Source organism: Nocardioides sp. CCNWLW216, from assembly GCF_037120545.1.
Lineage (GTDB): Bacteria > Actinomycetota > Actinomycetes > Propionibacteriales > Nocardioidaceae > Nocardioides > Nocardioides lianchengensis.
Window position 1 is genome coordinate 1 of sequence record NZ_JBBBBJ010000005.1, and the last position, 56,001, is coordinate 56,001.

The following is a 56,001-nucleotide window of genomic DNA, read 5'->3' on the forward strand; positions in this document are numbered from 1 at the left end:
CGTGCTCGCCGAGGCGGCCGCCGCGGCCGCCGTCGAGGCCCGCACCCGGGCCGAGGCCGACGCCCAGGCGCACGCCGAGCTGGCCGCCCAGGCCCGGGCCGCGCTCGCCGAGGCCGAGCAGCGGCTGGCCGAGCAGGCCGACGCCCTCACCGCGGCCCTCGCGGCCCGCGAGGCCGCCGAGGCCGATGCCGCCGAGCACGCCCGGCTCCGTGCCGAGGTCGAGGACGCCGCCGAGCAGCGGGCCGTCGAACGCCAGGCCGTCGAGTCGTCGGTGCGCTACCAGGCCGAGCTGGCCCAGGGCGCGCTCGAGGAGCGGCTGGTCGCCGAGCAGCGGGCGGCCGACCTGGCCCACCAGCTCGCCGAGACCCGGGCCCACCAGCTCGGGGTCGAGCCCGGCACCAAGCGCGGCAAGCGGCCGGCCCCGTCCGCCGGCGACCCGGCCGCGGAGCCCGCCGTACCCGCGGAGCCGACGGGTCCGGTGACCTTCAAACGCGGGCGTGGCCGCCGGGTCCTCTCGGCGCTGCTGCTCCTGGCCGCCCTCGCGGGCGCCGCCGGTACGGCGTACGTCGCCGCCGAGGGCGACCTGGCGAAGCCGCTCGGCATCGGGCTGTCGGCGGCCACCGTCGTCCTGGTGCTGCTGGGCCTGCTGGTCCGGCCGCGCGGCCGGACGGTCACCGTCGACGCCGGCGTCGTGGTCATCGCCGACGGCGACAACCAGCACCGCTTCGACCTGACCAGCGACCGCACGGTCGTCGAGGTCCAGGGTTGGCCGGGCGACCGCGACTGGCGTCTCGACTTCGTACGACGGAGCCTGCCACCGGTCAGCGTCGACCGGCGCTCGGTCGACCCCGAGGAGTTCCTCCGGGTGCTGCGCAGGTGGCGCCCCGACCTGTGAGCAGCGTCCTGTGACCGGGCAGGAGCAGGCGGACCTCGACCGCGTCGGTCGCTACCTCGCCCGACGCGACCCCGGCGCCGACACCGAGCCGGCCGACGTGCTGGTCCTCTGCGGCAGCGCGGTGCTCGCGTCCGTCGAGGTCGCTGCCGACCTGTGGCGCCGCGGCGTGGTCCCCACGATCGTGATCACCGGCGGGGTCGGCCACTCGACGTCGTACCTCCGCGCCGCCGTCGCGCACACGGTCGACGACGTCCCCACCGCCGGGCGGAGCGAGGCGGCGGTCCTGGGCGATCTGCTCGCCCGCGCGGGGGTCCCCTCAGACGCGGTGCGACTCGAGGAGGAGGCGACCAACTGCGGCGAGAACGCCCGGTTCACCCTCGACCTGCTCGGTCCGGGTCCGGGCACGCTCCTCGTGCTGCAGGACCCGACGATGCAGCGCCGTACCCATGCGTCGTTCGAGCACCTCGGTGCGCGGGTCCGCAGCTGGGCGCCCCTGGTCCCGATCGCTGCCGCCCGCGCCGGGGTCTGGAGCGAGGAGCGGTTCCGGTCCCTCGTCCTCGGAGAGGTACGACGGCTGCGCGACGACGAGCACGGCTACGGCCCGCGCGGCGCCGGGTTCATCGGCCACGTGGACGTCCCGGGGGACGTGCTCGCGGCCGCCGACCGGCTGGCCGCGGCCCACCCCGGGTCGGTCAGGGCCGCGGTCACGGATTCAGGGCAGCCCTGAGCCGGTCCGCGACCCAGTGGTTCGCCGCGAGCGCGCTCCGGCCGACGCCGACGATGTTGAAGAAGCCGTGGATCTGGTCCTCGAACCGGCGCAGCTCGACGGTCGCGCCGGCCTCCTCGAGGAGCCGCGCGTAGGCCTCGCCCTCGTCGCGCAGCGGGTCGAAGCCTGCCGTGACGACCAGGGCCGGCGCGAGGCCGGCGGGCAGCTCGGCGTACGCCGGCGACGCCCGGGGGTCGTGCACCTCGCCGCCCGGCAGGTAGCTGCGCGAGGCGAGCTCGCGGAACGGCGTCGAGAGGTAGAACCCGTCCGCGAACAGCCGCGAGCTGAGCGTCGCGCGGTCGTTGTCGGTCACCGGGTAGACCAGCAGCTGGAAGGCGACCGGCAGACCGTCGCGGGCCGCCTCGATCGCGACCCCGGCCGCGAGGTTGCCGCCGGCCGAGTCGCCCCCGACCGCCACCCGGTCGGGCGTCGTTCCCAGGTCCGCGACGTGCTCCAGCACCCAGCGGTACGCCGCCTGCGCGTCGTCGTACGCCGCCGGGAAGGGGTGCTCCGGCGCCAGCCGGTAGTCGACCGCCAGCACCCGCACCCCGGACCGCTCGGCCAGCAGCCGACAGGGGGCGTCGTGGGTGTCGAGGTCGCCGAAGAAGAAGCCGCCGCCGTGCAGGAACACCAGCAGCGGACCGGTCGGCGCGGCGCCGCTCGGGACGTAGAGGCGCGCCCCGAGACCGGCGACCCGCAGGTCGCGGACCGACCCGACCGGCTGCTCGCCGCCCGCGAGCCGGGTCTGGCGGACCGCCAGCGCCCGGCCCTGGGGGATCGGCAGCCGCCCGACGTCGGGCTGCCGGCTGACCCGCTGCAGGCGCAGCATCAGCTGGGTGTCGGCCGCCAGGGTCTGGCCGTCGAGGCGGACCGGTCGACCTCCCAGCCGCCGCTGGGCGGCCTCCGGGAGGGCCATCGCCGCCGCCAGGACCCGCTTCTCGACCTCGAACCTGATGTCCACGGCAGTGACCCTAGCGAGCCGGGCGGCGAGGACACCTCCCGTTCACCCTCCGGTGCCACACTGGCGGCATGTCAGCCGAGATCGTCCCGGCCCCGTCGAGCGAGGCCCCTCCCGAGGAGCCGTTCGACGTGGAGCCGCCGTACGTCCCCGACCACGAGGCCCTCGCCGCGGTCGAGAAGTACGACGACCGCTTCCTCGACCGGGAGCTCTCCTGGCTGCACTTCAACCAGCGGGTGCTGGAGCTCGCCGAGGACCCCGCGCTGCCGCTGCTGGAGCGGGCCCGGTTCCTGGCCATCTTCACCAGCAACCTCGACGAGTTCTTCATGGTCCGGGTGGCCGGCCTCAAGCGCCGGATCGCCGCGGGCCTCGCCGTACGCGCCGCCTCCGGGCTGATGCCGCGCGAGGTGCTGGAGAGCATCTGGTCGACGACCCGTGGGCTCAGCGAGCGGCACGCCCGGGTCTTCCGCGACGACATCGTGCCGTCCCTCTCGGAGGCCGGCATCGAGCTGGTCCGCTGGGACGACCTCGACCGCGAGGAGCAGAAGGCCTGCAAGCGGCTGTTCAAGGACCGGGTCTTCCCGGTCCTCACCCCGCTCGCCGTCGACCCGGCCCACCCGTTCCCCTACATCTCGGGGCTCTCGCTCAACCTGGCCGTGCTGATCCGCAACCCGAAGACCGGCAAGGAGCACTTCGCCCGGGTCAAGGTGCCGCCGATCTTCGCGCGCTTCGTGCCGCTCGGGAACCAGCGCTTCGTGCCGCTCGAGGACGTCATCCGCGAGCACCTCAAGCGGCTCTTCCCGGGCATGGAGGTCCTGGAGGTGCACACCTTCCGGGTCACCCGCAACGAGGACCTGGAGGTCGAGGAGGACGACGCCGAGAACCTCCTCGCCGCGCTCGAGAAGGAGCTGCTGCGCCGCCGCTTCGGCCCGCCGGTGCGCCTCGAGGTCGAGGAGTCGATCTCCGACTCGGTGCTGGAGCTGCTGAAGGAGGAGCTCGGCGTCCGCGAGGAGGAGGTCTTCCGCCTCCCCGGCCCGCTCGACCTGCGCGGCCTGCACGGCATCGCCGACCTGGGTCGCGAGGAGCTGAAGTACCCCGCCTTCGTGCCCACGACCCACTACCGGCTGGCCGAGGTCGAGTCGGCCGCGCCCGTCGACGTCTTCAAGGCCACCCGCCGCAACGACGTGCTGCTGCACCACCCCTACGACTCGTTCGCGACCTCGGTGCAGCGCTTCATCGAGCAGGCCGCCGCCGACCCGCACGTGCTCGCGATCAAGCAGACCCTCTACCGCACCTCCGGCGACAGCCCGATCATCGACGCCCTCATCGACGCCGCCGAGGCCGGCAAGCAGGTGCTGGTGATCGTCGAGATCAAGGCCCGCTTCGACGAGCAGGCCAACATCCGCTGGGCCCGCAAGCTGGAGCAGGCCGGCTGCCACGTCGTCTACGGCCTGGTCGGGCTGAAGACCCACTGCAAGCTGGCGATGGTGGTGCGCGACGAGGGCCACCGCGGTGGCGGCATCCGGCGCTACACCCATATCGGCACCGGCAACTACAACCCCAAGACCTCGCGGATGTACGAGGACCTCGGGCTGCTCACCACCAACGAGGCCATCGGCGAGGACGTCGCCCACCTGTTCAACAACCTGTCGGGCTGGTCGCGCAACGCGTCGTACGACGAGCTGCTGGTCGCGCCCGACTCGGTGCGGACCGGGCTGGTCGACCAGATCCACCGCGAGATCGCCCACCACGCCGCCGGCCGGCCCGCCCGGATCCGGATCAAGGCCAACTCGGTCGTCGACGAGGCGGTCATCGACGCGCTCTACCTCGCCTCGCAGGCCGGCGTACCGGTGCAGCTCCTGGTGCGCGGTATCTGCGCGCTGCGGCCCGGCGTACCGGGGCTGTCGGAGACGATCGAGGTGCGCTCGGTGCTCGGCCGGTTCCTGGAGCACAGCCGGGTGTCGTGGTTCGAGAACGGCGGCGAGCCGGTCGCTTGGATCGGCTCGGCCGACATGATGCACCGCAACCTGGACCGGCGCGTCGAGGTGCTGGTGCGGCTGCCCGGCGAGGACAGCATCGGCGCGATCGGCGAGCTGCTCGACGTCGCCTTCGACGCCGACACCTCCGCCTGGCTGCTCGACAGCGACGGGGAGTGGACCCGCAACGACGGCTCGGTGCACCTCCAGGAGACGCTCATCGAGCAGCAGCGACGCCGCCGGCCGAGTGCGTGAGGGGCGCCTGAGGGCCGCCTGACTTGCGTCGTTCGGGACGCCACCCCCTAGCATGATGGCGTTCTGCACCTCCTCACCAGGAGTTCTCCGTGGGTTTGCGTTTCCGACCGGTCGACACTGCGTTCTACGACCTCTTCACCGAGTCGGCGAATCACCTCGTCACCGGCGCCGCTCTGCTGTCCGAGATGCTCGCCGAGGGCGCTGACCACGCCGACGTCGCACGCCGCATGCGCGAGGCCGAGCACGCCGCCGACGAGACGACGCACCGCCTCTTCCGCAAGGTGAACTCGACCTTCGTCACGCCGTTCGACCGCGAGGACATCTACTCGCTCGGGTCGGGACTCGACGACGTGATGGACATGATGGACGAGGTCGTCGACCTGATCCTGCTCTACGAGGTGAAGGTGCTGCCGCCGGAGCTGTCGACGCAGGCCGAGATCCTGCAGCGCTGCGCCGAGCTCACCTCGGCCGCGATGCCGCAGCTGTCCTCGCCGGGCTCCCTCGAGGAGTTCTGGATCGAGATCAACCGGCTCGAGAACGCCGGCGACAAGAACCACCGTCGTACCCTCGCGAAGCTCTTCAGCGGCGAGTACAAGACGATCGAGGTCCTGAAGCTGAAGGACATCGTCGAGTCTCTCGAGGAGGCGATCGACGCGTTCGAGAAGGTCGCCAACATCGTGGAGCAGATCGCGGTCAAGGAGTCCTGAGGGCGTGGACTCCACCCTCGCGCTGGTCGTCGCGGTCGTCACCGTCGCCCTGGTCTTCGACTACACCAACGGCTTCCACGACGCCGCGAACGCGATCGCCACCTCGGTCTCGACGCGTGCGCTGACCCCCCGCATCGCCCTCGGCATGGCCGCCGTCATGAACTTCATCGGCGCCTTCCTCGGCCAGGAGATCGCCAAGACGGTCCAGGGCGTGATCAGCATCGACTCGAGTGCCGGGCACGAGAACCATGCGCTGGTGATCGTGATGGCCGGTCTGCTCGGCGCGATCACCTGGAACCTCATCACCTGGTACTACGGCCTGCCCTCGTCCTCCTCGCACGCCCTCATCGGCGGCCTGGTCGGGGCGGCGCTGGCCTCCGGCACCACGGTCAAGTGGGACGTCATCGTCGAGAAGGTCGTCCTCCCGATGATCGCCTCGCCGCTGTTCGGCTTCGGCGCCGCGTTCCTGCTGATGCTGGCCATCATGTGGATCTTCCGCCGCCGCAACCCCCACCGGGTGCAGCGCGGCTTCCGCTTCGCCCAGACCATCTCCGCCGCCGCCATGGCCCTCGGCCACGGCCTCCAGGACGCCCAGAAGACGATGGGCGTCATCTTCCTGGCCCTGGTCGCGGGCGGGTACGCCGGCGCCGACGACGGCCTCCCGGTCTGGGTCATCCTGGCCGCGGCCGCCGCCATCTCGGCCGGAACCTGGGCCGGCGGCTGGCGCATCATGCGCACCCTCGGCCGCCGGATCATCCACCTCGACCCCGCTCGCGGCTTCGCCTCCGAGACGGTCGCCGCCGGTGTCCTCTACACCACCGCCTTCGTCTTCGAGGCCCCCATCTCGACGACCCACACCATCACCTCCGCCGTGATGGGCGCCGGCGCCACCAAGCGGTTCTCCGCCGTCCGCTGGGGCGTCGCCAAGTCGATCGTCGCCGCCTGGATCCTCACCTTCCCCATGGCCGGCGCCGTCGCCGCGTTCCTCTACTTCGTCTGCCACGTCATCTTCCAGCTGCCCTGATTCGTGCTAGGCGGCCGTTGGGGTAGTCCGTCACACAGGGGTTGCTAAGAGCCGTCTTACCAACCCCTGTGTGACGGACTACCCCAACAGTCGACTCTCAGCCGGCCCGGTACGCCAGCAGTCGACGCTGGTCGGACTCCGTCAGGGCTCGTCGCTGCCGCACGCTCTCGGTCGGCGTCCACCAAGCCGGCCTCTCGAGGGTCCAGCGACGTCCGGATGCCGGCATCGCCTCGGCTCGGGCGTACGTCGACTCGAGACGATCAAGGTACGCCGCCGGCTTGATGCGGTCCGCACCGACCATCGTGACCGGGTGTAGGCCGTGCTTGCGAAACCGGTCCTCACGGGCGAGGTCTTTCGCGCGCTGGGCTCCGCTCAAGTGCGTGGAGCCGTCGTACTCCCCGATCACGCCGGTCTCCGGATCGATCAGGTCGGGAGTACCGAGATGGCGCCCGTCCAGGTCGAACACCGGGACGTTGCAGCGGGGTCGCGGCTTGCCGGCGTCGGTCCAGAGGAACCGCATCTCGTGCTCGGTCGGCGACCAGACGTTCTCGTCTGCGAGGGGCAGCGCGTCCCGGCACTGCTGCACGCCGGTCCACCCGGCGAGGTGGCGGTCGACGAACTCCTGGCACTCGGCTACGGAGACCAGGTCGGAGTACGCAGCCATCTCCAGGGCCAAGACCGCCGCTCGCACGCTGGGTGCGTACCTCATCTCGAAGCACACCGACCGCACCGCCCTAGTCAGCCAGAGACCGTCGTGGAAGACGAGCTCATCGGGCGCCAATCGCTCCTTGCTCAGCACCCGCCTCGCGTCGGGACGCAGGTTTCCGCCACCGATCGCCAAGGTGATCGGACGGTCCTCGGTCCCGTCGAACCAGCGTCCACCCGCCCAACTCAGGGCCGCCCAACCCGTGACCCCGCCGTACGGCGGGAGGTCCGCGGCCGCCTCGACGATCCGCTGGGCGACGGATTCGGGGTCGACCGTCGCGGGGACGAACAGTCCGGCCGAGACTCGTCGCCACCCACTCCCCCGAGACGCCTGCCGCGTCGGACCGCGGCGGCCGGACGGGTCCACGGCGACCGGAACCACCACACCCGGATGTCCTGGGTGCGGTGAGGGGAGAGGTCGCTCCAGCCGACGCACCCCTCGATGCTGATCACGTCAGCGTCCGAGTGGGCCGACCGCCGCCTGACGGTGGATAGCCGCGACGGGACAGCCCCCTGTGGATGGTCGGCGGCCCCGAGGTGGGCCCCGTTGGGGTAGTCGGTCACACAGCGGTTGGCAAGAGCCCTCTTAGCAACCCTCGTGTGACGGACTACCCCGCCAATGCGACTATCGGGGAGGTCGATCAGCCGAAGCGACCCGAGATGTACGCCTCGGTGGACGACTCGTCCGGGCTGGAGAACATCTTCTTGGTGGCATTGAACTCGACCAGGTGGCCGGGCTCGCCGGTGGCCTTGAGGTTGAAGAAGCCGGTGTCGTCGGAGACCCGGGCGGCCTGCTGCATGTTGTGGGTGACGATGACGATCGTGTAGTCGGACTTCAGCTCGTGGATGAGGTCCTCGATCGCGGAGGTCGAGATCGGGTCGAGGGCCGAGCAGGGCTCGTCCATCAGCAGCACCTGCGGCTCGACGGCGATCGCGCGGGCGATGCAGAGGCGCTGCTGCTGGCCGCCCGACAGGCCCATGCCGGGCTTGCCGAGGCGGTCCTTGACCTCGTTCCAGAGGTTGGCGCCCTTCAGCGACTTCTCGACGATGGTGTCGGCCTCGGACTTCTTCATCCGCTTGCTGTTGAGCCGGTTCCCGGCCAGCACGTTGTCGTAGATCGACATCGTCGGGAACGGGTTGGGCCGCTGGAAGACCATGCCGATCTGGCGTCGTACGGCGACCGGGTCGACCGAGGGGTCGTAGAGCGACTGCCCGTCGACGACGACCTTGCCCTCGACGCGGGCGCCGGGGATCACCTCGTGCATCCGGTTCAGGGAGCGCAGGAAGGTCGACTTGCCGCAGCCCGAGGGGCCGATGAACGCGGTGACGGCCCGCGCGCGGATGGTCATGTTGACGCCCTCGACGGCCTTGAAGCTGCCGTAGTAGATGTCGAGGTCGGAGACGTCGATGCTCTTGGCCATGGTGGTTTCCTTGCTCCCTCAGCGCCCGGTCTTGGGGGCGAAGATCTTGCCGATGATGCGCGCGACGATGTTGAGCGCCATCACGATGACGATGAGCACCAGCGCACCGCCCCAGGCGTAGCTGAGCCCCTGCGCGGTCGAGGCGGTGTACTGGGTGTAGATGAACACGGGCAGGGTCATCATGCGCCCGTCGAACGGGTTCATGTTGACCGAGCTGGTGAAGCCGGCGACCACCAGCAGCGGCGCGGTCTCACCGATGACCCGCGAGATGGCCAGCACGACGCCGGTGACGATGCCGCCGACGCAGGTGGGGACGACGACCTTCAGGATGGTGCGCCACTTCGGCACCCCCAGGGCGTACGACGCCTCCCGCAGGTCGTCGGGCACCAGCCGCAGCATCTCCTCGGTGGAGCGGACCACGGTCGGGATCATCAGCAGCGACAGGGCGACCGAGCCGCCGAAGCCGAGCCGGACGGCGGGGCCGAAGATCAGCACGAACAGCGACAGCGCGAACAGGCCGGCCACGATGGACGGGATGCCGGTCATCACGTCGACCAGGAAGGTCAGGATCCGGGCCATCCGGCTCTTCGCGCCGTACTCGACGAGGTAGACGGCGGCGAGGATGCCGACCGGCACCGAGATCAGGGCCGCGAGGCCGGTGATCAGCAGGGTGCCGATCAGGGCGTGGTAGAGGCCGCCCTGCTCGTTGCCGAGCACGCCGCGCATGTCGTAGGTGAGGAACTCGGGGTTGATCGTCGAGATGCCGTTGGAGACGACGGTGACGATCAGCCAGACGAGCGGGACCAGCGCGACGAGGAACGCCGACCAGACCAGGCCGGTGGCGAGCCGGTCGATCGCCGCGCGGCGGCTCTCGACCACGCCCGACCAGACCGGCATGACCACCAGGTAGGCGACGACCGCCACCAGGACGGAGAGCGCGGTGTTCGCGCCGACCAGCCAGGCGAGCGCGCCGAGCGCGGCGGCGACCGCCAGCACCAGCAGCGGCGCCCACTGGGGCAGCCGGGGCTTGGAGAGCCGGGTCTCGGGCCGCTCGGGGCGGGTGTCGAGCGCGGTCATCGGGCCATCCTCCGCTGGCCGCGGCCGGCCAGGTAGCGGGCGAGGAAGTTCACGCCGAAGGTGAAGGCGAAGAGCACCAGGCCGGTGGCGATCAGGACCGCCTGGCCGTCGGGACTGGCCTCCTTGTAGTTGGAGGCGATGTTCGAGGCGATGGTCGCGGGACTCTGGCCGGAGATGATGTTGAGGGTCACGACCGGCGAGGCCGACAGGATCATCGCGACCGCCATCGTCTCGCCGAGCGCGCGCCCGAGGCCGAGCATCACGGCGGAGACCATGCCGGAGCGGGCGTAGGGGAAGACCGCGGTGCGGATCATCTCCCAGCGCGTCGCGCCGAGGGCCAGCGCGGCCTCCTCGTGCAGGCGCGGGGTCTGCGCGAAGACCTCGCGGCAGATCGCGGTGGTGATCGGCAGGATCATGATCGCGAGGACGACGGCGGCAGTCAGCATGGTGCTGCCGCTCTTAGCGGCCGGCCCGGCGAAGAGCGGGATGAACCCGAGGTGCTCCTCGAGCCAGACCGAGGCGCCGCCGATGTGCTGGGCGAGCTCGCGACCGCCCCAGAGGCCGAAGACGACCGAGGGGACGGCGGCGAGCAGGTCGATCAGGTACGCCACGGGTACGGCCAGCCGCCGCGGCGCGTAGTGCGAGATGAAGAGCGCGATGCCGATCGCGAACGGCACCGCGATCACCAGCGCGATGACCGCGGCGAGGACGGTGCCGAAGAGCAGCGGGCCGGCGTACCCGAGGAACGTCGTCGCGGGGTTGTAGAAGTCCTCGTCGACGCTCAGGCCCGGGTAGCCCTCGAGCGCCAGGAAGATGAACACCCCGGCGAGCGCCACCATGATCAGCGCGCCCGAGCCGACGGACAGGGCCTTGAAGACCCGGTCGCCGAGGGCGAGCGGGGGCTTGGCGTCCGGTTCGGCCTCGGGCCGGGGATCCGGACGGGTCGCGGTGCTGGTCACGCGCTCTCCTGGTTCGGGCTGGTCAGACGTGGGTCCGGGCCGGCACGCTGGCCGGCCCGATCGTGGCGGTACGACGCCGCGCGGGGCGTCGTACCGCCACGGAGGTCACTGCGCCGAGATGCTCTCGACCGCGGCCTGGGCCTTCGAGGCCACCTCGGCGTCGAGCGGGGCCGAGCCGGCGTTGTCGGCGGCGGCCTGCTGGCCCTCGTCCGACAGGACGTACTCGAGGAAGCCCTTCACCTTGTCGGCCTCGTCGGCGTCGGCGTAGGTGGGGCAGGCGAGCAGGTAGGAGACCAGGAGCACCGGGTAGGCGCCGGACTCGGTCGTGTCGCGGGCCAGGTCGATGGCCAGGTTGGTCTCGGAGGCGTCCTCGGCCGGCTCGGAGATGGCGACGACCTTGGCCGCACCCTCCGGGGTCGGGGTGTTGAACTCCGAGCCGACGCCCACGGCGACGACGCCGAGCTCGGTGTCCTTGACCGCGCTCTCGTCGGCGTAGGCCACGTAACCCTCGTTGTCGGTGACGCGACCCACGACGCCCGAGGTGCCCTCGGCCGCCTCGCCGCCCTTGATGCTGGTCGGCCACACGCCGTCGGGCTCCTCGGCCCAGCCACCGGCCGCCTCGAGGTACTTGGTGAAGTTCTCGGTGGTGCCCGAGTCGTCCGAACGGTGCACGGGGACGATCTCGGTGGACGGCAGGTCGGCGTCCGGGTTGTCGGCCGCGATCTTCGCGTCGTCCCAGGTCTTGATGGTGCCGTCGAAGATGCCGGTGATCGTGGTGGGCGCCAGGTTCAACGTCTCGATGCCGGGCAGGTTGAACGCCACGGCGATCGGGCTGACGTAGGCCGGGACCTGGATCACGGACTCGCCGCCGCAGCGCTCGATGGCCGCGTCGAGCTGGCCCTCGTCGTTGCTGAGCGCGGAGTCGGTGCCCGCGAAGGAGTAGGCCTCGTTGATGAAGTTCTCGCGCCCGGTGCCGGAGCCGACCGGGTCGTAGTTGAGGGTGACGTCGGGGTTGGCGTCCTGGAAGCCGGCGGCCCACGCGGCCTCGGCCTTCTCCTGGGAGCTGGCGCCGCCGCCGTTGAGCTCGCCCGACAGGCTCGACTCGCCGTCGCCGGAGCCGCTGTCGCCGCTGTCGTTGCCCGCACCGCAGGCGGTCAGGGCGAGGGTGAGGACGGCGATCCCGGGGACGATCGCCCGGCGGATGGAAGTGCGCTTCACTTCGGAACTCCTGATGTCTCTACGTTGATGACATCAGCGAAGGTAGGGAGCCGAGGTGTATGGATCCGGGGCCGTCGGTGAACGAGGGGTGAACTCGAACCGGCCGGTCGGAGTCGCGCGGCTGCCGGGGAGACGGCGATCACGTGAACTTGCCCGGGTTCTGCTTGACGTCAGGGCACCAGGTGCCGTTCGGTGGAACGGACTGTGCCCTTGCGCAGGTGGACGACGAGCATCTCCCCGGGATCCAGCGCGGGGTCGTCCACGCCGAGGCGCTCGAACACCCGCGGCAGCACCGGCCGGTGCGTGCAGAGCAGGCCGCCGGCCCCGTGGGCGTCCATCCGGGCCAGCAGTCGGTCGACGCTCCGGCCCACCGACTCCTTCGTCGCGGCCTCCTCGCTGAGCCCGTCGGTCAGGCGCAGCCGCGCCCCCGACGCACGCACGTACGGCGCGACGGTCTCGGCGCAGCGGATCGAGTCGGAGCTGACGACCCGGCGTACGTCGTACGCCGCGAGCACGGGGCCGAGCCGATCGGCCTGCTCGCGCCCGGCCGCGAGCAGCGGCCGGAGCGGGTCCGCGGAGCGCCAGGTCCTCCGCGCGCGGGCCTTGGCGTGCCGGAGCACGACCAGCGGCAGGGTGCGCCGGCGCCGGTCGAGCGCCTCGTCGAGCGTCCCGCGGTCGTAGTCGTAGCTCAGCCGCTCGCGCGCCTCCGCCACGTCGACCCAGGCCACGCCGTCGATCTCGTCGTTCAGCGCGTAGCGGCTCACGTCGTCGTCGCCCACCACCCGCCCGGTCCAGTAGTGGACCGTCTTCATCCGGTCCTTCACCGGGTAGCGCTGGTCCCCCAGGGGTACGCCGAGCCGCACCCGCAGCCCGGTCTCCTCCTCGAGCTCACGGACCGCGGCGGCCGTGCGGTGCTCGCCGCGGTCGAGCTTGCCCTTCGGGAAGGACCAGTCGTCGTACCGCCCGCGGTGCACCAGCAGCACCTGACGACCCGGCCGGAAGACGACCGCACCTGCGGAGACGACATCGGGGGGCTGACCCATGCGGCTAGTCTCACACCCCATGGGTGGACGGCGGCGGACGGTGGCCCTCGTCCTCGCCGTCGCGCTGGTCGCGGCCGCCGCCGTCGTCGGCGTCCGCTGGTGGCGCGCCGAGCACCGCACCGAGCTGCAGCGGGCGCTCGACCTCGCCCCGACCGACGTCGAGCGGATCTCGTGGACCGCCTGGGCCGACGTACGGCGTGAGCTCGGCACCGGCGCCGACCTCGACACCCTGCTCGACCAGGGGTACGACGCCGACCTCACCTCGGCCTCCGCGCTGGTCGGGTCGGCCCCGCTGCTGGCCGACGAGTTCGGCTGGTCGCCGGCGACGGCCGAGTGGGAGCTGTTCGCCCAGTCCGAGGCCGGCGCGGCGGTGGTCGTGCGGATGCCCGACGACGTCGACCTCGACACCCTCGGCGACCGGCTCGACGCGCTCGGCTACACCCGGCCGGCCGACGACACCGGGGTCTGGAAGGGCGGCGACGAGCTGCTGGCACAGCTCGCCGAGGGCCGCGGCTCCACCCCGCTGCTGCAGTACGTCGCGCTCGACGCCGACGCGCACCTGCTCACGCTGGGCGACCGGGCGTCGTACCTCGAGTCGGTGGTGCAGGACCGCGGCGACGGGGACCCCGACGACGACCTGGCCGAGGTGGTCGAGGCCGTGGGCGAGCCGCTCTCCGCGTCGGTGTTCCGCGGCGACTACGCCTGCTCGGCGCTGGCCATGAGCCAGGCCGACCCCAGCGACCAGGCCACCGCCGACCAGCTGCTCGCGGAGGCCGGCGAGGTCAACCCGCTGACCGCCTTCGCCATGGCCGTCCGGCCCGACCGCGACGTGCTGGTCGCGATGTCCTTCGAGAACGACGAGCAGGCCCGCACCAACGCCGACAGCCGCGCGGTCCTCGCCGCCGGACCGGCCCCCGGCCAGGGCGGCTCGTTCAGCGACCGGTTCACCCTCGGCGACGTCACCGCCGACGGCCCCGTCGTGACCCTGCCGCTGAAGCCGGTCGACGGCGCCTACGTGCTCTCCGACCTCAGCACCGGACCGGTCCTCTTCGCCACCTGCTGACCCGCCCGTGGACAACCCCGCCGAGTCCTCCCCAGGTCAGCGGAAGGCCCGCAGCCGCAGGCTGTTGGTCACCACGAAGACCGACGAGAGCGCCATCGCGGCGCCGGCCAGCATCGGGTTGAGCAGCCCGGCGGCGGCGAGGGGCAGCGCGGCCACGTTGTAGCCGAAGGCCCAGAACAGGTTCCCGCGGATCGTCGTCAGCGTCCGCCGCGCCAGCCGTACGGCGGTCGCCGCGACCCGCAGGTCGCCCCGCACCAGGGTCAGGTCGCTCGCCTCGATGGCGACGTCGGTGCCGGTGCCCATCGCGATGCCGAGGTCGGCCTGGGCGAGCGCGGCGGCGTCGTTGACCCCGTCGCCCACCATCGCCACGACCCGGCCCTCGGCCTGCAGCCGGCGTACGACGTCGACCTTGCCCTCCGGCAGCACCCCGGCGACGACGTCGTCGATCCCGACCAGGTCCGCGACGGCGCGTGCGGCGCGCTCGTGGTCGCCGGTGAGCAGCAGCGGCCGCAGGCCCAGGGCGCGCAGCTCTCGGACCGCCTCGGCCGAGGTGTCCTTCACCCGGTCGGCCAGGTGCAGCCACCCCACCGCGACGCCGTCCCGCTCGACCTGGACGACGGACCGGCCGTCCGGCTGCTCGACGTCGGCCCGCGCCCGACCGACGCGGACGTCGTACCCCTCGACGGTGCCAGCGACGCCGGTCCCCGCGGTGGCCCGGAACCCGGCCACCGCCGGGAGCTCGCCGAGCCGCTCGCGCGCCCCGGACGCCACGGCCCGACCGACCGGGTGCTCCGAGGAGTCCTCGACGGCACCGGCCAGGCGCAGGACGGCGTCGGGGTCCTCGCCCTCGGCAGCCACCACCTCGACCAGGGTCATCCGACCCGTCGTCACCGTGCCGGTCTTGTCGAGGACCACCGTGTCGACCCGCCGGGTCGACTCCAGGACCTCGGGGCCCCGGATCAGGATCCCGAGCTGGGCGCCGCGGCCGGTGCCGACCATCAGCGCCGTCGGCGTGGCCAGGCCCAGCGCGCACGGGCAGGCGATGATCAGCACCGACACGGCCGCGGTGAACGCGGTCGCCCCCGAGCCGCCGGCGCCCAGCCAGAACCCGAGGGTCCCCACCGCCAGCGCGACCACGACCGGCACGAAGAACCCGGAGATCCGGTCGGCGAGCCGTTGGGCCTGGGCCTTGCCGTGCTGCGCCTCCTCGACCAGCCGGGCCATCTGGGCCAGCTGCGTGTCGGCGCCGACCCGGGTCGCGCGCACCTCCAGCCGGCCGCCGGCGTTGACGGTCGCGCCCGTGACCGCGTCCCCGGGGCCGATCTCGACCGGCACCGGCTCGCCGGTCAGCATCGATGCGTCCACCGCCGACGTCCCGCTCTCGACGACCCCGTCGGTCGCCACCTTCTCCCCCGGCCGTACGACGAACCGGTCGCCCACGACCAGCTCGACCGCGGGCACCAGCACCTCGGCGCCGCCGCGCAGCACCGCCACGTCCTTCGCCCCCAGGGACAGCAGCGCCCGCAGCGCCGCACCGGCCCGCCGCTTCGACCGCTTCTCGAACCAGCGACCGGCGAGCAGGAACGTGGTGACCCCGGTCGCGGCCTCCAGGTAGATGTTGCCGAGGCCGTCGGTCCGCTCGACGGTGATCCGGAACGGGTGGGTCATCCCGGTCTCGCCGGCCGTGCCCCAGAAGAGGGCCACGAGCGACCAGCCGAACGCCGCCAGCACGCCGAGCGACACCAGGGTGTCCATGGTCGAGGTGCCGTGCCGGGCGTTCAGCCAGGCCGCCCGGTGGAACGGCCAGGCGCCCCAGACCGCCACCGGCGCGGCCAGGGTCAGCGACAGCCACTGCCAGTGGTCGACCTGCAGCGCGGGCACCATCGCCATCACGACGACGGGCACGGTCAGCAGCGCCGAGACGACCAGCCGCTGCCGCAGCGCGTCCAGCTCGGGGTCGGCCCCCGCGGCCTCGGGCTCGGGCTCTGCTGTCGGCAGCGCCGCGCCGTACCCGGCGGCCTCGACGGTCGCGACCAGGTCGTCGGCGCTCAGCGTGGCGGGGAAGGTGACCCGCGCCTTCTCGGTGGCGTAGTTGACCGACGCCGTCACGCCGTCGAGCTTGTTCAGCTTGCGCTCGATCCGGTTCGCGCACGAGGCGCAGGTCATGCCGGTGATCGCGAGCTCGACATCAGTGTCCGTGCTCATGCCCGACCTCCTCTCCCTCGACCGCTCCGTCGACCTCCACCGTGAACACCGCGGTCCGGACCACCCCGTCGTGCTGGAAGTCCAGGAACAGCCGGTAGGTCCCGGCGCTCGGGAACGCGGTGTGGAAGCGGACGACCGGGCCGGGGCCCTCCTCCGGGTGGACGTGCAGGTAGCCGAGGTCACCGGCGCGCAGCGCGACCAGGTGCCCGGACGCCCCGAGGTACGGCTCCAGGTCGGCGACCGGCTCGCCGCCACGCTGCACGGTGAGGGCGAGCTCGGTCTCGACCCCGGCCTGCAGCAGCCCGCCGAGCGTCACGTCGTACCCGTCGACGGAGGCGGCGAGGGTCGCCTCCCCCAGCGGCTCCGGGGCGAAGTCCCCGGCGACCATCAGGTCGGTGCCCAGCACCACGGGGTCGGTCCCGGACGGCGCCGTGTCGGCCAGCACCCGCCACACGCCCGGCGTCAGGTCCAGGTCGACCGACCAGGTCCCGTCGGCAGCGCGCTCGGGGTGCACGTGCTGGAAGCCGGTCAGGTCCCGCCGGACGACGACGAGGTGCAGCTCCTTCTCGTGCTGCACGTCGTACGACGTCACCGGCGTGCCGTCCGGTCCCGTCACGTGGAACGCCAGCCGCTGCCGCCCGGTCCCCAGCCGGTCCTCGACGAGGTGCAGGGCGTAGCCGCCCGCCGCGGCCTCCAGCCCGGCCACGGCCGTCGCGCCGTGGCCCGCCTCGTGGCCGGCATCGGACTCTGCGTCGTGGTCGGCGTCCTCGTGAGCCACCGGCTCGGTGTCGACCGGACCGACCAGGCGACCGAGGCCCAGCCCGGCCCCCAGCACGAGGGCCAGGATCCCCAGGAACGCGGCGACCCGCGCGGGTGTCCCCATGCCCCTCACCCCAGCCGGTAGCCGGCCTCCTCGACCGCCGCGGCCACGGCCGCAGGGTCGAGGGGGCCGTCGCTGGTGACCACGACCCGACCGGTCTCGTGGGACGCCTCGACCGCAGTGACGCCGGCGAGCTCGCCGACCTCCTCGCGGACCGATGCCTCGCAGTGCCCGCAGGTCATCCCGCTCACGGTCCAGATGCTGTGCTCGCTCATGCGTCTCTCCTCAGTCGTGGTGGTCAGGACCGGACCAGGCGGGTGATGGCCTCGAGCGCCTCGGCGACCTTCGCCTGACCCTCGGCCTCGCCGGCGCGCGCGGCGTCGACCACGCAGTGGTTCATGTGCTCCTCCAGCAGGCCCAGCGAGACCGCCTGGAGCGCCTTCGTCATGGCGGCCACCTGGGTGAGGATGTCGATGCAGTACTGCTCCTCCTCGACCATCCGCTGCAGGCCGCGGGCCTGGCCCTCGATCCGGCGCAGCCGCTTGAGGTAGTCGTCCTTGCGGTGGATGTAGCCGTGCTGGTGCTCTGCCATACCGCAGACCCTACCCCCCTAGGGTATGAGCCTCAAGGCATGCCGGTACGACGCCGGCTGCGACCGGGTCGGTCAGCTCTCGGCGCGCGGAGCGGGCACGACGCCGAGGATCTCGTCGATCTCGGCGGAGGAGAGGTGCTCGTCGGCCTCGCTGGCCGCGATGATCAGGTTGGTGGTCAGCTCGACCTCGCCCAGCAGGTCGGCGTCCTCCAGCGTCACGTCGAACTGATCGTGCACGCTGGCCTCCCCAAGTCTGATCGTCGAGCGCTGGCGGTGACGCAAGCCGGAGCGGACGCGCGTTCCGGGAGTACGTTCCCCACCCAGGGTACGACCAAACCGAGGCGTCGGACATGGCCCGCGCGGGTGGCACGTCGCGCCGGACGGAGGAGTCCGGGAACGACACGAGGCCCCACCCGTGACGGGTGGGGCCTCGCAGTGGCTGTGGTCAGACAGGTGCCGGACCGGTGCCGGTCTGATCAGACAGGGCGAACGTTCTCCGCCTGCGGGCCCTTCGGGCCCTGGGTGACGTCGAACTCGACCTTCTGGTTCTCGTCCAGGGACTTGTAGCCCTGGGTCTGGATCGCCGAGTAGTGCACGAAGACGTCGTCGCCGCCGTCCTCCTGCGCGATGAAGCCGAAGCCCTTCTCAGCGTTGAACCACTTCACGGTGCCTTGAGCCATGTGCTCGTTACTCCTGATATCGGAACGAGAGGCCATCACGTCGACGGCCCCACACCAGATGCGGTGACACGTCGCTCCGACTCGTGATTGGTAAGACCACAAAGCAGAAACGCCGTTGGATCACAAACTCCGCGGGCGTCAGACCAGCTGGAACTTGCACCTGTTGCAGGAAAGACACTACCAAGCAACTCCGTCAGGCAAACCCCCTGGACCACGGCTTTGTGGACGGGTGCCGTGAAGGTTCTGCAACAGCCGTGTGACAGCGCGGGAAACGGGCACGCGCGCGAGGCGGGCTCAGCGGCAGCTCTCACCGCCACCCGCCGTGACGCACGAGGTGCGGGCCCTGGTGGCCGCGGCCCGCTCGGTGGGGGCGAGCCCGCGGTGCACGACCGTGGCCGTGAGCAGTCCCGGGGTCCCGCTGCTGGCGCTCCCACCGCTGGCGCCCGCGGAGCAGCCACCGACGAGCTGGGCGACGTGGTCGCCCGCGGCGACCGACCCGGCGGTGGCCCCCGTCAGATGGATGCTGGGGAATCCCGCGTAGCTGAAGTCGATCGCGGCGGCCTCGCCGAGCTGCATCCGGCTGCTCAGGACGGGCTCGCCGTCCAGCCGGATCCACCAGTGCACGAAGCTCGAGGACGGGCACGTCAGCTGCCCGCTCCCGGTGAGGTCCAGGACCAGGCGCCCGGCGGTCCGGGTCGTGAAGCCCACCGACGAGGTCGAGACCCCGACGGCCGGCAGCGGCGTCGTGGTGGGGATCCCACCGGCCTGGACGACCTCGTCGGCCTCCCCCGCCAGCAGGTACGACGACGCCGGCCGGCCGGCCAGCCGGGCCGCGTCGGGGGCCCGCGCGATGATGTTGTCCGGCAGCCGCCCGGTGCGCCTGCTGGTCGCGACGAGCTTCCCGCGGCGGGCCTTGACCGACGCCCCCGAGCCGACGGCGTGCTTGCCGTCGACCGTGTGGGCGTTGAGCGCCTTGGCCAGGGCCGGACCGCCGGCGAAGCCGACGGACGTGACGAGTGCGGCCGCCGAGAGGGCTACGGTGAGCCGGCTCCCGGTGCGAGGTGCGGTGAGGATGGACATCCCCTCACCATCCTCGCCCACCCCGGCCGACGAATGACCCGTTCAGGCGATTGCGCCGGCGCACCGAGGACGTCTGCCATGATGTCCGCCGGGCTGACCAGCCCTGGGCCCCTAGCTCAATTGGCAGAGCAGAGGACTTTTAATCCTTGGGTTGTGGGTTCGAGTCCCACGGGGCCTACCACCGTCGTACCGACGCTCAGGTCTCCTCGGTACGACGCGAGCGGCGCAGCATCTCGCCGATCAGGTCGACGACGCCGTCGACGTCGCCGCGTCGTACGCCGTCCGCGGACTCCAGACGGGCGATCGCGAGCTCCTCGGGCAGCCGGACGCCGGTCTGCAGGACGTAGACGGTGTCGTCGAGGGTGAAGGCGATGTCGGTGACGGCGGCGGCGTGGTACTCGCCGTCGGCGTCGACGATGACCAGCTCCTCACCGGGCTCCAGGCCACGGGTGAGGGAGGTGTGGGAGTGGTGGAGCGGGAACGTGCGCGTAGGGCCGACCACGAGTCGGGTCGGCAGCGCCACCTCGACCAGCTCCATGCGCTCACCCCCCACGAGTCTCTCTCTGCATCGTTCCCCATGGAAGCCGCGTTTAGCGACTCGGCCACGCCCCGGTCAAGACCGGTCGTCGATCCGATCCGTGGGTTCAGGCCGCCGCGGCGGCCGCACGCACCTGGTGCACGGGCCGCCACCGGTCGTGCAACGTGGTGACCAGGCTGATCAGCGAGAGGAAGAACATCGTGTCGTAGCCGTCGAGGCGGGCCTCCCCGCCCGGCAGCAGCTCGTCGGCCACCACCACGAGGACCACGTTCACCAGCAGTCGTACGACGAAGGCCGCGCTCAACGAGACCGTCGTCCAGCCCCGGCGGGCCACGACCAGCGTGACGGCCGCGTTCAGCACCACGACCACGGCGGTGCCGATGAAGAGGTCGGTCGAGGTGCCGGTGAAGTCGGGCAGCTGCTGGCCGAAGACCACGGCCAGCAGGCCGACCAGCACCACCTTCTCGAGCGTCGCCCAGGACAGCACCCGGTCGTGCTCGGCCCGCCAGGCCGCCTGCTCGTGGGCCTCGTCGATCTCCTCCGGGAGCGGCTCGGGCCGCAGCCGCCAGTCCCAGTCCGCCCGCGGCAGGCGCGGGCGGACCACCAGCTGCAGCACCGCGCCGAGCAGCAGGACCAGCACGAACAGCAGCACCGGCGCCCAGCGGTACTCGGTCAACAGGTCGGTGACGTCGAGCTGCGCGATGTGGATCCACCACTCCTGGGGCAGCTTGACGACCACCCAGATGGCGGCGGCGGCCCCGATCCACCAGCTCAGCGCGAGCGCGAGCGGCGACCAGCGGGCGCGCAGCGTCTCGTAGGCGATGAAGAAGTACTCGAAGGTGTTCGGGAAGACCAGCAGCAGCGCCCGGGCCTGGGTCAGCTCGAAGAGGAGCACGCCGACGAGGCGGTAGAAGTAGAGGAAGAAGCCGACCTCGACGGCGGCGACGCTGGTCCAGTTCCGCAGCATCGCGAGGTAGGCGATGGCCAGGTAGTAGACGTCCATCGCCTTGTCGTAGCCCTGGTAGCCCGGCGGGTCGTACCCGAAGGCCTGGAAGATCGTCTGGTCGACGCCGTCGAGGACCAGGCAGGCCACGATCCCCGGCAGCGGGAAGAACGGGATCGTCAGGGGCAGCAGGAACCGGGCGCCGACGACCGCGACGAAGACGATGGCGACGCCGGTGTCCATGGGGCACATCATGGAGGCTGGGGGCGTCGACCCGCATCCCCCGTCACCGACCGAAGGGAACCCCGTGAGTGCTCGCCGCGTGCTGCCGTCCGAGGAGGCCGTCGACCTGGTCCGGCTGGTACGGCGGATCGCCGCCGACGAGCTGGTCCCGCGGGCGGCCGCGGCCGAGGCGGCCGGCGAGTTCCCACGCGAGGTGTTCCGCACCCTCGGGCGCACCGGCCTGCTCGGCCTCCCCTACCCCGAGGAGTACGGCGGGGGCGGGCTGTCCTACGAGGTCTACCTGCAGGTGCTGGAGGAGATCGGCTCGGTCTGGGCGAGCGTCGGGGTCGGGGTGTCCGTGCACGCCCTGTCCTGCTTCGGCCTGGTCACCCGCGGCACCGACGAGCAGCGGACCCGCTGGCTGCCCGACATGCTCGGCGGCGAGCTGCTCGGCGCCTACTGCCTCTCCGAGCCGCACGCCGGCTCCGACCCGGCCGCGATGACCACCACGGCCCGACTGGTCGGCGACGAGTACGTCATCTCCGGCGCGAAGGCCTGGACCACGCACGGCGGCGAGGCCGACTTCTACAAGGTGATGGCCCGCACCTCCGAGAGCCCGGGCGGCCGCGACGGCATCTCCTGCTTCCTGGTGCCCGGCGACGCCTCCGGCCTGGCCGCCGACCGCCCCGAGGACAAGATGGGGCTGACCGGCTCCACCACGGCCACGATGCGCTTCGACGGTGTCCGGGTCCCGGTCGAGCGCCGCCTCGGCGCCGAGGGCGAGGGTCTGCGGATCGCGCTCGCGGGCCTCGACTCCGGCCGGCTCGGGATCGCCGCCGTCGCCACCGGGCTGGCCCAGGGCGCCCTCGACGCCGCCGTGGCCTACGCCCAGCAGCGCACCACCTTCGGCCGGCGGATCATCGACCATCAGGGGCTGGGCTTCCTGCTGGCCGACATGGAGGCGGCCGTCGCCTCGGCCCGGGCCACCACCCTGCACGCCGCCCGGCTCAAGGACGCCGGCCTGCCGTTCTCCCGCGAGGCGTCGGTCGCCAAGCTGGTCGCGACGGACCACGCCATGAAGGTCACCACCGACGCCGTCCAGGTGCTCGGCGGCGCCGGCTACACCAAGGACTTCCCGGTGGAGCGCTACATGCGCGAGGCCAAGGTCATGCAGATCTTCGAGGGCACCAACCAGATCCAGCGCCTCGTCATCGCCCGTGGCCTCGACACGAACGACCAGGGCTCGGTCGTCAGCCGGCCGGCGCCGTCCTGATCGCGAGCACCGTCGTGTCGTCGTCCCGCGCCCCGGGTACGGCGAGCAGCATCCCGTCGACCCAGTCCTCCATGCCGGACGTCCCCGGCCCGCGACCGGCCAGGTCGGCGAGCAGGGCCAGCGAGGTGGACAGGTCCACGCCGCGGCGCTCGACCAGCCCGTCGGTGTAGAGCAGCAGGGTCGAGCCGGGGGTGAGGACCAGCTCGGTCTGCTGCGCCCCGGTCACCCCGAGCCCGAGGACGGGCCGGGTGGCGATCTGCAGCTCGCGGGCCACGCCGTCCTCGACCAGCAGCGGTGGCGGGTGACCGGCCGCGGCCAGCACCACCCGCCCGGTGGCGGGCTCCACGGTGCCCACGACCGCCGTGGCGATCACCTGCTCGAACAGCCCGTCCATGAACCGGTCGGTGCGGTCGAGGACCACGGCCGGCGACTCCTCGCCGAAGAGGTGGGCGCGGACCGCGGCCCGCAGCTGGGTCATCGTGGTCGCGGCGGCCACCCCGTGGCCCGCGACGTCACCGACCACGAAGGCCATCCGGCCGCCGGGCAGCTCGAAGGCGTCCCACCAGTCGCCGCCCATCTGGAACGTCGAGGCCGGCAGGTAACGGGCCGCCATCTCCAGGCCCTCGACCCGGGGGGCCTGGACCGGGATGACGCTGCGCTGCAGCGACTCGGCCATGTCGACCTGCTCGCGCGAGTTGGCGTACAGCAGGCTGGCCAGGTGGCTGGCCAGGGAGACCGCGTGGTCGAGGTGCCAGGGCTGCCAGACCTCGCTGTGGCCGCGCACGACCTGCTGCCACTTCTCGAACGACTTGCGGGGGCTGAGCCGGACCTGCGGGTCCTCGGCGAGCGCCATCTGCTTGTTGGTCGGGTCGCCGCCCCAGTCGACGACCTCGGGCAGCTCGGGCCGGACCCAGCACAGCCAACGGTCCGGCGCGGAGCCGATCACGAGAGCCCCGGCCGCCGTGTCGGCGACGGCGGCGAGGTCGGGGTCGAGCGCGGCGAGGTAGGAGCTGGACCCCGGCTGGCTCTCCGGTCGCCGCAGGAGCTCGGCGATGCGCCTGATCGACGCGTGGTCGGGCACGGTGCCGAGGGTGGTGAGGTGCCCGTCGAAGCACAGGGCCACTCCGCCGGCGTCCATCAGGTCGGCCAGGGAGCCGACCTGCATCAGCGTCTGCAGCGGCGCCGGGGAGGACGACGTCGCCGCCTGCACCGTCGTGAGCAGCTCCTCGGCGCGACGCTGCGACTCCCGCGCGTCGGCCCGCTCCCGCTCGGCGACCAACTGGGAGGCCACCTGGCCGAGGAACTCCGACGCCGCGCGCACGTCGAGGCTGAGCTCGAGCGGTCCGGAGTAGTGGTGGCAGGCGATCAGCCCCCAGAGCTCGCCGTCGATGACCAGGGAGACCGACATCGACGCGGTCACGCCCATGTTGGAGAGGTACTCGACGTGGATCGGCGAGACGCTGCGCAGCGTCGAGTGGGAGAGGTCGAGCGGCGCACCGGTCGCCGGGTCCAGCACGGGGTGGATCGGCACCGGGGTGTAGAGGATGTCGGCGATCAGCCGGATCCAGTTGACGGTGTAGAGCCGGCGGGCCTGGGCCGGGATGTCGGTGTGGGGGTAGTGCAGGCCGAGGAACGGGTTCAGGTCGGGACGCCGGCTCTCGGCGATGACCTCGCCGTTCCAGTCCTGGTCGAAGCGGTAGACCATCACCCGGTCGAAGCCGGTGAGGTCGGCGATCTCGCGCACCAGACCCTCGGAGAGCTCGACGACCGACGCGGTCCGCGACAGCCGCTGCATCGCGCCGCGGGCCGCGCGGTAGGACAGCAGCGCCTCCCCCTCGGGATCGGCGGCCTCGAGCTCGACCAGGACCCGGTCGCCGGAGCGGTGCACCGCAGCGTCGACGTACGGCGGCAGCAGCGCCCCGCGGGCGGCGAGCTCCTCGACGTGCAGGTGCAGGACCTCGGCGCGCGCGCCCTCGACCGAGACCCGGACCGCCTCGGCAGCCTCGGCCCCGAGCAGGGAGGCCAGCGAGGCGCCCTGCACGCCGTCGGGGTCGACGCCGAGCATCGGCCCCGCGTTGGCCGAGGCCATCACGACCTCCGCGAGGTCCAGCCCGAGTGCGAGCAGCGCGCCGTGCGGCTGGATGGCCCCCGGGATGTGGATGGGCTCGCGGTCGCAGTTGGTCAGGTCTGCAGCCGCGTAGGCGGGCGTGTGCGCGGACACGGCCTGCTCGGTCACGGGTACTCCGGGGATGGTCGACTCACCGGCTCCTCCCACAGGAGGAACCGGTCCGGGGGCCATCCAATCAGGTCCCGCCGGTGACGTCCTCTCTTCGGTCAGTCCTGCGCGCGCAACTGGCGCCGCAGGCGGAGCTCCTTCAGGAGCATGCGGACGTCGTCGACGTCCAGCTCGGTGGCGACCGCCGGCTCGACCGGTCGCCGCGCCTCCGGCACGTCGCGCGACGTGAGACGCGTGATGGCTGCGTTGCCCATGATGTCCTCCCCCGACTTCAAGGTTGTGACAAGTTTACGGGCCTTCTCCTCAGGTGCGGAGCGAAAACCGTCGAAAGTCGAGCGATTGACGACCGGATCCGTCCCTGGTCCAGACCTTCTACGGCGGTTCTCGTCATCTTCGGGTCGCCGTCACGTTCCTGCCGCGGGATGTCCCGCCTGGCGGCCGCCGAACTGGAACCTGTTCTAGACTCCGTGCGTGAGCGGCTACGTGCAGGACGACATCTCCGACGCGGAGCTCGAGCGGCAGCGCGGGGTGTACGGGCCCTTCACCCAGGCCGTGCGCGAGCTGGTCGACGCCACCATCCGCACCCTGGTCGACGACGACGAGATCCGCCGCGCCCAGGCCGAGATCGAGGCGGTCACCGCCCGGCTGCGCGAGCACCAGCTCGACGGCGCGTACGGCGTCCGCTTCGGCCGGGCGGGCCGCGGCCGCCCCTGGGGCAACACCGTGGTCGGCCTCCGCAACGCGGCCGCCCCGCCGCTGGTCATCGACCACGACGACACGGGACGCGCCTGGGCGGACTTCCACCTCGGCGCCGCCTACGAGGGGCCGCCCGGCCTGGTGCACGGCGGCGTCTCGGCGATGATCCTCGACCAGATGCTCGGCGAGGCGGCCGGCGCCGGCGGCAAGCCGGGCATGACCGGGACGCTCACCCTGACCTACCGCCAGGGCACCCCGCTCGGCGACCTGCGGGCGGAGGCCTGGATCGACCGCGCCGAGGGCGTGAAGACCTGGGCCAGGGGCCACCTCATCGGTCCCGAGGGGGTCACCGTCGAGGCCGAGGGCGTCTTCATCCTGCCGCGCTGGGCCCGCGAGGCGATCGCCGCCCAGGACGACGGGCAGCCGACTCCGTCGTACTTCGAGTAGCCGCGGCTCCGCTCAGGAGACCTTCTCGCCCAGGTTGGCGCCGCGCTGCCCGGAGTCGGTCAGCCGGGCCTCCTCGGCGGCCTGGGCCTCGAGCTCCTCGCGCCGCGAGGTCTCCAGCAGCTCGCGGGCGGCGTCGTACGCCCCGGGCTGGGAGACCAGGTCGGTCGCCCCGCGCTTGAGCCGGGCGAGCGCGCTGCGCGCGAAGATCTGCTGCTCGGTGGTGGTGCGCTCCGAGCGGCCGCGGCCGATGAACGACACGGCCCAGCGGATCAGCGCGGTGACCCGGCTCTTGAAGCCGGTGATGTAGACGAGGTGCAGACCCAGCCACATCAGCCACGCCACGACGCCGGTGATCCGCAGCTTGCCGACCATCGCCACCGCACGGAAGCGGCTGATGATGGCCATCGAGCCCTTGTCGAAGTACTTGAACGGCGGCTGCGGGGCCTTGCCCTTGAGCCGGCCGTCGATCTCCTTGGCGGCGTACTTCGAGCCCTGGATCGCCACCTGGGCGACGCCGGGCAGGTTGTCGAGCGAGATCATGTCGCCGACGACGAAGACCTCCGGGTGGCCCGGGAGGGTGAGGTCGGGGTTGACGCCGACCCGACCCGCGCGGTCGAGCGGCGCGCCGCTCTGCTCGGCCAGGGTCTTGCCGAGCTTGTTGGCCTGCACCCCCGCGGCCCAGATCTTGGTGACGGTGTTGATCCGCTCGACGCGGCCGTCCTTGAACTTCATCTCGATGCCGCGCTCGTCGACGTCGGTCACCATCGCGCCGAGGACGACCTCGACGCCGAGCTTCTCCAGCTCGCTCTTGGCCTTGTCGCCGAGCTTCTGGCCGAACGGCGGGAGCACCTGGGGAGCGGCGTCCACGAGGACGACGCGCGCGGTGCGGGTGTTGATCGACCGGAAGTCGCGCTTGAGCGTGCGGTGGGCCAGCTCGGCGATCTGACCGGCCATCTCCACTCCGGTCGGGCCGGCGCCGACGACCACGAAGGTCAGCAGGTGGTCGACGTTGTCGCCGCGCTGGGCGCCGAGCTCGGCCATCTCGAAGGCGCCGAAGATGCGGCCGCGCAGCTCGAGCGCGTCGTCGATGCTCTTCATGCCGGGCGCGAACTCAGCGAAGTGGTCGTTGCCGAAGTAGGACTGGCCCGCGCCGGCGGCCACGATCAGCGAATCGTAGGTCAGCACGGTCTCGCGACCCAGGACGTGTGACGTCACCGTGCGCGACTCGAGGTCGACACCGGTGACCTCGCCCAGCAGCACCTGGGCGTTCTTCTGCCCGGAGAGGATCTCGCGCGTCGGGGGCGCGATCTCGCCCTCGGACAGGATCCCGGTCGCGACCTGGTAGAGCAGCGGCTGGAAGAGGTGATGGGTGGTCTTGGCGACCATCGTGACGTCGACGTCGGAGCGTCGCAGGGCCTTGGTCCCGAAGAGGCCGCCGAATCCGGAGCCGATGACGACGACCTGGTGGCGACGGTCCGGGGTGTCACGGGGGTGGTCAGGCGCTGCCATGACGAGCCTTCCTGCGTTCGATCGAGACGGACCGTGGCCAGCCGGCCGATCCGGTAGTTCCATTGTCGCGCTCGCGGGGGTCGGACCCCAAGCCGGCGCCCTGACTCGTGGGTCACACGAGTGCGGTCGGTCACACGCGGGCGGGACCCCGCCCTCGTCGTACCCATCGATCCCGTCGTCCACCGTCGCCGATCCTGAGCAGATCGACCGAAAAAACTCCGCCAACTTCCGTGTTTGTTTGCCGGCGAGAGGGGGTACACGAGCCGAGAATGGCGTGTCCCTGTCCTCATCTCGGTCTGTCCCTGGAGCTTCGCCCGTGCCGCTGAACCGGCCTGCCCTGTCGCTGGGCGCTGGCCCCCGTGGCGTGCAGGACGCACGGCGTTGGGTGGTCGAGACGTGCCACGACATCGGGCGTCCCGAGCTCGCCGAGTGCGCGGAGCTGGGCGTCTCGGAGCTGGTCACCAACGCGCTGCTCCACGGCGCACCGCCGATCCAGGTCCGGGTCCGCGGCACGCGCGAGCACCCGCGGGTGGAGGTCCACGACGGCTCCCGCGAGCGGCCGCTGCTGCCGAGCGCCGACGAGGACGTCGAGGACGACGACCTGCTGCTCACCTTCGGTCGCGGGCTGAGCATCGTCGCGCGCTGCTCCGACGCCTGGGGCGCGGAGATCGAGGACGACGGCAAGACCGTCTGGTTCGCCCCGGCCCGCTCCTTCGCCGAGGACGACGGCGTCCCGGGGCTGATCACCGGCGACGAGGACCCGCCCGTCGCGGGTCCCGAGGACCCCGTGCAGATCGTCGTGCGCGGCGTGCCGCTCGACCTGTACGTCGCCTTCCAGCGCCACTTCCGCGAGCTGCGGCGCGAGGTCCGGCTGCTCGCACTCGCCCACGAGAGCGACTACCCGCTCGCCAAGGACCTCTCCGACCTGTTCGCCTCGCTGGAGCGTCAGCTGCGCGAGGGCATCGGCCTCGACCAGCTCGAGAGCGCGGTCGCCGCGGGCGAGTCGGAGACCCAGGTCGACCTCGTGACCTCGCGCGAGAGCACTCGCACCATGGAGCGGTTCATCGAGATGCTCGACCTGGCCGACGAGTTCTGCCGCCAGGAGCGGCTGCTGTCGCTGGCCCGCACCGACGAGCAGCGCCGCTTCCAGCAGTGGTACCTCGGTGAGTTCGTCCGCCAGGGCCGCGGCGAGCCGCCCCTCGCCTGGCCGGACGCCGCCTCGGCCCCGGGCCAGCAGAGCACCGTCTCTTGAGTGCGGTCGACCCCCGCGCCGTCGGCGCGGTGGCGCTCGGTGGCGCCCTGGGGGCGGTGACCCGGTGGGGCCTCGGCGAGCTGGCGCCGGACGGCGCCGGCTTCCCGTGGACGACCTTCGCGATCAACGTCTCCGGCTCGTTCCTGCTCGCCGTGGTGCTGGGCCTCGCGGCCGTACGGCGGCGTCCGGTCCTCCGGGCCGGGCTCGGCCCGGGGGTGCTCGGCGGCTACACGACGCTCTCGGCGGTGAGCGAGCAGTCCCGCGCGCTGCTCGCGGACGGACGCACGGCGACCGCGCTCGCCTATCTGGTCGCGACCGCGCTGGTGGCCGTCGCGGCGGTCGCCGTCGGCACCCGGGTCGGGGAGGGCCGGTGACCGGCCTGCTGGTCGCCCTGGGCGCCGCGGTCGGCGCTCCGCTGCGCTACCTGCTGGCGCAGCGGTGGGACGACCGCCACCCGCGCGGCACCCTCGTGGTGAACGTGCTCGGCTCGCTGCTGCTGGGCCTGCTGTCGGCGCGATCGCTCTCCGGGCACGCCACCGCGCTGCTGGCCACCGGCTTCTGCGGCGGGTTCACGACGTACTCCGCGTTCGCGGTGCAGGCCCACGGGCTCGGGCCACGGCGCGGGACGGCGTACGTCGTCGTGACGACCCTGCTGGCGGTCGCCGCGTGCGCGCTGGGGTTCTGGGTCGGCTCCTACGCGTAGCCGAGGTCGTGGAGGCGGGCGTCGTCGATCCCGAAGTGGTGGGCCACCTCGTGCACGACGGTGATCCGGACCTCCTCGACCAGCTCGTCCTCGCTCTCGCAGAAGTCCAGCAACGGGCCGCGGAAGATAAAGATCCGGTCGGGCAGGTTGAGCAGCGTGCTGCTGTCGCGCTCGGTCAGCGCGACCCCGTCGTACAGGCCGAGGAGGTCGTCGGGCTCGCCCTCGGGGGGCTCGTCCTCGACCAGGACCACGACGTTGCGCACCAGCTGGGCCAGCTCGTCGGGGATGCCGTCGAGCGCGGTGTCGACCAGCTCGTCGAAGCGCTCGGGGTCCATCTCGATCGGCACGGACTCAGCATGCCGGACAACGCAAGACGCCCCGGATCATGATGATCCGGGGCGTCCGATGGCGACCCCGACGGGACTCGAACCCGCGGCCTCCGCCGTGACAGGGCGGCGCGCTAACCAACTGCGCTACGGGGCCAGGTTTGTCTTCACCAGATCGTGCGCGGCGAAGCGGTGGAACTCTAACCCACAGGCGGCGACGCGTCACAATCGGCGACGACGCGAGCTTGTGTGGCACCCCCGACGGGATTCGAACCCCTGCTACCGCCGTGAGAGGGCGGGGTCGCCGAGGAGCCCGCCCGCTAGACGATCAGCACCCCCAACGGGATTCGAACCCGTGCTACCGCCGTGAAAGGGCGGGGTCCTGGGCCGCTAGACGATGGGGGCCTTGGACTGCCCGCACAGCATAAGGTCGCCGTCGCGGGCGCCCCAAGACGGCGTGATTCGGTGGGTCCGCTCGTCCCCATGTAAGGTGTCGGTCGCTCGGGCAGGTAGCTCAGTTGGTACGAGCGATCGCCTGAAAAGTGATAGGTCGGCGGTTCGACCCCGCCCCTGCCCACGAGCACCACCGAAGGGCCCCGCCGGCAACGGCGGGGCCCTTCGTCGTCCCTCTCGGGGACACGGAGCGGGTGGATCGTCAAGACCCCGAAGTGACCATCGTGGCCGGGGGTGCCGCCGGACCAGGGTGATCCGGTCGGCCGCTCGCTCGGGGCGGCCCCGAGAAGGGGGACGCCGTGCGTCGCACCACCCTGCTGGTCAGCCTGCTCACCGCCGCCGCGCTCGCCGCGTCCGGCCTGGCCGGCGGAGGAACGGCGAGCGCCGACCCGCCTGCGGTGTCGGCCGCGCCGGTCGAGCGGGGCGGGCCGGGGGTCTGGTCGAAGCTGTCGACCGGCACCGTGGGCACCATCCACGAGGCCAGCCTCCACCGCACCGCGGACCGGGTGTTGCACGTGGTCTATCCGCGCAGCGAGCCCGGGAACCTGGGGAGCCTGGGCCACACCGCGGTGCGCCCGAACGGGACGACGGCGTCGCAGAGCTCGGTCCTGACCCCCTGGTCGATCGTGGACGCGACGCCGGCGGTGGTCGCCGGGCCCGACGGCGGGCTGCGCGTGCTCTTCGGCGGGCAGCGGAGCACCGTGACGGGCGAGCCCTACAACGAGGGCCAGATGTACCACCTGACCGCGCCGGCGGCGGGCACCACCTGGACCCTGCAGTCGACGACGGTCGGCGAGAGCCACTCGGCGTACGCGTCCTACGGCACGGCCGCGACCACGCTGGCCGACGGGACACCGATCGCGGCGTACCCGCTCACCTCAACGATCACCTGGCACGTCGGGGTCAACGACGACCCGGACCGGTCGTTCACGGTCGCGGGCTGTTGCGTCTACGACCTGGCGATGGTCCGCTCGGGCGGGGAGGTGTGGCTGGCCTGGTACGGCAATGGCGGGTCGGCCGCGACGAACGGCACGTTCGTCCGCCGGATCCACCCCTCCCTCGGCCCGGTCCTGAAGGCCCCGGGGTCGAGCGTGGGCGCGGACTCCCTCCAGACCGGCCGGGTCGCCCTGGCGGCCCGGGCCGGAGGCGGCGTCTACGCGGCGTACTGCTCGGGCTACCCGACCTGCACGTCCGTCCGGCTCTGGAAGGTCGGCGCGGGTGGCGCGGCCGTCGTACCGGGGAGCGGCGGGGCGGGCACCGTCGGCCTCGGCGCGGCTCCGGGCGGGCGGCTGTGGGTGGCCTGGGGCACGGACCCGGGCGTCGTGCGCGCGGTGCGCACCGATCCGACCGCGACCCGGTTCGGCGCCGTCCGGGCCGTCGGCGCCCCGGCCGGTCACACCCGCGTCTACGCCCTGGGCGTCGACGGCGGGACGGGACGGGGCGACGTGGTCGTGAACCCCGGCGACGGGTTCTGGCACACCCAGGTCCTGGCCGGACTGACCCTGAAGGCGTCGCCGACGACGTGGCGGGCGGGTCGGAAGCGGGCGGTCCGCTTCACGGTGACCGACGCGGGGAACCGGGTCGCGGGCGCGCGGGTCACGGTGGCGGGGCGCGCCTGCACCACGGGCTCCCTGGGCACCTGCCGGGTCGTCCTCCCGAAGCGCAGCCGCCCGGGCCGCAAGGTGGTGCGGGCCACCCGGACCGAGTACGCCCCGGCCACCGCGGTGCTGAAGGTCAAGAAGGCGAAGAAGAAGAAGAAGAAGAAGCGCCGGTAGGTCAGGGCGCCGCGTCGAACGAGAAGGCCGACGCGGCGTCACGGATCAGCGTCGTCGCGACGTCGACGACGCGCGGGACGCCGCGGCCCTCGTGGCGGCGGAGCACGATCCGCCGCATCCCGAGACCCGGCGCGTCGAGGGTCTCCACGCCGGCCTGGGTGATGCCGCGCAGGGCCAGGGACGGGATGATCGCCGCCCCCTCCCCCGCCGCCACGAACGCCAGGGCGGTCTGGGTCTCGGTGTAGACGTGCGCCGTGGGCACGGCGCTCCCGCTCGTACGACGGACCCGGCGCAGGGCCTGGGCCCCGGCCGCGGTGGGCGCCACGCCGAGCCACGGCAGGCCGAGCCGGGCCAGGTCGACCGACTCCGTCGACGTGATCGTCCCGGCCGGGACGATCACCTTCCACGGCTCGTCGAGCAGCGGGACCTCGGTGACCCGGGCCGGCAGGGCGCGGGAGCTCTCCTCGGCGTCGAGCTCGAGGACCACCGCGTCGAGGTCGCCGGACCGCAGGCGTCGTACGAGGTCCTCCTCCTCGTCCTCGACGACCTCGAAGCGCAGCCGCGGGAACCGCTCGCGCCAGCCGGGGAGGGCCGGCAGCAGGATCACCGACAGGAAGCTGTGGAAGCCGCCGATCCGGACCGTGCCGCTCGGGTCGCCGTCGTCCTCGCTCAGCCGGACCCGCGCCGCCTCCAGGCTGCGCTCGATCTCCTCGGCCGTGTCCGCGAGATCCCGCCCGACCTCGGTGAGCACGGTGCCCGTCGAGGTCCGCCGGACCAGCGAGCGGCCGACCTCGCGCTCCAGGCGGGCCAGCTGCTGCGACACCGCCGACGGCGTGACCCGGAGCTCGTCGGCCGCCGCGAGCACGCCGCCGGCACGGGCGACGGCCAGCAGGAAGCGCAGCCGCCGCGGGTCGATCTCCATGTTCAGTGATGCTAATCCCCATGTGTAGAGAAGTGCATTTGAACTGAACCCAGACCCGGCCTCACCATCGTCCCGGGACGGCCCCGTCGGGGTCAGGAAGAGGCAGGGCGGGACGATGCTGACGGCAGTGCTGGGCTGGGTGGGCACGGCGGGGACCTTCGCCGCCTACCTGCTGCTGTGGAAGGGCCGGCTGACCTCCGGATCGCTCACCTACGCCGCGCTCAACGCCGTCGGCGGCCTGCTCGGAGGTACGGCGAGCTCGCTGTACGGCGCCTGGCCGAGCGCGGCGTCGAACTTCATCTGGGCCGTCATCGGCCTGCACAGCGTGGCGACCATCCTCCTCCGGCGGTCGCGGGTCGTCACCGCGCTGCCGGTGCCCGACCTCGCGCCCGACGTGCGCCAGCACGACCTGGCCGCCTGACACCGGCTCAGCCCACCGGCAGCCGGTCCAGCGCCAGGTCGGCGACGCCGGTCAGCGCAGCGACCGGGCCCAGGACCGAGAGCCGCAGCTCCGGGACCAGGAAGGCCCGGTTCGGGCCCAGCCGCGCGGCCAGCACCTGGCTCGCCCGGCCGAGGAAGTGCCCGGCGGAGCGGGCCACGCCGCCACCCAGCGTGACGACCTCGGGGTTCGTCAGCAGGACCAGGTCGGCCAGACCCTCCCCGAGTGCCTCGCCGAGCCCGGCGAAGCCGGCCAGGGCGACCGGGTCGCCGCGGTCGGCCGCCGCCTGGACGTCCCGGCCGGTCCACCCGGCCGCATCGGCGGTACGACGAACGCCCTGGACCAGCGCGGTCCCGGAGGCGTACTGCTCCCAGCAGCCCCGGCCGCCGCAACCGCAGCCCGCCCCGTCGGCCTCGTGGACCAGGTGCCCGACCTCCATGGCCAGGCCGGCCACCCCGCGCACGAGGTGCCCGTCGGCCACGAAGGCACCGCCGAGACCGGTGCCGACCATCACGACGAGGTACGACGAGACCGGCGCGGGGAGCGCGAGGTACTCGCCCCAGCCCGCGGCGTTGACGTCGTTCTCGACGACCACGGGCAGCCCGGTCCGGGCCCGGAGCCGGCCGCCGAGGTCGTGCTCGCGCAGCGGCAGGTTCGGCGCCAGCGCCACCGTCGAACGGTCGGTCTCGACCAGCCCGGCGACCGACAGGCCGATCGAGGCCGGCCGGCGCCCGGCCGCCCGGGCAGCGTCGAGCGCGTGGACCACGACGTCCTCGATCGCCGCCGGGTCGTCCGTCGGCGTCGGCCGCTCACCGAGCGGGTGCGTCGTACCGCCCGCGACGACGGCGGCCACGGTCTTGGTGCCGCCGATGTCGAGGGCCAGAACGTCGGCGACGTCCTGGCCCTCGACGCGGGTCAGCGGACCACCCGCGTGGGCGTCCGGGCGGCCCGGGTCCGGTCCGTGGCCGACACCTCCGCCCAGTAGCGGCGCTTCGACCGCGACGGGTCGCGGACGACGAACCGGGCGTCGCCGAAGCCGTCGGCCCGGCGGCTGGCCAGCAGCACCCGCCGGCCGCCGCGCTTCTCGTAGAGCCGCACCGTCGCACCCCGGGCCGCGCTCGGGGCCAGGACCCGCAGCACGTCACGGGCGCCGGCACTGCGCGCCGCCAGCCGGGCGGTGATCCGCGAGGGCTGGGGCTCCGGCTGGGGCTCCGGCTCGGGCTCCGGCTCGCCGACCGCGGGCACCCGGAGCAGGGCCGTGGTGCGGTTGCCGGCCAGGTCGGTCGCCCGGGCCTGGAGGACCGAGGCGGTCCCGCGGGGCAGGGCCACGGCCGCCGTGTACGGCAGCCACTCGCCGGCGTCGGCGCGGTACTCCGTGGTCGCCACCTCGGACACCTCGTCCTCGGTCACCAGCGCGACCGACCGGGTGCGGTCGTCGAAGTCGAAGGCCAGCGACGGGGCACTGGGGTCGACGCCGATGGTGTGGACCGTCGGCTCGGCGAGGTTGCCGGCCGCGTCGATCGAGCGGACCGCGACGGTGTGCAGGCCGTCCTGGTCGACCACGACCGGGCCGTCGTACGGCGCCCACGGGCCCTCGTCGACGCGGACCTCCGACACCGGCGCCGGGTCGGCGCCGTCCGTCGCGCCGGCCGTCACCGTGACGGGGACGGGCGACCAGACGTCGGCCGGCTGCGGGGACAGCCCGGTCGAGACCACGGGGGCGGTGAGGTCGTCGACCGCGGCGTCGGCCAGCGTGCCCAGCGACGGGCGGAGCAGGACGTGGTCGACGTTGACGTTGCCGGTGTCGTCGCCGACCCAGGCCAGGGTCGCGGTGTTCGACCCCGCCCGCAGCCGGAAGGTGCCGGCCTGGCTGACCGCCCACCGCTTCCACCGGTCGGCGTCCTGGCCCTGGTTGGCGAACTGCACCTTGGCGCCCGGCAGGTCGTTGAGCAGCAGCGTGAGCTGGCGGTCGAGCGGGGCGACGGTCATGCCGTTGCCGAAGCGCACCGACACGTCGTAGTCGATCGCCGCGCCCAGGTTGCCGGTCACGGTGACCGCCGCGCCGACCTTGGTCAGGCCCTTCACGAAGCCCGTGCCGGTGTAGCCGGCGTGCTCGGTGGTGTTGGCGGCGCCGTTGACCTTGACGCCGCTCTCGGCCTCCAGCCGTACGTCGGCCTGCTTCAGCCCGTCCAGCACCGTCCGCAGCGCGGTCAGCGCCGGTCCGCTGCCGGCCAGGCCGGTGGCCTGGGTGGCCGCCTGGCCGACGGCCGTGCGGGCCGCGCCGTCCGCACCGGTGACCGCACTGGTGGCGGCACCCGCCAGGGTGGTCCGCAGGGAGGCGACCGCCTCGGCGTCGACCTCGCCGGACCCCTCCAGCTCACGCAGCGCCCGGAGCGCCGCGAACAGCCCGGTGGCCTCGCCGACGAACGGCTCGGTCAGCCCGCTGATCGCCGTACCGGCCGCCGGGGAGACGCCGGTGCGCGAGGACCGGTCGGCCAGCAGCCGCAGCCCCTGCATGGCGCGCTGGGTGCCGACGAAGTCGCCCCGGGCCTGCCGGTTCTCGGCGCGGGCGAGGTACTTCCGGGCCGCGTCGGCGCGCTCGGGGTCCAGGCCGCCGGCGGCGACCAGCTCCTGCAGCGCGGTCCGGTCGGCCGCGTCGACCTCGGGCAGCAGGTCGACGTCGACGCTGTCGGTCACGGTCCCGAGCCCGTCGCCGACCGAGAGCGTGCTGGTGCCCGGGAAGGGCAGCGCGTCGGCGGCGAGCCGCAGGGTGACGGTGCGCTCCTCGCCGGGTCCGACGCGGGTGGCCGCGGTGGCCGAGCCGCCGTCGACGGTGAAGACCGCCTGGCCGACCGTCGAGCCGGTGTTGCGGACCGTGGCGTCGACGACGACCGTGCGGGAGCGGGCGTCCAGGGAGATCTGCGGGTCGCCGACCAGCTCGGCCGCGGGGGCGTCGTACGCCTCGAGGGCGGCCTGCTGCTCGGGCGTCGCCGGGCGGATCCGCATGGCCTGGCCACCACCGGCGACGAGCGCGGCCGTGACCGTGGTCGCGGAGGTCACCAGGGCCTCGTCCTTGTCCATCGGCAGCGGGTTGCCGCGCCAGGTGGTGTCGGCGGTGTCGGAGTAGATCTCCGCGACGTACGTCGTCCCGGGGTCGAGGAAGTCCAGGGGGATGCGGAGGTTCCGGTCGTTCTCGTCGGTGATCGCGCCGACGTACCAGCTGGTGCCGGAACGGCGGGCGGTGACGGTGCTGTCACCGATCACGGCCTCGACCTCGCTCTCGTCCCAGGTCGCCGGCATGCCCTGGAGGTAGTCGAAGGCCTCGGGGAAGAGCGCGTAGTTCTCCGGGGTGTCGGCCAGCATCTGCAGCGGGCTGTAGAAGGTCGTGTAGAGCGCGAGCTGGGTCGTGAGGGTGGTCTGCACGCGGGTGTTGAGCGCGGCCGGGTCCCAGGTGACGTTGAGGACGCCCGGGGTGTAGTCGGCGGGACCGCCCATGAACCGGGTGAACGGCAGGATGGTCGCCTGCGCCGGCGGGTTGCCGTTGGCACCCATGTAGTTCTGCATCTCCATGCCCGCGACGCCCTCGCCGGACATCATGTTCGGATAGGTGCGGTTGAGCCCGGTGGGCTTGATCGCCTCGTGGGCGTTGACGGTGATGCCGTGCGCGGCCGCCGCGTCGATGACGCGCTGGTAGTGGCGCACCGCCTCCTGGTCGTAGTGGCTGCGGTTGACGCCGCCGAGGTTGAACTTGGTGGCGTAGCCGGTCTTGATCGCGTGGATGCCCTTGTCCTCGTAGAAGGAGAAGATCCGCTCGAGGTTCTGGTCGTAGTAGTCCACGAAGCCGCGGGTCTCGTTGTGGGCGATGTAGTTCACGCCCTTCGACGCGGCGTACGAGAGGACCTCGTCGAGGTCGAAGTCGGCCTGCGGGGTGGTGAAGTCCTGGCCGGTCCAGTTGTTGCCGGCGTTGGTGTTCCAACCCTCGGCCAGGACGTGCTTGGCGCCGGCCTCGGCGGCCAGGTCGATGTACTTCTTGACCCGCGCGGTGGTGGCGCCGTGCTTGGGCCCGGAGAACCAGGTGGTGTCGCGGCGCTGCAGCTCCCACCAGACACCCGTGTACGTCGCCGGCTCGATCCAGTCGGTCGTGTCGTCGACGCCGTCGCCGTCGCTGTCGACGTCGCAGATCGCGCAGGCGTCGTTGAGGTTCTCGACCAGGTGCGACACCGCGAGGTCGCCGGCCTGCCGCCCGACGGTGAGGGTGCGCCACGGGGTGTCGAAGCCGGTCGTGCCGAGCGGGACGACCGCCTTGTCCTTGTCGGCGCCGGGGAGGGCGATCAGCTCGCTGACGAGCTTGCCGGCCACGGCGTCGTCCCGCTTGAGCGTCATGCTCGGGTAGTCGGTGAGGTCGGCCTCGTGCACGGTCACGAACAGGCCGTCGGCCCGCGAGGTCGTGATCGGCGTCTGCGCCGTCGGGACCTGCGGGAGCGGGACGGTCATGTAGTGCTTCTCGTCGGCGTTCCAGTCCGTGCCCGCCGCGAGGTAGTAGGCCGTGAGGTCGGCGGGCAGCGCGAACTCCGAGGCCTCGGCCGAGACCACGAACTGCGGGCCCAGCGCCGCCTGCTGCGGGAAGTGGTACCGGAAGCCCACGCCGTCGTCGAAGACCCGGAAGACGACGTCGAGGAGGGCGCCGGAGGCCTCGTGGCGGGTGTGCACGGTCAGCTCGTTGGCGTGGTTGCGGACCCGCGAGGCCGTGCCCCAGGCCGGCGTCCAGGTCTCGTCGATCTCCTTGCGCTCGACCGACGTCACGGTCAGGCCCGTGCGCAGGTCGAGGGCCGGCTGGCGCAGCGTGAAGCCGAGCCCGGACGGCGCGACCACGGTGGTGGTCCCGTCCCGCACGACCTCGTAGGTGAGCCGCCCGCCGACGACGCCGACGGTCGCGCGCAGCGTCCCGTCGGGCGAGGCGACCGAGTCGCCCGGGAAGGAGCCGTCGGCCGCGACGGCCGGGGCCGCGGCGACGGGTGCCGCCGACGCCGTACCGGCGCCGAGGCCGGTGAGCGTCAGGACTGAGCAGACGAGTGGGACGACGAGCCGGGTCAGGCGCACTGGGTTCCCCCGCAATAAGTTCGAGACCGAAGTAATCGTCGCCGAGACTAAGGAGCCCTCTGATGTGACGTCAAGCACTTTCGCCGATATCCGTCAGGTGCCGGTCTGCGGGCGCGACGGAACGGCGTCCGGACGGGACGCGCGGCCAGGTCGCGGCGGGGGGGGCCGGTCAGCCGCGCAGGTCGGCGGCGCTGGCGCTGCGCAGGGCGAGCGCCACCGCACCGAGGACCTCGGCCCGCTCGGCGAGCTCGCCGGTGCGCACCTCGACGTCGTCCGCGGCCGAGCGGACCGTCGCCGCGCGGAGCGCCTCGACCAGCGGCCCGGAGATGACCGCGCCGGCGGCGGCGAGCTCACCGCCGAGGACGACGACCTCGGGGTTGAGCACGTTGCAGACGGCCCCGAGGGCGGTGCCGACGGCGGTGCCGCAGTGCGCCAGCGCCTCGACGGCGCGGGCGTCGCCGGCGCGGGCCAGGGCCAGGACGTCGGCGACCGTGCGGACCTCGGGGTGACCGATCCGGACCCGGCTGACGACCAGTCCGGAGCCGGTGACCGCCTCGAGGCACCCTCGCCGCCCGCACCGGCAGATCGGGCCGCCCGGCTCGATCCGGATGTGGCCGATCTCGCCCGCCGTACCGCCGAAGCCGGCGAAGGGCCGGCCGTCGACGATCAGGCCGGCGCCGATACCGGTGGAGAGCTTCACGTAGACCGCGTGGCTGCTGCCCCGCCCCGAGCCCCACATCCACTCGGCGAGGCCGCCGATGTTGGCGTCGTTGTCGACCTGGACCGGCTGGCCGAAGGCCTCGCTCAGCGTCTCCGCAGCGGCCAGGTCGACCCAGCCGGGCAGGATCGTGGAGTCGCCGAGGTGGCCGGTCGCGAGGTGCACCGGGCCCGGGATGCCGGCCCCGATGCCGACCACCGCCGAGCGGTCCGTCCCGAGGCGGGCGAGCGCCTCGTCGACGAGTGCACGTGCCCGGGCCACCTGCTCGACCGCGGGCAGATCCGGCTCGTGCCCGACCCACCGCTCGGCGAGGATCTCGTGCGCGAGGTCGGAGACCGCGACGGTGAGGTGGCGCTTGCCGAAGTCGAGTCCGACCGCGAGCCCCGCCGAGCGGTGCAGGGCCAGCCGGGTGCCGGGGCGCCCCGGACCGTGGACCGCGGCCCGCTCACCCTCGGTCACCAGGCCCTCCGCCTGCAGACCGGCGACCAGCCCGGTCACCGTCGAGGGAGCCAGCCCGGCGCTGCGGGAGAGCTCGGCACGGGACAGCGGACCGAGGTGGAGCAGCGTGTTCACCACGCGCGCCCGGCCGTCGGTCCGGACCTGCACCCCCCTGATCATGCGACGGAACCCTAGATGACTAAGTCCAAGGGGTCGTGCAAGCGAGCGGTGCTCAGCGCGTGCGCTGGCAAGGCGGAGGAGGGAGACGTGACGGAGTCATGGCGACCGACGACAACGCCGCCAGCGTGCGTGATGAGCGCCGTGGAGCGTGCGAGCCCATGGACCTAGTCATCTACCAGTCCGGGAGGCGGCGTCAGCGGGTCCCGGACCGGACCAGTCGCCGCCGGCCGCCGCGCCCGTCCCGGTCGCGCCGGTCTGGGTACCGTCGGGGCTCAGTCCCCGTCGTACTCCTCCGGAGGTCCCGTGCCCGAGCTCCGCCCACCCCGCGCCCTCACCGGACCGGTGCAGCGCGGCCGCGATCGCGTGGTGGGGCTGTGGCAGCACCGCTACCCGACCGTCGCGGTCACCGGCATGACCGGCGTGGGCAAGACCGAGCTGGTCGACCACCTCTGCGGGCGGCCGGACACGGGCGCGACGGCGGAGTCGGGATCGGCGGTGATGGAGCGGCGGGTCCGTCGCGACCGGCGGCTGCGCGGCTTCCGCTTCCGGGTGGTGCCGGGCGAGAACGCCGCCACCCGGCTCGGCGCCCTCGACGAGGTCTTCCACGACGACCCGGTCGACGGGGTGCTGCATCTGGTCGCCAACGGCCTCGCGACCGGGCGCCGGCCGGCCGGCACGACCGGCACCGCCGTCGTCGACCGCGAGGAGCAGCTCGCGCGCGAGCTGGAGGACTGGACGGTCACCGCGCACCGCATCGCCTCGATGGCGGTACGACGCCCGCGGCCGACCTGGCTGGTCATCGTGGTGACCAAGGCCGACCTCTACGCCGACTCGGTCGACGAGGTGGTCCGGTCCTACTCGCCCGGCAGCGGCACGCCGTTCGGCGACCGCGTGGACGAGCTGCGGGCACTGACCGGCGCCGCGAAGCTGTCCATCGACGTGCTGCCGGCGTGCAGTCACCTCGAGGAGCAGAGCGCGGTCGACGCGGCGACGCGCGACGCCTACCTGGCCCGGCTCGAGGCCCGGATGGCCCAGCTGTCCGGGCACGTCTGAGCGGCCCGCCCTCGTGCCCGAGCTCCCCGAGGTCGAGACCGCGCGGGCGGCGATCGAGCGCTCCGCGCTGGGCCGACGGATCGCCGACGTCGACGACACCGACACCTTCGTCTGCCGGCCACACTCCCCCGGCGAGATCCGCTCCGCGCTGGTCGGGCTCACCCTGACCGAGGCCCACCGGCGCGGCAAGACCATGTGGTGCACGACCGACGGCGACGCGGTGCTGGGGCTGCACCTGGGCATGTCCGGGCGCATCGTGGTCGACCCGCCCGCGGACTCGGGCGGGTCGCCCGACGAGGGCGGCGACTACTGGGGCGACGCCCCCGCGCGGCCGGGGGCGGCTGCATGGTTCCGGTTCACGCTCCTCTTCGAGGACGGCGGCGCGCTGCGGCTGCACGACAAGCGCCGGCTCGGCCGGGTGCGGCTCGACCCCGACCTGGACGCGCTCGGCCCGGACGCGGCGGAGATCGACCGCGACACGTTCCGCTCGCGGGTCGGCCGAGGACGTACGCCGGTCAAGGCCCGGCTGCTCGACCAGTCCGTGCTGGCCGGGGTCGGCAACCTGCTGGCCGACGAGACGCTCTGGCGGGCGCGACTCGACCCCCGCCGTACCGTCGACACGCTCGACGCCGACGACCTCGACCTGCTCCGTCGCGAGCTGCGGGCCGCCACCCGCAGGGCGATCCGGCAGGGCGGCGTGCACACCGGGGAGGTCATCGAGCACCGCCGGGCCGGCGGCCACTGCCCGCGCTGCGGCGCCGAGATGGTGCGCGGCACCGTCGGTGGCCGCACCACCTGGTGGTGCTCGGTCGAGCAGGTCTGAGGGTGCCCGGGAGAGTTTCATCGGCTAGCCGATGAAACTCACGCCGGGACGATGAACCTTTGTCGTCCCGGAAGGAGTTCTGTCGGCCAGCCGATGAAACTCACGCGGCGCCTCAGGAGTGCGCGAGCCGCCGGTTGATCGCGCGGGTCAGCCACGCCGGCGAGAACCGGGAGCCGAGCAGCATCGCTCCCGCCTGGCGGCCGACCGGCACGTGGACGCGGCGGGTGAGCCGGTGCAGGCGGGGCGGGTCGACGGCGGCCAGCACCGCGGCGGCGACGTCCTCGGCCGCGAGGTGGATCCCGAGCGAGTCCGTCGTACCGGTCCGGACGCCGTCGAGCATGCCGGTGCGGACGAAGAGCGGCCAGAGGTCGGTCACCCGGATCCCGTGCCGACGCCACTCGAGCTCGAGCGCCTCGGTGAGGCCGCGGACGTAGAACTTGGTGGCGCTGTAGTTGGCCAGCTCGGCCTGGCCGTAGATCGCCGAGGCCGAGGACAGGTTGACCACGACGGCCGAGCCGTGGGCCGCCGCCGTGGCCCGCAGGTGCGGGAACGCGGCGTGCATCCCGTGCAGGACGCCGGTGACGTTGACCGCGACCTCCTGGCGCAGGGCGCCGAGGTCCTGCTCCGCGAACGGGCCCGAGCGGAGCAGGCCGGCGTTGTTGACGAGTACGTCGAGGCGGCCGTGCTCGGCCACCAGGTCGGCCAGCGCGGCGACGAACGCGTCGGGGTCGGTCACGTCCAGCGTGCCGGTGCGGACGGTGGCGGGCAGCGAGGCGAGCCCGGCGCCGTCCACGTCGTACGCCGTCACCGCCCAGCCGCGCTCGGCGAAGGCCAGGGCGGTGGCGCGGCCGATGCCGGCGGCGGCCCCGGTGATCGCGACGGTGCGGGTGCTCATGCGGGGAGCACTACCCGGCGGGCGCCTCGACCATGTGGCTCGGCCACCACGCGGGGAGCAGGGCGGCGTACGCCTCCAGCAGCTGGTCGAGGCTCAGCCCGCCGTCGAGCCAGCCCTCGATCACGCCGACGGTCCCGTCGGCGATGAAGCGGACGGCGAGGTCCGCCACGACCTCGTCGGGTACGGCGGGCACCGTGACGTCGACGCGCAGGCGCGCGAGCTCCAACAACCGGCGACTGGTCCCGCGGAAGTGCTCGCTGAGCATCGCGTGCAGGCTGCCGCTGCCGCTGCCGGCCCCGAGTCCGCGGCGGTAGATCACGGCGTGCCGCTGGACGTGGCGCAGCACGTCGACAGTCACCTCGCGCACGGCCCGCGGGACGTCGGTCGTGTCGTCGGACAGCAGCCCGGCCCGCAGCATGTCGAGCTCGGCCACCAGGGCCGCCTGGAGCAGGTCGGCCGGGGAGGTCGCGTGCTCGTAGAACGTCGAGCGATGCACGCCGGCCTCGGTCGCGACCTCGGTCACGCTCAGGTCGACCACCGGCCGCTCGGCAGCCAGTCGCAGCACCGCCGCGTGCAGTCGCTCCTGCGATCGGCGCTGTCGTGCGTCCACCGGATCTCCTCCGCGTCGGAATGAACAGGGAGAACTGTAGGTTGTCCTAGTATCCGACATTTGTCGGTTATCTCAATGAGGAGGAACACCATGGCCACCTACGACGTCGCCGGACGCTCGGCGATCGTGACCGGCGCCGGGTCCGGCATCGGTCGGGCCGTCGCCACCCTGCTGGCGGAGAACGGAGCGGCTGTCCTGGTCGCCGACCTGGACGAGGCCGCCGCCGAGCTCGTCGCGAAGGAGATCACCGCCGCCGGCGGCACCGCGAAGCCGTTCGTCGGGAACGTCGCCGACGTCGACGTCCAGGCCGCGATGGTCGCGGCCGCCGAGGAGCTCGCGCCGCTGCGGATCGCCGTGAACAACGCCGGCATCGGCGGCGCCAACGCCCCCGTCGCGGAGTACCCCGTCGACAGCTGGCAGCAGGTCGTCGAGGTCAACCTCAACGCCGTCTTCTACGGCGTCCGCGCGCAGGTCCCCGCGATCGCCGCGAACGGCGGCGGCGCCATCGTCAACATGGCCTCGGTCCTGGGCTCGGTGGGCATCGCCGGCTCCTCGGCGTACGTCACGGCCAAGCACGGCCTGATCGGCCTCACCAAGAACGCCGCGCTGGAGCACAGCCGCGAGGGCGTCCGCGTCACCGCCGTCGGCCCCGGCTTCATCGCCACCCCGCTGCTCGAGGCCAACCTCGACGCCGCCACCCAGCAGGCGCTCGCCGACAAGCACGCCACCGGCCGGCTCGGCACGCCCGAGGAGGTCGCCGCACTGGTCGCCTTCCTGGTCTCGGACGCCGCCACCTTCGTCACGGGCAGCTACCACCTGGTCGACGGCGGCTACGCCGCTCAGTGAGGCTCACCCGCTGCCTCGGTAGGCTGGGCCGGTGAGTCAAGCGGCGAGGCAGCGGGGTCGGGTCTTCTCCTACGAGCGGTTCGAGCTGACCGCCGACGGGGTGCTGACCTGCACCTACTCGCTCGACGACGAGACCTTCACGGAGGTCTTCGCCTTCGAGGCCGGGGACGACGCCGACTTCACCTCGCCGGCGGTGCTCGGCGCCGCCCGGGTGCTGTTCCTGCTGGCCGGCATCTCCTACTACAAGACCGGCGCCCCGCCGCTGCTCGTCGGTCCCGCCGACGGGCTGAGCCCGCGCGAGGCCGACTTCCTGCGCGACGTGCACCTGCACGGGCTGGCCGAGTTCTCCTACCGCAGCGGCGTCGACATCAGCGACCTGCGGATCGAGGCCGGGCCGCGGACGCCCGCCCCCGCCGCGGCCGTCGTACGACGGGGACCGCTGGTTCCCTTCGGTGGTGGCATCGACTCGATCGTCGTCGTCGACGGCACCACCGCCGGCCGCGACGGGGCGGCCCTCTTCGTGGCCAACACCTCCGACGTGCCGTTCGAGCCGATCGAGGACAGCGCCGCGATCACCGGGCTGCCGGTCCGCCGGGTCCGGCGACACCTCGACCCGAAGGTGCTGGAGTCGAAGGCTCGCGGCTACCTCAACGGGCACGTGCCGGTCACCGGCGTGATCTCGGCGGCGGCCGTGGTGAGCGCGGTCGCGCACGGCCACGACCGGGTGGTCATGTCCAACGAGCACTCTGCGAGCGAGCCGACCGGCCTGGTCGCCAACGGCGTCCCGGTCAACCACCAGTGGAGCAAGGGCCTCGACTTCGAGCGGGCCTTCCGCGCGGTGCTCGCCGAGAACGTCACCGGCGTCGACTACTACTCCGCGCTGCGGCCCTTCAGCGAGCTCTGGGTGGCCGAGCGGTTCGCGGAGCTGACGGACTACCACCTGGCCTTCCGCAGCTGCAACAAGGCGTTCTTCGTCGACGCCGGCAGCCGGCACCCCACCTGGTGCGGCCGCTGCGACAAGTGCTGCTTCATCGACCTGATCCTCAGCCCGTACGTCGCCCCGGCCGAGCTCGACGCGATCTTCCGGGGCCACGAGCCGCTGCTCGACGAGTCCCTGGCCCCGGTCTTCGAGTCGCTGCTCGGCCAGCCGGGCTCCGACAAGCCGCTGGAGTGCGTGGGCGACGAGGGCGAGTGCCGGACCGCGGTCACCCTGGCCGTCGCCCGCCCGGACCGCGCCGACACCCCGCTGCTCGCCGCCCTGGCCGCCCACGTCGCCACCCTCGAGGCGGCCGGCAAGCCGGTGCCGTCCGAGCAGGCCCTGCTGCACCGGCAGGGTGAGCACTTCCTCCCGGCGGACGACACCCGGTGACCGGCTGGCGCGGCCTGGCCGGCCTGCGGGTCGGCGTCTGGGGCGTCGGCGTCGAGGGGTCGGCGAGCGTGCGCCGGCTGGCGGCGGACGGGGTGACGCCGTACGCCGTGGTCGACCGGGTCGCGGGCGACGGGGTCCTGGCGCTCGACGAGGGCGGCCTGGACCGGCTGCTGGCGTGCGACGTGGTGGTGAAGAGCCCCGGCATCAGCCCGTACGACGAGCCCGCGCTCACCCTGACCGCGGCCGGCGTCCGGCTGGCCGGCGGCCTCGGCCTGTGGCTGGAGGACGCCCCCCGCGACCGGGTCGCCTGCCTGACCGGCACCAAGGGCAAGAGCACCGCGACCGCGATCGCCGGCGCGCTGGCGACCGGCCTCGGCAGCCGGGTGTTCGTCGGCGGCAACATCGGCCGCGCGCCGTGGGAGCCGGGCGTGGAGGACGCCGACGTCTACCTGGTCGAGACGTCGAGCTACCAGGCCCACGACGTCACCACCGGGCCGCGGGTCGTCGCGGTGACCTCGCTGAGCCAGGACCACCTGGTCTGGCACCACGGGTACGACGGCTACGTCCGCGACAAGCTCTCGCTCTGCACCCGCCCCGGCGTCGAGACCGTCGTCGCACCCGCGGCCGACGCCGAGCTGGAGCGGTACGCCGACCTGCTCGGCCCGCACGTGCTCCGCGTCGCCGAGGCGCCGGCGCCCTGGGCCGACGGACTCGGCCTGATCGGGCGGCACAACCTCCGCAACGCGCTCCTCGCGCAGGCGGTGCTCGCCGCCCTCGGCGTGCCGGGCGCGGACGACGAGGGCGCGCTCGCGGCGGCCGCGGCGTCGTACACGCCCCTGCCGAGCCGGCTCACCCGCGTCGGCGCGGTCGGCGACGTCGAGTTCGTGGACGACTCGCTGTCGACCAACACGCTGCCGACCCTGGCCGCGGTCGCGTCGTTCCCCGGGCGCCGGGTGGCGCTGCTGGTGGGCGGGCAGGACCGTGGCATCGACTACGCGCCGCTCGCGGCCGGGCTGGCCGACGTGCCCGACCTGCTGGTGCTGACGCTGCCCGACAACGGGCCGCGGATCGCCAGCACCATCCGCGCGATCGCGCCGGGGGTGCCGGTCGAGGAGTGCCCCGACCTGGCCTCCGCCGTACGACGGGGGCACGCGTTCGCCGCGCCCGACGGCGTCGTGCTGCTCTCCCCCGCGGCCCCGAGCTTCGGGGTGTTCCGCGACTACGCCGAGCGGGCCGAGGTGTTCACCGCCGCGATGCGGGCGCTTCCCCATGGATGAGCAGAGCCTCCGCCCCTTCCCGTACGACGGCGCCGCGGTCCGCGCGGTCGTCACGACCCGGGACGGCGGGGTGAGCGCGGGCGTCTACGGCACCCTCAACCTCGGCGACCACGTCGGTGACGACCCGGCGGCGGTGCTGCGCAACCGGGACCTGGTGGCCGACGCGCTCGACGTCCCCGCGCTGACCGTGGCCGACCAGCAGCACGGCGCCCGCGTCGCGGTGGTGACCCCGGCGCTCGCGGGCCTCGGGCACGCCGGCGTGGAGGCGTCCCGCGAGCACTTCCCGGCCACCGACGCGCTGGTCACCGACGTGCCGGGTGCGGCCCTGGCGATCCTGGTCGCCGACTGCGCCCCCGTCCTGCTCTGGGACCCGGTACGACGCGCCGTCGGCGCCGCCCACGCGGGCCGGCCCGGCGTGGTCCGCGGCGTGCTGGCGGCGACCGTCGCCCGGATGGTCGACGCGTTCGGCACCGACCCCGCCGACCTGGTCGCCGGCGTCGGGCCGTGCGTCGGCTACGGCAGCTACGAGGTCGGCGACGCCGAGGCCGACGCGCTCGACGCGGTGCTGCCCGGGTTCACGAGGGCCAGCCGGCCGGGCCACCGCTTCCTCGACGTCGGCGGCGCGGTCGAGCGGCAGCTGCGCGACGCCGGAGTCGGGGTCGTGCACCGGATGGGCGTCGACACCCGCACCAGCACCGACACCTTCTTCTCCGACCGCGCCGCCCGTCCGTGCGGGCGGTTCATGGCCGTCACGGTCGTGCGATGACCTTCCTGGGCTGCGGCTACCGGGTCGTTGTCCCGGTGCCGGCGGCCGCCGGGTACGCCGAGGAGCAGGCGCGGCAGGTGCTGGACCGCTTCGGGATCCCCTGGTCGCCCTGGCCCGCGCTTCCCGGCCGGCCGGTCGAGGTCACCGGCGGAGCGTCGTACGACGCGGGACGGCGGGCGTTCGGCCCGACGGTCGTCGACGTGACGCCGCTGGACCCGACTCCCGCGTCCGGTCCGCTGCGGGCCGTCGACCTGCCCTGGTGGTGGTCCTCCGACGGCCCGCTCGCCGGCCTGCCCGACATCTCCGCCCTGGAGGCGACCGTCGCGCAACGGCACCTCGAGCCCGGCACCGTCGGTCTCTGGTGGAACCACCGCGACGAGCTCTGCACCTCCACCGCCGGCCCGCTCCTGCTCCGCCTCGCCGACGGCTGGGTGCACCCGGACGACACCGCGGGCGCCGTACCGTCCTGGGCCTGGGCGCAGGAGGCCGCCGCCCGCGCCGCCCGACCGGTCCGCGTCGACCGCGCCCTCCTGGCCGCGGCGGCCGAGGTCCTCGCCGTCTCCCCCCGCGGCGAGTCAGCAGAAGTGGTGGGCCGAGTCAGCACCAGTAGTGCTGACTCGGCCCGCAACAAGGGCTGACTCGGCGCTCAGGCCGTGCGCTCGCGGGGGACGTCGAGGCGGGGGATGCCGCCGAGACCGAGCCGGTAGCGGACGTGGCCGGCGTACCGCTCGAGGGTGTCCCAGAGGGTCTGGTGGGCGGCCCAGGGCAGCGGCTCGGCACCGTCGTACCAGCTGTCGCCGAAGGCGATCCAGGCCGGCGTCCAGTCGGCCGCGTCGTCCCAGGCGCCCCGACGCGCCATCAGCAGCCGGCGGCGCAGCTGGAAGGCGGCGCGCGGGCCGTCCTCGTAGACCGGCGCCGTCGCGACCGGCCACAGCCGCAGGTCGAGGGCCATCAGGTGCACCTCCAGCTCGCGCAGCACGACGGGGTCGACCAGGACGGTCGCCACGTTCTCGTGGGGAGGGCGCCTCATGGCGGCACGGTGCCTCTCGAGCGGGACGGCGTCAAGGGGTCGTGGTTCCCTGGTGGACATGAGGACCCGCTCGGGGGCGCTCGCCCTGCTCGTGCTGCTGCTGCTCGCCCCCGCCCTGCCCGCGCAGGCCGACTCGTCGCCGGGCGTGGGCGCCTGGCGCGACCGCGGGATCAGCGAGTCCCTGCGCCGCTCGGGCGCCGACTGGTTCCACACCTGGTCCACCGAGCACCCCGGCATCCGCACGCCGCGCGGCACCACCTTCGTGCCGACGATCTGGGGAGCGGGCAGCGTCACCCGCGAGAACCTGCGGCGGGCCCGGGAGGCGCGGTCGCCGTGGCTGATGACCTTCAACGAGCCCGACCTCGCCGAGCAGTCCCACCTGACGGTCCGCCAGGCGCTGCGGCTCTGGCCGCGGCTGGAGCGCACCGGCAAGCGGCTGCTCAGCCCCTCCGTCGCGTACGGCGGCGCCGACCCCGGTGGCTGGCTGGACCGCTTCATGAAGGGCGCCGAGCGGCGCGGGCTGCGGGTCGATGCGATCTCGGTGCACTGGTACGGCGGCGACTTCCACCCACGGCGCGCCACGCAGCAGCTGGCGTCGTACCTCCGGGCGGTGCACGCGCGCTACGGCAAGCCGGTGTGGCTGACGGAGTACGCCCTGATGAGCTTCGGACCGACCCGGGTCCCGAGCCCGCGCGTCCAGGCCGCCTTCGTACGACGCTCCTCCGCGATGCTCGACCGGCTCGGGTTCGTCCAGCGGCACGCCTGGTTCGGGTTGCCCGCCGCCGCCCGCGGCCCGAGCACCGGGCTGTTCCGGCCCGGCGCGCGGATCACGGCGGTCGGGAAGGCGTTCCGCCGCGCGGCCCTCAGCTGAGGTCGGTCCGCCGGGTCCACCAGCGCGGGTCCAGCCGGACCAGCAGCGCCCCCGCCACCAGGCCGAGCACCAGCCCCGCCCCCGCGAGGTACGGCGCCGCCAGCGCCCACCCGAGCAGCACGCGGGAGTAGCCGGTCAGGGCCAGGTCGTCGCCGACCACGCGGGCGTCCACCGACTCGCCGGCCGCGGGCCGCGGGCCGCCGTACCGGTCGCTGACGTCGCCGGAGCCACCCGGCCAGGTCGCCTCGCAGGTGCGCGGCGACCCCGGCGGCGGTCCGGTCCGGCAGCGGGCGTCGTCGGGGACCGTCGCGACCACCGCCCGGTCGCGCTGCCAGCCGGCGGCGGAGCCGTGCATGAAGATCCACACCGGCCCGCCGACGAGGACCAGCGCGCAGCCGGCCACGACGACGCGCACCAGCCAGCGGGTCAGGCCCGGTCGGCTGCTGGGGCGCAGGTTCAGCGGACGGTCGGACACGGGATCAGCGTGACATCCCGGGCCCGGGATGTGACACGGGTCCAGACCTGGCGAACCGTGCCCGTCGCCGGCGCGAGGCGTGGACAATGGACGCAGAGGAGGCGTGGATGCACGGATCAGCCGATCTGTTCCGCCGGATGGTCGAAGCGAGCACCGACGGGCTGTGGCTCGTCGACCCCTCGGGCCGCACCCTCTACGCCAACGACCGGATGGCCGCCTTCCTCGGGCACCCGCCCGAGGAGCTGGTCGGCCGAGACGCCGCCTCGATGCTCGACGACCGCGGGCGGGCCGAGATCGCGCACCGGCTGCAGCGCCTCCAGGCCGGCGACGTCCTGGAGAACCTCGAGACCTCCTTCCGCCGGCCCGACGGCGTGGTCACCTGGAGCCTGGTCAGCCACAGCGCGGTCCGCGACGACGGCGGCCGGCTGATCGGCTTCCTGCACCGCGTCACGCCGTACACCGAGCGCCGTGAGCTGGTCGGGACCCTCCAGCTGCGCGAGCAGCAGCTCGCCCAGGCCCAGGAGATCGCCCGCCTGGGCAGCTGGGACCTCGACCTCGCCACCGACGTCGTGACCTGGTCCGAGGAGCTCTACCGGATCTTCGGCCTCGACCCGGCCACGTTCACGATCAGCCGCGAGAGCTTCATCGAGGCGATCCACCCCGACGACCGGGCCCAGATCCGCGAGGTGGTCGCCGAGGCGGTGGCCGGGCGCGACGAGTTCGCCTGGACCGGCCGCCGCGTGCTCCCCGGCGGCGAGCAGCGCTGGATCCGCGGCCTGGGCGTCATCGAGCGCGGGCCCGACGGGGCCCCGGTCCGGATGAGCGGCACCGCCCAGGACGTCACCGACCTGAAGACCGCCGACGAGCACGCGACCGAGGCGACCCGCCGGCTGCACCTCCTGCAGCAGATGGCGGAGATCTCCAACAGCGCCGGGTCGCTCACGGAGGCCGTCGGCCTGGCCGCGCTCGGGCTGCCGACGAACGCCGACGGGTGGGCCGTGCTGGCCCTCTACGCCACCGACGGCGACGTCCCCGTCCCCGTCGCCGTGTACGACGACTCCCTGGTGACCCCGGACCTCGAGCTGGTCGGGTCGGCCGTGCGCCAGCGCCGGGTCGCCGTCGGCACGCCGGACCGACTGGCCGGCACCCACAGCCTGATCGCCGTCCCCGTGGTGGTCGGCGTGGACGTGGTCTCGGTGATCCTGCTGCTGGCCGACGAGGTGCCGCCGGACCACAACTCCCACCAGCTGATCGCCCAGATCTCCGCCCAGCTGTCGATGGTCGCCGAGCGCGAGCGCGGAGCCTCCGACCTGGCCGAGGCCCGCGACCAGGCGATGGAGGCCTCCCGGCTGAAGTCGGAGTTCCTGGCCACGATGAGCCACGAGATCCGCACGCCCATGAACGGCGTGATCGGGCTCAACGAGCTGCTGCTGCGCACCGACCTCGACGACCACCAGCGGCGGCTCGCCGACGGCGTGCAGAGCGCCGGGCTGAACCTGCTGGCGATCATCAACGACATCCTCGACCTGTCGAAGATCGAGTCCGGGAAGCTCGAGCTGGAGGAGGCCGACTTCGACGTCCGCGACGTCTTCGACCGGACCGCCGGGGTGCTCGGCGGCCCGGCGCACGACAAGGGTCTGGAGCTGGTGGTCGCCTGCCACCCCGACGTCCCGGTGTTCCTCCGTGGCGACGTCACCCGCTTCGGCCAGGTGATCACCAACCTGGGCTCGAACGCCGTCAAGTTCACCGCCAGCGGCGAGGTCGTCGTGCAGGCGTCGGTCGAGTCGGAGAGCGCCGAGGAGGTCGTGCTGCGGGTCGAGGTCAGCGACACCGGAGTCGGCATCGCCCCGGAGGCGGTCCCCGGGCTGTTCGACGCCTTCACCCAGGCCGATCTGTCGACCACCCGCCAGCACGGCGGCACCGGCCTCGGGCTGGCCATCTCCCAGCAGCTCGTCGAGGCGCTCGGCGGCCGGATCGAGGTCCGCAGCACTCCCGACGTCGGCAGCACCTTCGCCTTCACCTCCCGCTTCGGCCGGGCCACCAGCGTCCCCGCCCCGCGCCGGGTCACGCCGGCCCAGCTGCGCGGCCGGCGGGTGCTGGTCGTCGACGACAACGAGACCAACCGGTTCATCCTCACCGAGCAGCTCGCGGCCTGGGACCTGGAGCCGGTCGCGGTCTCCTCGGCCGACGAGGCGCTCGCCACCCTCCGCGAGGCCGCCCGCGGCCGACGGCCGTTCGGCCTGGCCATCCTCGACGTGGTGATGCCCGGCACCGGGGGCCTCGAGCTGGCCCGCCGGATCCGCGCGGACGCCAGCCTCGACGGCCTGCGCCTGCTGCTGCTCTCCTCCGACCATCACGTCGGCCGGCGCGCGGTGGCGGAGTCCGGCGCCGACGGGGCGCTCAGCAAGCCGGTCCGGCACTCCGAGCTCTACGACACGCTCGTCTCGACGATGGCCGCAGGCCTGCCGGTCGACCCCGAGCCCGAGCCGGCCGCCGCTGTCGCGTCGCTCGGCATCTCGGTGCTCGTCGTCGAGGACAACCCGGTCAACCAGCTGGTGGCCACCGGCCTGCTGGAGAACCTCGGTGCCTCGGTCGCGCTGGCCTCCGACGGGCTCGACGCGATCGCCCAGCTGGCCCGGACCCACACCTTCGACGCGGTGCTGATGGACTGCCGGATGCCCCGGATGGACGGCTTCGATGCGACCCGGGCCATCCGGGCCTCCGAGCCCGACGGCGTCCGGGTCCCGATCATCGCCATGACCGCCTCCGCCCTGGAGGGCGAGCGCGAGCGCTGCCTGGCCGCCGGCATGGACGACTTCCTCACCAAGCCCGTCGACGCGACCGCCCTGGAACGGGTGATCCGGCGCTGGACCGGACCGCAGACCGGCCAGGAGCCGCTCCCCTCCGCGGACCCCGCGGCCGAGGCGCCCGCCACCGGCGTCGTGCTCGACCCGGCCCGGGTGCGGATGCTCGACGAGCTCCGCAAGGACGGCATCAGCTTCTTCGAGCGAACCGCGGCGTCGTTCATCGGCCGCATCGACTCCCAGGTGGCCGCGATCCAGGACGCCATCGACGCCCGCGACGCCAACCGCACCTTCACCTCTGCCCACCTGGTGAAGGGCAGCGCGCTCAACCTCGGCCTGCCGCTGGTCGCCGCCGCGGCCGCCCGGGTCGAGTCGCACGCCGAGGGCGGCCGCGTCGACGGGACCGAGCCGATGATGGCCGACCTGGGCCGCGAGGTGGGCCGGGCCGTCGCCGCGCTGAAGGACGCGACCGGTTGAGCCTGCTGACGACTCGGTTCGAGGTCGTCGCCCGGCACCGGCCGGTCGACCTCGTGCTGCCCGGCGAGCTGCCGCCCGCGCCGTACCTCGCCGTCACCGGTGAGGGGCCACTGACGATCGCCGGCCCGGACGTCGAGATCACCGCCGGGTACGACGGCCACGCGTGGCTCACGGTCGACACCGGCGGCCGGCGGCCGACCCGCCACCGCAGCCGGCGCCACGGCCGGGCGAAGGCCCGCGTCGACGCGCTCGGCCTGGCCCTGACCGGCACCCAGGCGACCGTGCTGACCCGGGAGGCGGACCGCTGGGTGGCCCGCGGGCGGGTCGACCTGGAGGGCCGGGTCGACACCCGCGACGAGGCCTGGCTGGCCGGCGTCCGGACCAGCGGGGGGACGGCCGGCGCGTTCGGGCAGCTGGGGCTGCGCGACCTACGGCTGGTGACCCGGGCCGACGGGTCGCCGTACCGGCTGGGTCGGGTGCTGCTGCTGACCGCCACCAGCGCCGGACCGGGTTTCTTCGCGACCGCGCACACGTCGGTGTGGTCCCTGGACCCCGACACCCTGGAGATCGCGCACCGCGGCGACCTGTTCTTCCGCCGCCCCGACAAGGCCGGGGTGTACGGCGACCACGCCACCCACCTGGTCCGCGACGACGAGGCCGGCCGCTGGCTGGTCGCCACCAGCGGCTGGGGCGACTTCGACAAGCGGCGCCCGGTGCAGGTCCTGCTCGCCTCCTCGACGGCCGATCTGTCGACCGAGGCGCACGTCCTCGACACCGAGGTGCTGGCGCTGCCCACGGACGGGCTGACCTCGGTCGCCGTCTGGGACCCGCACCTGATCCGCACCGACGACGGCTGGCTGGTCGGCTACGTCAGCGCGAGCCGCTACTTCCGCTTCCACCCGGTCCTCGCGGGCGGCCCGTCCCTCGACGACCTGCGGCTGCTCGGCGCCGACCCGGCCCGCCGGGCCTGCGAGGGCACCACCCTGCACCGCGACCCGGCCTCCGGCGCCTGGCAGGTGCTGGCCAGCGACCGCAGCGGCGAGTACCCCGTCTACGACCTCGCGCTGTCACCCGTCGGGCGGCTGTCCGCGCCGTACCCCTCGAACATCCCGTGGCCCACCGTCGTCCCCGTGGACGGCGGCTGGCTGATGGTCGCCTTCAACGGCTCCGGGTACGGCGGCCGGCTCACCGGCTACGGCACCCACGGCGACGTGGTGATCATGCGCGGTGGTTGAGGTGCTCCGGAGCGACGAAGGAGCGGAGGAGCCTCGAAACTCGTCTTGCCAGGAGTCGGCCTCGATCGAGGCCGACTGTCGGCTCACCGGGTTTCGAGGCTCGCTCCGCTCGCACCTCAACCAGCGTGGGGGCTCGCTCCGCTCGCACCTCAACCAGCGTGAGAGGCCTCAACCAGCGGACGGGGCGGCGGCTAGTCGGTGATCGCCAGCAGCGGTCGTACGGCGGTCCGGGCCGCGTGGATGCGGGACTTCACGGTGCCGAGCGGGATCTCCAGCAGCGCCGCGATCTCGCTGTACTCCAACTGCTGCACGTCGCGAAGCACCAGCGGCTCGACCAGCTCGGGGTGGCTGCTGCCGACGACCTCGAGGGCCTCCAGCAGGTCGAGCCGGCTGCCGGCGATCACGCTGGTGGTGCGCGGGTCGGGCGCGACGGGCAGCTCGTCGGTGAGCCGCTCGGCGGCGCGGCGCTTCAGGGTGCGGTAGGTGCCTCGCGCGCTGTTGGACGCGACCGCGTGCAGCCAGGTGGTGAACCGGCTGCGGCCGCCGAACTGGCCGATCTTGGTGGCGACCAGCAGCAGCGCGTCCTGGGTCGCCTCCTCGGCGTCCTCGGGGTAGAGCAGCATCCGGCCGCAGGTACGGCGTACCCGCGGCTGCACCGCGGCGAGCAGGTCCTCGAGCGCGGCCCGGTCACCGGCGGCCGCGCGCAGCGCCAGGGCGTCGAGCTCGTCGGGATCGGAGAGGTCGGACATCTGCGGCAGACTACCGACCGTGTCCCTCCCCGAACGCCTCGGCCGGCTCGAGCGGGTCGAGGCGATCGGCGCCGGCGGGTTCGCGACGGTCTGGCTCTACCGCGACACCGAGCTGCAGTCCGACGTCGCGGTGAAGGCGCTCGCCGACAACTGGGCCCGCCGCCTCGACGTCCGCGAGCGGTTCCTCGAGGAGGCCCGGATCCTGCGCCGCGCGGACTCCGACCACATCGTGCGCGTGTACGACGTCGGGGAGGTCGACGCGACGCCGTACTTCGTGATGACGTACGCCGACCTCGGCACCCTGGCCGGCCTGACGGCGCCCGGCCGCCCGCTCCCGTCCGGTCGGGTCCTCGACCTGGTCACGCAGGCCGGTGCGGGGCTGGGCGTGCTGCACGAGCTGGGCATCGTGCACCGCGACGTGAAGCCGCAGAACCTGCTGCTGCGCAGCGGCGGCAGCGGTGGCGAGCGGGTCCTGGTGGCCGACCTGGGCGTGGCCAAGGCGATGCTGCACGCCAGCGGGCTGACCCAGGTCGTCGGGACGCCGGCCTACATGGCGCCCGAGCAGGTCACCGGCACCGGCATCGACCGGCGGGCCGACGTGCACGCTCTCGGGGCGGTCGCCTACCAGCTGCTCACCGGGCAGCAGGCCCGCACCGCCACGATGCACGAGCTGCTGACCGCCACCCTCCCGCCGGCACCGTCGACGCTCGCCGACCTCGCCCCCGCCGTGGACGAGGCGCTGCTGCGCGCCCTGGAGCCGGACCCCGAGGACCGCTGGCCGGACGTCGCCTCCTTCGTCGGGGCGCTCCGCGAGGCCCTGGCCGGCCCGGATCCCGACACCGGCTCCGCCACCCTGATCACCTCGCGCACGCTGCTCGAGGAGCCGGTCGCGCCCGCCCCGCACCGCCCCTCGCTCACCCCCCTCTTCTGGCTGCTCCTCGTCGTGGTGCTCGGCGCGGCCTTCGCCGCTTCGTACGCCGCGACCAACGCGCTGAGCTGACGGTCGCCTAGCCTGGGACGTGACCCGCGCCACCCCTGCGGGCACCCACCACCCGGCGCCACACCACCCCGTGGCCGACAGATCGGACACCACCATGACCGACCCCT

General features: G+C 73.4%; 53 protein-coding genes, 4 tRNA genes and 1 pseudogene (1 of these 58 only partly in view). 27 read left to right on the forward strand and 31 right to left on the reverse strand.

The genetic code is table 11. The features are described from left to right. Together V7S47_RS12670 and V7S47_RS12675 are read left to right on the forward strand one after the other, a co-directional pair. Positions 1–895, forward strand: a pseudogene (locus V7S47_RS12670) (hypothetical protein); the annotation flags it as partial. A 10-nt stretch (positions 896–905) separates the two neighbouring features. After that, positions 906–1,622, forward strand: coding sequence for a YdcF family protein (locus tag V7S47_RS12675; protein ID WP_336561887.1), 717 nt, complete (start codon positions 906–908; stop codon positions 1,620–1,622). Here V7S47_RS12675 and V7S47_RS12680 read toward each other — a convergent pair. Beyond that, positions 1,600–2,622, reverse strand: a complete 1,023-nt coding sequence (locus tag V7S47_RS12680; RefSeq protein ID WP_336561888.1) for an alpha/beta hydrolase — start codon at positions 2,620–2,622, stop codon at positions 1,600–1,602. The genes V7S47_RS12675 and V7S47_RS12680 overlap by 23 nt on opposite strands. Before the next feature lie 68 nt (positions 2,623–2,690). Between V7S47_RS12680 and V7S47_RS12685 the strand changes: the two genes are divergently transcribed. The 3 genes from V7S47_RS12685 (at position 2,691) to V7S47_RS12695 (ending at position 6,581) form a co-directional block, all read left to right on the forward strand. After that, a complete protein-coding gene (locus tag V7S47_RS12685; protein ID WP_336561889.1) occupies positions 2,691–4,850 on the forward strand; it encodes an RNA degradosome polyphosphate kinase in 2,160 nt (719 codons plus the stop codon). A gap of 89 nt (positions 4,851–4,939) precedes the next feature. Continuing rightward, a complete protein-coding gene (locus V7S47_RS12690; protein WP_090859739.1) occupies positions 4,940–5,557 on the forward strand; it encodes a DUF47 domain-containing protein in 618 nt (205 codons plus the stop codon). A gap of 4 nt (positions 5,558–5,561) precedes the next feature. After that, complete coding sequence (locus tag V7S47_RS12695; RefSeq protein WP_336561890.1) at positions 5,562–6,581, forward strand: inorganic phosphate transporter; 1,020 nt, start codon at positions 5,562–5,564, stop codon at positions 6,579–6,581. Positions 6,582–6,678: 97 nt separating this feature from the next. Here V7S47_RS12695 and V7S47_RS12700 read toward each other — a convergent pair whose 3' ends face one another. The 6 genes from V7S47_RS12700 to V7S47_RS12725 form a co-directional block, all read right to left on the reverse strand. After that, positions 6,679–7,722 (reverse strand): hypothetical protein, encoded by a 1,044-nt coding sequence (locus tag V7S47_RS12700; protein ID WP_336561891.1) that lies wholly within the window; start codon positions 7,720–7,722, stop codon positions 6,679–6,681. 205 nt (positions 7,723–7,927) lie between these two features. Then, on the reverse strand, positions 7,928–8,707 hold the full coding sequence (gene pstB / locus V7S47_RS12705; RefSeq protein WP_090859745.1) for a phosphate ABC transporter ATP-binding protein PstB: 780 nt from the start codon (positions 8,705–8,707) through the stop codon (positions 7,928–7,930). An 18-nt stretch (positions 8,708–8,725) separates the two neighbouring features. After that, positions 8,726–9,784, reverse strand: coding sequence for a phosphate ABC transporter permease PstA (gene pstA, locus V7S47_RS12710; protein WP_336561892.1), 1,059 nt, complete (start codon positions 9,782–9,784; stop codon positions 8,726–8,728). Then, positions 9,781–10,743, reverse strand: a complete 963-nt coding sequence (gene pstC, locus V7S47_RS12715) for a phosphate ABC transporter permease subunit PstC (RefSeq protein WP_244509488.1) — start codon at positions 10,741–10,743, stop codon at positions 9,781–9,783. Before pstC ends, pstA begins: the two co-directional genes overlap by 4 nt. Before the next feature lie 105 nt (positions 10,744–10,848). Then, positions 10,849–11,961, reverse strand: a complete 1,113-nt coding sequence (locus V7S47_RS12720; RefSeq protein ID WP_336561893.1) for a phosphate ABC transporter substrate-binding protein PstS — start codon at positions 11,959–11,961, stop codon at positions 10,849–10,851. A 170-nt stretch (positions 11,962–12,131) separates the two neighbouring features. Next, positions 12,132–13,004 carry an NUDIX hydrolase gene (locus V7S47_RS12725; protein ID WP_336561894.1) on the reverse strand — a complete coding sequence of 291 codons (873 nt, stop codon included), beginning with the start codon at positions 13,002–13,004 and terminating at the stop codon, positions 12,132–12,134. A 19-nt stretch (positions 13,005–13,023) separates the two neighbouring features. Between V7S47_RS12725 and V7S47_RS12730 the strand changes: the two genes are divergently transcribed. Further along, positions 13,024–14,067 carry a hypothetical protein gene (locus V7S47_RS12730; RefSeq protein WP_336561895.1) on the forward strand — a complete coding sequence of 348 codons (1,044 nt, stop codon included), beginning with the start codon at positions 13,024–13,026 and terminating at the stop codon, positions 14,065–14,067. 36 nt (positions 14,068–14,103) lie between these two features. Here V7S47_RS12730 and V7S47_RS12735 read toward each other — a convergent pair whose 3' ends face one another. The 7 genes from V7S47_RS12735 to V7S47_RS12765 form a co-directional block, all read right to left on the reverse strand. Next, positions 14,104–16,272: a heavy metal translocating P-type ATPase gene (locus tag V7S47_RS12735; protein ID WP_336561896.1), complete on the reverse strand. Its 2,169-nt coding sequence runs from the start codon at positions 16,270–16,272 to the stop codon at positions 14,104–14,106. Continuing rightward, a complete protein-coding gene (locus V7S47_RS12740; protein ID WP_336561897.1) occupies positions 16,256–17,155 on the reverse strand; it encodes a hypothetical protein in 900 nt (299 codons plus the stop codon). Before V7S47_RS12740 ends, V7S47_RS12735 begins: the two co-directional genes overlap by 17 nt. Positions 17,156–17,160: 5 nt before the next feature. After that, positions 17,161–17,367, reverse strand: a complete 207-nt coding sequence (locus V7S47_RS12745) for a heavy-metal-associated domain-containing protein (RefSeq protein ID WP_336561898.1) — start codon at positions 17,365–17,367, stop codon at positions 17,161–17,163. Between the two features lie 23 nt (positions 17,368–17,390). After that, complete coding sequence (locus tag V7S47_RS12750) at positions 17,391–17,684, reverse strand: metal-sensitive transcriptional regulator (protein WP_090859762.1); 294 nt, start codon at positions 17,682–17,684, stop codon at positions 17,391–17,393. A 72-nt stretch (positions 17,685–17,756) separates the two neighbouring features. Beyond that, entirely contained in the window at positions 17,757–17,921 is a 165-nt protein-coding gene (locus V7S47_RS12755) for a hypothetical protein (protein ID WP_336561899.1), read from the reverse strand. A 239-nt stretch (positions 17,922–18,160) separates the two neighbouring features. Next, a complete protein-coding gene (locus V7S47_RS12760) occupies positions 18,161–18,364 on the reverse strand; it encodes a cold-shock protein (protein WP_056863399.1) in 204 nt (67 codons plus the stop codon). 294 nt (positions 18,365–18,658) lie between these two features. Beyond that, positions 18,659–19,444, reverse strand: a complete 786-nt coding sequence (locus V7S47_RS12765) for a hypothetical protein (protein WP_336561901.1) — start codon at positions 19,442–19,444, stop codon at positions 18,659–18,661. Positions 19,445–19,549: 105 nt separating this feature from the next. Here V7S47_RS12765 and V7S47_RS12770 point away from each other — a divergent pair. Then, positions 19,550–19,625, forward strand: a tRNA-Lys gene (locus V7S47_RS12770). 15 nt (positions 19,626–19,640) lie between these two features. Here the strand turns inward: V7S47_RS12770 and V7S47_RS12775 are convergent. Then, positions 19,641–19,982 carry a hypothetical protein gene (locus tag V7S47_RS12775; RefSeq protein ID WP_090859766.1) on the reverse strand — a complete coding sequence of 114 codons (342 nt, stop codon included), beginning with the start codon at positions 19,980–19,982 and terminating at the stop codon, positions 19,641–19,643. A 106-nt stretch (positions 19,983–20,088) separates the two neighbouring features. Continuing rightward, positions 20,089–21,168 (reverse strand): hypothetical protein, encoded by a 1,080-nt coding sequence (locus V7S47_RS12780; RefSeq protein WP_336561902.1) that lies wholly within the window; start codon positions 21,166–21,168, stop codon positions 20,089–20,091. 64 nt (positions 21,169–21,232) lie between these two features. Here V7S47_RS12780 and V7S47_RS12785 point away from each other — a divergent pair, with 64 nt between their 5' ends. After that, on the forward strand, positions 21,233–22,420 hold the full coding sequence (locus V7S47_RS12785; RefSeq protein ID WP_336561903.1) for an acyl-CoA dehydrogenase family protein: 1,188 nt from the start codon (positions 21,233–21,235) through the stop codon (positions 22,418–22,420). On the opposite strand, the gene V7S47_RS12790 is transcribed toward V7S47_RS12785, so the two are convergent. Both V7S47_RS12790 and V7S47_RS12795 read right to left on the reverse strand, forming a co-directional pair. Then, positions 22,398–24,656: a SpoIIE family protein phosphatase gene (locus V7S47_RS12790; RefSeq protein WP_336561904.1), complete on the reverse strand. Its 2,259-nt coding sequence runs from the start codon at positions 24,654–24,656 to the stop codon at positions 22,398–22,400. The two genes, V7S47_RS12785 and V7S47_RS12790, sit on opposite strands and share 23 nt — an antisense overlap. 98 nt (positions 24,657–24,754) lie before the next feature. Then, complete coding sequence (locus V7S47_RS12795; RefSeq protein WP_336561905.1) at positions 24,755–24,910, reverse strand: hypothetical protein; 156 nt, start codon at positions 24,908–24,910, stop codon at positions 24,755–24,757. A 217-nt stretch (positions 24,911–25,127) separates the two neighbouring features. Between V7S47_RS12795 and V7S47_RS12800 the strand changes: the two genes are divergently transcribed. Continuing rightward, entirely contained in the window at positions 25,128–25,799 is a 672-nt protein-coding gene (locus V7S47_RS12800) for a PaaI family thioesterase (RefSeq protein ID WP_336561906.1), read from the forward strand. Positions 25,800–25,811: 12 nt separating this feature from the next. Here V7S47_RS12800 and V7S47_RS12805 read toward each other — a convergent pair whose 3' ends face one another. Then, positions 25,812–27,308, reverse strand: coding sequence for an NAD(P)/FAD-dependent oxidoreductase (locus V7S47_RS12805; RefSeq protein ID WP_336561907.1), 1,497 nt, complete (start codon positions 27,306–27,308; stop codon positions 25,812–25,814). Positions 27,309–27,672: 364 nt separating this feature from the next. Between V7S47_RS12805 and V7S47_RS12810 the strand changes: the two genes are divergently transcribed. The 3 genes from V7S47_RS12810 to V7S47_RS12820 are packed head-to-tail and all read left to right on the forward strand — an operon-like array spanning position 27,673 to position 29,263. Next, positions 27,673–28,560: an ATP-binding protein gene (locus V7S47_RS12810; RefSeq protein WP_336561908.1), complete on the forward strand. Its 888-nt coding sequence runs from the start codon at positions 27,673–27,675 to the stop codon at positions 28,558–28,560. Next, positions 28,557–28,934 carry a fluoride efflux transporter FluC gene (locus V7S47_RS12815; RefSeq protein WP_336561909.1) on the forward strand — a complete coding sequence of 126 codons (378 nt, stop codon included), beginning with the start codon at positions 28,557–28,559 and terminating at the stop codon, positions 28,932–28,934. The genes V7S47_RS12810 and V7S47_RS12815 overlap by 4 nt, the downstream gene beginning before the upstream one ends. Next, on the forward strand, positions 28,931–29,263 hold the full coding sequence (locus V7S47_RS12820; RefSeq protein ID WP_336561910.1) for a fluoride efflux transporter FluC: 333 nt from the start codon (positions 28,931–28,933) through the stop codon (positions 29,261–29,263). Before V7S47_RS12815 ends, V7S47_RS12820 begins: the two co-directional genes overlap by 4 nt. On the opposite strand, the gene V7S47_RS12825 is transcribed toward V7S47_RS12820, so the two are convergent. From V7S47_RS12825 to V7S47_RS12835, 3 genes are all read right to left on the reverse strand, one after another. Then, entirely contained in the window at positions 29,254–29,610 is a 357-nt protein-coding gene (locus tag V7S47_RS12825; protein WP_090859783.1) for a metallopeptidase family protein, read from the reverse strand. The two genes, V7S47_RS12820 and V7S47_RS12825, sit on opposite strands and share 10 nt — an antisense overlap. A 59-nt stretch (positions 29,611–29,669) precedes the next feature. Then, positions 29,670–29,746: transfer RNA gene (locus V7S47_RS12830), tRNA-Asp, on the reverse strand. A 175-nt stretch (positions 29,747–29,921) separates the two neighbouring features. Further along, positions 29,922–29,994: transfer RNA gene (locus tag V7S47_RS12835), tRNA-Glu, on the reverse strand. Between the two features lie 98 nt (positions 29,995–30,092). On the opposite strand from V7S47_RS12835, the gene V7S47_RS12840 reads away from it, so the two are divergent. Further along, positions 30,093–30,166 (forward strand) — tRNA-Phe (locus V7S47_RS12840). Positions 30,167–30,341: 175 nt separating this feature from the next. Next, the gene (locus V7S47_RS12845) at positions 30,342–31,817 is read left to right on the forward strand and encodes a hypothetical protein (RefSeq protein ID WP_336561911.1); all 1,476 of its coding nucleotides are present in this window, start codon (positions 30,342–30,344) and stop codon (positions 31,815–31,817) included. 1 nt (position 31,818) lies between these two features. Here V7S47_RS12845 and V7S47_RS12850 read toward each other — a convergent pair whose 3' ends face one another. Beyond that, a complete protein-coding gene (locus tag V7S47_RS12850) occupies positions 31,819–32,739 on the reverse strand; it encodes a LysR family transcriptional regulator (protein ID WP_336561912.1) in 921 nt (306 codons plus the stop codon). Between the two features lie 115 nt (positions 32,740–32,854). Between V7S47_RS12850 and V7S47_RS12855 the strand changes: the two genes are divergently transcribed. Further along, complete coding sequence (locus V7S47_RS12855; protein WP_336561913.1) at positions 32,855–33,160, forward strand: CBU_0592 family membrane protein; 306 nt, start codon at positions 32,855–32,857, stop codon at positions 33,158–33,160. A 7-nt stretch (positions 33,161–33,167) separates the two neighbouring features. Here the strand turns inward: V7S47_RS12855 and V7S47_RS12860 are convergent, their stop codons facing one another. The 3 genes from V7S47_RS12860 to V7S47_RS12870 form a co-directional block, all read right to left on the reverse strand. Then, positions 33,168–34,160, reverse strand: a complete 993-nt coding sequence (locus tag V7S47_RS12860; RefSeq protein ID WP_336562209.1) for an ROK family protein — start codon at positions 34,158–34,160, stop codon at positions 33,168–33,170. Then, entirely contained in the window at positions 34,094–38,278 is a 4,185-nt protein-coding gene (locus V7S47_RS12865; protein ID WP_336561914.1) for a glycoside hydrolase family 97 catalytic domain-containing protein, read from the reverse strand. Before V7S47_RS12865 ends, V7S47_RS12860 begins: the two co-directional genes overlap by 67 nt. 169 nt (positions 38,279–38,447) lie before the next feature. Further along, complete coding sequence (locus V7S47_RS12870; RefSeq protein WP_336561915.1) at positions 38,448–39,614, reverse strand: ROK family transcriptional regulator; 1,167 nt, start codon at positions 39,612–39,614, stop codon at positions 38,448–38,450. 303 nt (positions 39,615–39,917) lie between these two features. Here V7S47_RS12870 and V7S47_RS12875 point away from each other — a divergent pair, with 303 nt between their 5' ends. Beyond that, positions 39,918–40,667: a hypothetical protein gene (locus V7S47_RS12875; RefSeq protein ID WP_090859796.1), complete on the forward strand. Its 750-nt coding sequence runs from the start codon at positions 39,918–39,920 to the stop codon at positions 40,665–40,667. 13 nt (positions 40,668–40,680) lie between these two features. Further along, a complete protein-coding gene (locus V7S47_RS12880; RefSeq protein ID WP_336561916.1) occupies positions 40,681–41,490 on the forward strand; it encodes an Fpg/Nei family DNA glycosylase in 810 nt (269 codons plus the stop codon). A gap of 112 nt (positions 41,491–41,602) precedes the next feature. Here V7S47_RS12880 and V7S47_RS12885 read toward each other — a convergent pair whose 3' ends face one another. Together V7S47_RS12885 and V7S47_RS12890 are read right to left on the reverse strand one after the other, a co-directional pair. After that, complete coding sequence (locus V7S47_RS12885; protein WP_336561917.1) at positions 41,603–42,385, reverse strand: SDR family oxidoreductase; 783 nt, start codon at positions 42,383–42,385, stop codon at positions 41,603–41,605. A 10-nt stretch (positions 42,386–42,395) separates the two neighbouring features. Beyond that, positions 42,396–42,995, reverse strand: coding sequence for a TetR/AcrR family transcriptional regulator (locus V7S47_RS12890; RefSeq protein ID WP_336561918.1), 600 nt, complete (start codon positions 42,993–42,995; stop codon positions 42,396–42,398). Between the two features lie 90 nt (positions 42,996–43,085). On the opposite strand from V7S47_RS12890, the gene V7S47_RS12895 reads away from it, so the two are divergent. The 5 genes from V7S47_RS12895 to V7S47_RS12915 are packed head-to-tail and all read left to right on the forward strand — an operon-like array spanning position 43,086 to position 47,891. After that, complete coding sequence (locus V7S47_RS12895; RefSeq protein WP_336561919.1) at positions 43,086–43,841, forward strand: SDR family NAD(P)-dependent oxidoreductase; 756 nt, start codon at positions 43,086–43,088, stop codon at positions 43,839–43,841. 31 nt (positions 43,842–43,872) lie between these two features. Continuing rightward, a complete protein-coding gene (locus V7S47_RS12900) occupies positions 43,873–45,210 on the forward strand; it encodes a hypothetical protein (RefSeq protein ID WP_336561920.1) in 1,338 nt (445 codons plus the stop codon). Beyond that, positions 45,207–46,487: a UDP-N-acetylmuramoyl-L-alanine--D-glutamate ligase gene (murD, locus tag V7S47_RS12905; protein WP_336561921.1), complete on the forward strand. Its 1,281-nt coding sequence runs from the start codon at positions 45,207–45,209 to the stop codon at positions 46,485–46,487. The genes V7S47_RS12900 and murD overlap by 4 nt, the downstream gene beginning before the upstream one ends. Further along, entirely contained in the window at positions 46,480–47,253 is a 774-nt protein-coding gene (locus tag V7S47_RS12910) for a polyphenol oxidase family protein (protein WP_336561922.1), read from the forward strand. The genes murD and V7S47_RS12910 overlap by 8 nt, the downstream gene beginning before the upstream one ends. Beyond that, positions 47,250–47,891, forward strand: a complete 642-nt coding sequence (locus V7S47_RS12915; protein WP_336561923.1) for a hypothetical protein — start codon at positions 47,250–47,252, stop codon at positions 47,889–47,891. Before V7S47_RS12910 ends, V7S47_RS12915 begins: the two co-directional genes overlap by 4 nt. 8 nt (positions 47,892–47,899) lie before the next feature. On the opposite strand, the gene V7S47_RS12920 is transcribed toward V7S47_RS12915, so the two are convergent. Beyond that, a complete protein-coding gene (locus V7S47_RS12920; protein WP_090859815.1) occupies positions 47,900–48,283 on the reverse strand; it encodes a hypothetical protein in 384 nt (127 codons plus the stop codon). Positions 48,284–48,341: 58 nt separating this feature from the next. On the opposite strand from V7S47_RS12920, the gene V7S47_RS12925 reads away from it, so the two are divergent. Continuing rightward, the gene (locus tag V7S47_RS12925; RefSeq protein ID WP_336561924.1) at positions 48,342–49,154 is read left to right on the forward strand and encodes a glycosyl hydrolase; all 813 of its coding nucleotides are present in this window, start codon (positions 48,342–48,344) and stop codon (positions 49,152–49,154) included. Here the strand turns inward: V7S47_RS12925 and V7S47_RS12930 are convergent. Then, positions 49,147–49,629 carry a hypothetical protein gene (locus V7S47_RS12930; RefSeq protein ID WP_336561925.1) on the reverse strand — a complete coding sequence of 161 codons (483 nt, stop codon included), beginning with the start codon at positions 49,627–49,629 and terminating at the stop codon, positions 49,147–49,149. The genes V7S47_RS12925 and V7S47_RS12930 overlap by 8 nt on opposite strands. A 107-nt stretch (positions 49,630–49,736) precedes the next feature. Here V7S47_RS12930 and V7S47_RS12935 point away from each other — a divergent pair, with 107 nt between their 5' ends. Both V7S47_RS12935 and V7S47_RS12940 read left to right on the forward strand, forming a co-directional pair. Continuing rightward, the gene (locus V7S47_RS12935) at positions 49,737–52,910 is read left to right on the forward strand and encodes a response regulator (RefSeq protein ID WP_336561926.1); all 3,174 of its coding nucleotides are present in this window, start codon (positions 49,737–49,739) and stop codon (positions 52,908–52,910) included. Then, positions 52,907–54,145, forward strand: coding sequence for a hypothetical protein (locus V7S47_RS12940; protein ID WP_336561927.1), 1,239 nt, complete (start codon positions 52,907–52,909; stop codon positions 54,143–54,145). Before V7S47_RS12935 ends, V7S47_RS12940 begins: the two co-directional genes overlap by 4 nt. A gap of 191 nt (positions 54,146–54,336) precedes the next feature. Here V7S47_RS12940 and V7S47_RS12945 read toward each other — a convergent pair whose 3' ends face one another. Beyond that, positions 54,337–54,894 (reverse strand): RNA polymerase sigma factor, encoded by a 558-nt coding sequence (locus V7S47_RS12945; protein WP_336561928.1) that lies wholly within the window; start codon positions 54,892–54,894, stop codon positions 54,337–54,339. A gap of 19 nt (positions 54,895–54,913) precedes the next feature. Between V7S47_RS12945 and V7S47_RS12950 the strand changes: the two genes are divergently transcribed. Beyond that, positions 54,914–55,894 (forward strand): serine/threonine-protein kinase, encoded by a 981-nt coding sequence (locus V7S47_RS12950; protein WP_336561929.1) that lies wholly within the window; start codon positions 54,914–54,916, stop codon positions 55,892–55,894. A gap of 94 nt (positions 55,895–55,988) precedes the next feature. Next, positions 55,989–56,001, forward strand: partial view of a Glu/Leu/Phe/Val family dehydrogenase gene (locus tag V7S47_RS12955; protein WP_336561930.1) — the beginning only. 1,064 nt of this gene lie beyond the right edge of the window; 13 of the gene's 1,077 nt are visible here — the first part of the coding sequence; it begins with the start codon at positions 55,989–55,991; its stop codon lies beyond the right edge, outside the window.

Bases quoted from the DNA above. Each gene is read 5' to 3' on its own strand.
- V7S47_RS12685 (WP_336561889.1), top strand. From the start codon at position 2,691: ATGTCAGCCGAGATCGTCCCGGCCCCGTCGAGCGAGGCCCCTCCCGAG.
- pstB (WP_090859745.1), bottom strand. From the start codon at position 8,707: ATGGCCAAGAGCATCGACGTCTCCGACCTCGACATCTACTACGGCAGC.
- pstA (WP_336561892.1), bottom strand. From the start codon at position 9,784: ATGACCGCGCTCGACACCCGCCCCGAGCGGCCCGAGACCCGGCTCTCC.
- V7S47_RS12725 (WP_336561894.1), bottom strand. From the start codon at position 13,004: ATGGGTCAGCCCCCCGATGTCGTCTCCGCAGGTGCGGTCGTCTTCCGG.
- V7S47_RS12730 (WP_336561895.1), top strand. From the start codon at position 13,024: ATGGGTGGACGGCGGCGGACGGTGGCCCTCGTCCTCGCCGTCGCGCTG.
- V7S47_RS12735 (WP_336561896.1), bottom strand. From the start codon at position 16,272: ATGAGCACGGACACTGATGTCGAGCTCGCGATCACCGGCATGACCTGC.
- V7S47_RS12740 (WP_336561897.1), bottom strand. From the start codon at position 17,155: ATGGGGACACCCGCGCGGGTCGCCGCGTTCCTGGGGATCCTGGCCCTC.
- V7S47_RS12745 (WP_336561898.1), bottom strand. From the start codon at position 17,367: ATGAGCGAGCACAGCATCTGGACCGTGAGCGGGATGACCTGCGGGCAC.
- V7S47_RS12750 (WP_090859762.1), bottom strand. From the start codon at position 17,684: ATGGCAGAGCACCAGCACGGCTACATCCACCGCAAGGACGACTACCTC.
- V7S47_RS12760 (WP_056863399.1), bottom strand. From the start codon at position 18,364: ATGGCTCAAGGCACCGTGAAGTGGTTCAACGCTGAGAAGGGCTTCGGC.
- V7S47_RS12765 (WP_336561901.1), bottom strand. From the start codon at position 19,444: ATGTCCATCCTCACCGCACCTCGCACCGGGAGCCGGCTCACCGTAGCC.
- V7S47_RS12775 (WP_090859766.1), bottom strand. From the start codon at position 19,982: ATGGAGCTGGTCGAGGTGGCGCTGCCGACCCGACTCGTGGTCGGCCCT.
- V7S47_RS12780 (WP_336561902.1), bottom strand. From the start codon at position 21,168: ATGGACACCGGCGTCGCCATCGTCTTCGTCGCGGTCGTCGGCGCCCGG.
- V7S47_RS12795 (WP_336561905.1), bottom strand. From the start codon at position 24,910: ATGGGCAACGCAGCCATCACGCGTCTCACGTCGCGCGACGTGCCGGAG.
- V7S47_RS12805 (WP_336561907.1), bottom strand. From the start codon at position 27,308: ATGGCAGCGCCTGACCACCCCCGTGACACCCCGGACCGTCGCCACCAG.
- V7S47_RS12850 (WP_336561912.1), bottom strand. From the start codon at position 32,739: ATGGAGATCGACCCGCGGCGGCTGCGCTTCCTGCTGGCCGTCGCCCGT.
- V7S47_RS12855 (WP_336561913.1), top strand. From the start codon at position 32,855: ATGCTGACGGCAGTGCTGGGCTGGGTGGGCACGGCGGGGACCTTCGCC.
- V7S47_RS12870 (WP_336561915.1), bottom strand. From the start codon at position 39,614: ATGATCAGGGGGGTGCAGGTCCGGACCGACGGCCGGGCGCGCGTGGTG.
- V7S47_RS12885 (WP_336561917.1), bottom strand. From the start codon at position 42,385: ATGAGCACCCGCACCGTCGCGATCACCGGGGCCGCCGCCGGCATCGGC.
- V7S47_RS12895 (WP_336561919.1), top strand. From the start codon at position 43,086: ATGGCCACCTACGACGTCGCCGGACGCTCGGCGATCGTGACCGGCGCC.
- V7S47_RS12910 (WP_336561922.1), top strand. From the start codon at position 46,480: ATGGATGAGCAGAGCCTCCGCCCCTTCCCGTACGACGGCGCCGCGGTC.
- V7S47_RS12915 (WP_336561923.1), top strand. From the start codon at position 47,250: ATGACCTTCCTGGGCTGCGGCTACCGGGTCGTTGTCCCGGTGCCGGCG.
- V7S47_RS12920 (WP_090859815.1), bottom strand. From the start codon at position 48,283: ATGAGGCGCCCTCCCCACGAGAACGTGGCGACCGTCCTGGTCGACCCC.
- V7S47_RS12925 (WP_336561924.1), top strand. From the start codon at position 48,342: ATGAGGACCCGCTCGGGGGCGCTCGCCCTGCTCGTGCTGCTGCTGCTC.
- V7S47_RS12935 (WP_336561926.1), top strand. From the start codon at position 49,737: ATGCACGGATCAGCCGATCTGTTCCGCCGGATGGTCGAAGCGAGCACC.
- V7S47_RS12945 (WP_336561928.1), bottom strand. From the start codon at position 54,894: ATGTCCGACCTCTCCGATCCCGACGAGCTCGACGCCCTGGCGCTGCGC.